Source organism: Stenotrophomonas sp. Steno-Z4 (assembly GCF_056393145.1).
Window position 1 is genome coordinate 452,905 of sequence record NZ_JBWJPC010000002.1, and the last position, 42,543, is coordinate 495,447.

Below are 42,543 nucleotides of genomic sequence, written 5' to 3' on the forward strand. Positions count from 1 at the left end.
TTTGGCCTTGTTTTCAGCCAGCGCCTTGGCCACCTGCAGCCCTTCGGGCGAGAGCAGCACGCGCTTCTGGCCCTTGGCGACCGACAGCAACCGTGCATCGCCGGTGTTGGCGTACGCGATGTCGATGCCCGCCACCAGCTCTTCGGTGTCCAGGCCCTTGTCCAGGATCGCGTCGTTGATCGGGATGAAGTAGCCGCCGTAGCTGCTCTGTACCAGCGCATCCACCGCCTTGAGCAGCACCCCGTCGCGGCGCTTGAAGATGCCACGTTCGGGTTCGTTGCGCTGTACCGCGTTGGCGAACAGGATGAAGGGCGCCAGCGCATAGCGCTGGTAGTAAGGGCCCTCTTCGTAATAGCCATCGGGCGAGAACAGCTGGTCCACCTGCTTGAGGAAGCCGGCGTTGCCATCGCGCTTGCTGCCCTTCAGCGCCTGGTCCACCAGCACCGGGTCGCGCAGCACGTAGCCGGTCATGCCGGTGGCGGCCACCGCCCAGGTGGCGTGGTTGTGGATCTTGTCGAAGTTCTCCGGGTTGCCGCTCAGGAACTGCGCCATCGGCCGGAACACGTTGTCGTCGATGGTGCGGCGCTCATCGGCGCTGAGGCTGTCGCGGATCGCGTCGTAGCCCTGCACCGCGTTGACCAGCCACACCGAATCATTGAGGGTCTGCCAGAACAGACGCCCGGGAATCTGCCCGCGTCCTTCCGGATGCGCGCCCAGGCCGGGGTACAGCGTGGCGTAGCCGAGGAGTACATCGCGCGCGAAGTTCGCATACGCCTTGTCGCCGGTGAGCCGGTACAGCGCGCCTGCGGCCTGGATGGCCTGGTAGTTGCGCTTGTGCTGTTCGTGGGTGTAGCCGCCGCCCTTGTCCTTGGGCACCGGCACATCGATGCCGGCCTTCATCATCGCGCGCACCAGCTTCTCGGCACGGGCCTGTTCCCTGGCGAACATCGGGTAGCCGGCGCCATCGCGGCGCATCTGCTCCCACTGGGCGGCGGTGACCAGCACCGGTGCGCTGCCGGCTTCGGCACCGCGCGTGGCGGCGTTGGGCGCCTGGGCGTGCGCAGCGGGCAGCGCGGCGGCGCTGAAGGTGGCCGCCAGCAGCAGCATCAGGGGCGTGGAACGCGTCATGGCAAAGTCTCGGCTGGGGTATCTGACTGCAGCGCCGCCGTAGCGGTGAACGTGGTGTTGCGCAGGCGCAGGTGCGGCTCGCCTGTCTGATGGGTGAAACGCACCCGGCCGCTGCGCAGCCAGGTGGTGTCGCTCAGGTGGGCCTGCTGCACGCCGTGCAGGCGCAGGCTGGTGTCGCCCACGCTGCCAACCTGTTCCAGGCGGCTGCCGCGCAGCTCGAACGCCGGCCCGGAGGTGCTTTCATCGGTGCCGCCGCGGTACAGGTTCACCAGCGGGCCACCGATGCGCTGGAAGATCGAATCGACAATCTCCACCGTTTCGGCGTTGTAGGTGCCCAGGTCGTCGGTCTCGGCGGCGGCGGCGATCACGCTGCCGCTGATGTCGTTCACCGTCACGCCGTGCAGCCGGATCAACGCGGCGAAGGTGCCCTTGCCGGTGTTGATCACATCAAAGGCCTTGTTGCTGCTCAGGTCGTGGATGCGGCTGTTGGCGATCTCCAGCGTGTAGTCGAACGCCTGGCTGCCCGGCGGTACCCGGATCACCGCATTGCCGGCCGCATCGGGGGCCAGGCTGCCGTCGACGTCCAGCCCGGCCAGGCGCAGCGAGCCGCCGGGGCGGATCTCGAACAGCGACGGTCGTGAGAAACGCAGCGTGGCCTTGCCCTTGGCCGGGCCGATCACGCTCAGCGGGTGGTTTACCGCCAGCACCTGGCTGATGCGGTAGTCACCGGGTTGCAGCTGCAGGCGGTCGCCCGCGGCGCTGGCCGCCACGGCGGTCACCAAGGTGTCTTCGCCGGGCGCGACGCGGTGCGCCCGGCCGCTGTCCAACGCGGCCTGGGTGACCTGTTTGGGATACCACGCCACGCCGACCTGTTCGCGCGGCACCGGCGCCAGGTCGCGCGGTGCGCCCACCTCAATGCCGGCCGGCGGATACAGCAGGCCGTTGGCCGCGCGCTGCAGGGTGAGGCTGCGGCCCTGAACGCCGTTGGGGAAACCGGGTGACGCCGCCGGGCTCTGCACGTTGCCACTGAAGACAATGCCGGAAAGGTCGCCCTGCGTGCGCAGCAGCTCGCCGCTGCCATCGCCGACGAACAGGTTGTCGGCGATTCTGCTGCGCACGGGCATCGCGTTGCGCTCCTCGTCCAGCCCGGCGCCGAGGAACAGGTAGCGCGCCTGCACGAAGCTGTTGTGGCTGATCAGCGCGTTGTCCACCTGCTCATAGCGGTTGAGCGGCGCATCACGGGTGCCGGACATCACGGCCAGCGCCGAGGCAAAGCCATCGCCGGCCACGCCTTCGAAATAGTTGTCGCGCACGATCTGGTCGCGGTTGATCACCCGCACCCCACCGGTATGGGGCTTGCCGTTGCCCAGGAAGATGTTGCGCTCCACCACGTTGCCGTGGCCGTGGCGCAGCACCATCGAGCCGCGTGATTCCTTGAACACGTTGCCGCGGTAGAGGTTGCCACCGGATTTGTTGGAGACGATCTCCACCTCGCCATCGCAGTGCTCGAACCAGTTGTTCTCCACCACCGTGTTGGAGGCCGACTGCGAATCGTGGCTGGTGCCCACCCGGATGGTCTCGCCGCCGTTGCTGCCCAGGTTGGGGCGCGGCCCGAACCAGTTGTGGTCGATGCGGTGGCGGTTGTCCAACCCGCTGGTGGCATTGCGCACCACCACCAGGGTGGTGCCGGCGTTGGTCTTGCCCACCAGCTGGTTGTGGTCGAAGCGATTGAACTTGCCGTACATCGCCACCCAGTTATCGGACTGGGCGCGGTCGGGCTTGTTGTAGCCATCAATCACGATGCCGGTGACCCGGCTGTGCTCGGCCCAGGCCTTGGAGGAGCTGCGGAAGCTCACCACCTCACCACCCGGCGCCCAGCCATCGCGGAAGACCAGGTTGGACACTTCCAGATAGGCCCCGGCCAGCCGCAGCTGCGACTGCCCGCTCAGGATCACCTTCCCGGGCGTCTGCGCGGTAAGACGAATTGGTTGACCAATTGTGCCGGTCCCCGTCAGCAGAAGATCCACGTCCCGCCACGTCCCATCGGCCAGAACGACGGTATCGCCGGCTTTCAGGCCCTTCGCAGCGGCAGCGTACCCAGCGGCGTCATGCACCAGATACTCGGCCGACCAGGCAACGCCAGGCAGGAGCGCCAGCACGGTAGCGGCGGTTCCCAAACGCCGGCCAGTACGGCCGATCGGCCCTATAACGCATGGACCCCACCGAAACCAACGCTGTACCGCCCTACTCACACCCACATCTTGTTGCTGTGCCACAGGCTAACCCTCCCAGATCACCATGGACGCCAACGCGAGTCAGGATGGTAACAGCCTCGACCGCAACGACGTCAACCACAATCGCATACCACTTTAGGCATATGTGGTTGGCCATTTGCGCAAATATCTGCTGCATCCGCACATAAAAGTGGTTGTAACTGGCCTAGGTGCATCACCGGGGTAGACTTTAGTACCAATTCATTGACATTGGTCCTCCAACCGTGAATCTTCCGGATCGAATCCGTGTAGTCGGACGATCCATCCTGGGAGGGAGATCACGATGTTGCATGACCGCCGTACGGCCTCGCCACGAGGCTTCCGCCACACCGCGCTGCACAGCGCGCTGTTCTATGCCCTGTGCGCCACCGCGGCCCTGCCGCTGGCCCACGCACAGGACGCCGCCCCGGCCACCGCGCCGGCGCAGGCCACCACCCTGGACCAGGTCCAGGTGACCGGCACCCGCGGCACCATCCAGACCTCGATCGACAAGAAGCGCGACGAGACCGTGGTGTCCGACGTGCTCTCGGCCGAAGACATCGGCGACCTGCCGGCGCTGTCCATCGGCGAAGCCATCGAAACCATTACCGGCGCCTCCACCCACCGCGAGAAGGGCGGCGCCTCGGAAATCTCGATCCGCGGGCTGGGCCCGTTCCTGGGCTCGTCCACCTTCAACGGCCGCGAGGCCACCAACGGCAGCGGCGACCGCTCGGTGAACTTCAACCAGTTCCCCTCGGAGCTGATCAACACCGTGGCCATCTACAAGACCCAGCGCGCCGACTTCGTCGAAGGCGGCACCGCCGGCACCGTCAACATGGAAACCGTCAAGCCGCTCGAGTACGGCAAGCGCACCTTCCAGCTGGACGGGCGCGGCACCTGGCAGGAATACGACGACCGACTCAAGGATGGCGACGGCGTGGGCTGGCGCGGTACCGCCAGCTACATCGACCAGTTCGATTTCAGCGGCGGCGGCAAACTTGGCGTTTCGCTCGGCCTGCAGGCGCTGGAAGGCAGCAACCCCGAAGAAATGTTCTCCAGCAGCACCACCTGGGCCGCCTGCGATGGCCGCGAAGTGGTGGGCGCCACCCGCAACTGCACCCAGGTCAACGGCAACGACGTGGCCAACGGCGTGCCGTACTACCTGGTGCCCGGCAGCCGCCTGTATCGCCAGTTCATCGAACACGACAAGCGCGATTCGCAGTTCGGCGCGCTGCAGTGGCGGCCCAACGACGCGGTGGAAGTGAACCTGGATTACCAGCACTCCAAGCGCGACTACACCGAAGACCGTTCGGACCTCACGCTGTCGTCGATGATGCGCAACATCAACAACCGCGTGGTCACCGACGACGGCGCGCTGCTCAGCCACACCGGCAGCACCACCATCGATTCCACCGGCAATTTCCTGGAACGCAACGAGGAATACACCGGCGGCGGGTTCAACGTGATCGTGCGGCCCAGCGCGGCGTGGATGTTCTCCACGGATCTGTCCTACTCCAACACCCAGCGTTCGCAGATCGAGCGCTCCACTCGCCTGCGCGCCGGTCGTACCGACGTCAACGGCAGGCCGGTGGCCGGCATCAAGAACACCCGCTATGTCGACTACACCTACGACTACAGCGGCGATGTGCCCAGCATCTACCTCGATCCGGCGTTCGACGTGAACAACCCGGACAACTTCACCGATTCGGCCCTGGTCCGCCGCCGCCAGCAGGACCGCGAACACACCATCCGCGCCGGCCGCTTCGATGCGGCGTTCACCCCGGAAAGCGGCTTCTTCACCGCGCTCAAGGGTGGCCTGCGCCGTTCCGAAGCGACCTACACCGACTTCACCGACACCGTGGATGTCACCACCACCAATGTCGCCGCGATCCGCGCCGCCAACCAGGCCTGCCGCCAGGCCTTCCCGCAGGATGATTTCCTGGCCAACGCCAGCGGCAACACCATCGACCAGTGGGCCACCTTCGACAGCCGCTGCCTGTTCAAGGCCTTCACCGGCGTGGATGACACCGGCCTCAGCGCGGACCTGCGCGACCCGGCCAACAACGACGTGACCGAGAAAACCAGCGCCATCTACCTGATGGGCGACTACAGCAGCGAGTGGTTCGGCGTGCCGGTCACCGGCAACATCGGCGTGCGCTGGGTGCACACCGACGTTCGTTCGATGGGCCTGCGCAGCGGGCTGGACGTGGTCAACAACCCCGACGGCACCGTGACCCTGCGACCCACCGGCGATTTCACCCGGCAGGTGCTCAAGGCCAGCAACAACGAATGGCTGCCCAGCTTCAACGCCGCCTTCGAACTGCGCCCGGACCTGCTGCTGCGCGTGGGTGCCTACCGCGCGATGTCGCGCCCGGACCTCGCCGCGCTCGGCTACGGCCGCAGCTTCAACCTGGATGAAGTGGATACCGAATTCGGCAGCGTGGCCGATGCACTGGGCAACATCACCGCCACCGGCAACCCGCGCGCCACCCCGCTGATGTCGTGGAATGCCGATGTCTCGCTGGAGTGGTACGCCAACGCCGATTCCATGCTGTCCACCGCCGTGTACTACAAGCAGTTCAACGGTGGTTCGGTGCCGGTGGTGGTGGGCGAGAACTTCGACATCGACGGGGTGAGCGTCACCGTGCCGGTGGAGCAGCTGGCCACCAGCGACCAGAAGAGCGATCTGATCGGCTTCGAGCTCACCGGCTCGCACAGTTTCTCCTACCTGCCGGGCATCTTCGCCGGGCTGGGCGTGAAGGCCAGCTACAACTACGCCCATTCCAACTTCAAGACCGAAGACCTGCGCCTGGGCGAGTCCACCGATCCGGGCACCGGCATCGTCACCCCGGGCATCGTGGAGCCGGCCAACATCTTCGGCCTGTCCAAGCACGTCGCCTCGGCGCAGGTGTACTGGGGCCTGGGCAAGCTGGACCTGCAGGCCATCTACAAGTACCGCTCCGATTACTACCAGCAGTTCGTGGGCGACCCGGCGCAGAACCGCTACGTGCGCGACAATGGCTCGCTGGACTTCCGCGCCACCTACAAGGTGAACAAGCACCTGTCGGTATCGCTGTCGGCCAGCAACCTCACGGACGAGCCGCGGGTGTCGGATATGCCCATCCTGGGCAGCTTCCGCGAGTACACCACCTACGGCCGGCGGTATTATCTGGGGGTACGCTACCGTTTCTAAGCGCAACTCCGGTTCCCAGCCACCGTACAGCCAGGCCTTGAAGATGTCCGAACCCCGCCTTTACCAGTCCATTGCCGCTGAAATCGTCGCGCTGATCGAGAAGGGCGAATTCCCGCCCGGCTCGCGCCTGCCCGGCGAACGCGACCTGGCCGAACGGCTCGGGGTGAGCCGGGTCACGGTGCGCGAAGCGGAAATCGCCCTGGAGGCGCAGGGCCTGATCACCATCAAGACCGGCTCGGGCGTGTACGTGAAGGCACGTCCGGCGGCCGCCCCTGGCGCGCTGCCGGATGTATCGGCCTTCGACCTCACCGCAGCCCGTGCGGTGATCGAAGCCGAGGCGGCGGCCATGGCCGCCAGCCGCATCACCGATGCGGAAGTGGAAATGCTGGAAGGGCTGATTGCGGCAATGACCGACCCGACCTCGAGCGAGGCGGCGGCCAGCGAGGCCGACCGCCAGTTCCACCTGGCCATTGCGCGCATTGCCGGCAACCCGGTGGTGGAGCACTGCGTGCAGCTGATCTGGCGCATGCGCAACGAGTTGCCGCGGGTGCGCCAGGTGTATGCCAACGTGTGCCACAACGACGGCGACACCCGCAACGACGAACACACCGCCATCCTCGATGGCCTGCGCCTGCGCGACCCCGGCGCGGCGCGCACGGCAATGCGCAATCACTTCCAGCGGCTGTTCGAATCCATGCTGGAAGCTACGGAAAATGAAGCGCTGGCGGAGATCCGCCGGCGCACCCAGCAGGACCGCGAACGGTTCCTGGCCGCTACCGCCCGTTGAGGGATCCAGCCACGCAGGGCGTGACTCTACGGGATGCGCGCGGTAGAGCCACGCCCTGCGTGGCTGGCGCAATCACTCCCCCTGATACTGCTTCTCTTCCACCAGCTGTGACCCGGCAATGCGGTTGATCTCGTTCTTCACCTTCACCCGCTCGCCATTGGTGCCATACACCCCGCGCGCCAGCTGGATGAACTGATCATCGAACACCTGCGCCGCTTCCTTGTCGCGCAGCTGGTCCTGGATGTCCCACATCCGCACGTTGATTGCCTTGAGCTGGGTTTTCAGCCCCTCCAGCCCTGGCTGCGCGGCCAGCTGTTCCTGCCACAGCGGCAGCAGCCCCTCCAGTTCGGTGCGCACGTTGGCCACCTTGCCGGCATCGGTGATGCGTTCGGCCTTGATTTCCAGGATGGTGATCTTGTCGATCAGCTCGCCAATCGATACCGGGGTCAGGATCGCGTCCACGCGTTTCTCGCTGCAGGTCAGTCAGGGCCGCCATGATAGCGCGGGCCGCCTGAAGGCCTGGTGGGCAGCTTTTACGCCGAATTTGCGCGCCCCGCCGCTGCGGCGCATGGCGCCTTTACGGGCGCGCTCACCACACTGTGCGCTTCAACGGCGCGGCCGTTTTCAGTAAGGGTGGACGTGGTGGCAAAGCAGCAGAAAGGGCGCGCAGTGCGCCGGGTGAGCGGAATGGTTCTTGGCCTGGCGCTCAGCGGTTCGGCGCTGGCGGGCGTGGACGGTAATGCCACGCTGACCTCCGATTACGTCTGGCGCGGCAGCTCGCAGACGATGGAAGATCCCACCGTGCAGGCCGGGATCAAACTCAGCAGCGAATCGGGCTGGTATGCCTCGGTCTGGGGCTCGGGCGTGTCGTTCGAGCCCGATGCCGGTGCACGCAGCGAATTCGACATCGTCGCCGGCTGGAGCGGTGCGCTGGCGCCGGATTGGGCGCTGGACGTGAACCTCACCCATTACCTGTACCCGTCCACCACCGTGGACGTGGACTGGGCCGAGCTCAACAGCACGCTGACCTGGAAGGAGCGCTACTGGGTGAGCGTCGGCGTTTCCGACGACGCCCTGGCCAGCGGCCGCACCGGCACGTACGCCCAGCTGGGCGCACGGCTGCCGCTGGGAGAGCAGTGGCGCATCGAAGGCGCGGTGGGCCAGTACTGGCTCGACAGCGCGTACGCCGACGATTACCTGCACGGCCAGCTCAGCGCCATCTGGAAGGTGCATGGCCCGTGGGAGCTGCGCCTGACCGCCCACGACACCGACCGCGCCGCCAAGCGCCTGTTCGGCAGCAACGCCGGCTCCCGCGTGGAATTCGCGATCCAGACAACGTTCTGAGGCGCGGGCGGTGATTGAAACCGCACCGTTTCGCGAGCGGTCATGCCTTACCGGGGTACCCACCCGCGCGTGCGGTCGATAGGGATGCGACCCTACCGGCGTCGCCCATGCCGCATCGCAAATGCGCACCGACCAGGGCCGGTGCGCAAAAACCTGACCGTCGGCGCGCCGGGAGGGTAGGGTCGGTTCCCAAACGACCGCCGATAGGGTCCATCAGCGCATTGACGCATGGACCCCAATCGAAGCAGCGCCTTACGCTGGACGAACGCGCAGCGTCAAACCCTTAAGGAAATTGCGCAGCAACTGATCGCCGCACGCGCGGAAATTCTTATGGTCCGGCTGCCGGAACAACGCCGACAGCTCCGGCTTCGACACCGGGAACCCCGCGCTCTCGAAAATCGCGTGCATATCCACATCCTTCAGCTCGAAGGCCACTCGCAGCTTCTTCAGCACCAGGTTGTTGGTGATGCGCTTTTCCACCGGGCGCAACGGCTGGCTTTCATCGCGGCCGCGGAATTGCACGATCAGCCCATCCAGGAAGTGCGCCAGCGTGCGGTCATCGCAGGCCACGAACCCTTCCTCGTCTTCCTTGCGCAGCCAACCGGGCACATCGGCCTTGTCCACCCCGAAGGCCGGGTCGGCCAGGGCACAGATTTCCGCAATCTTTCCGTCGCTCAGGTCGAGCATGTAACGGATGCTGCGCAGTACATCGTTGTTGATCATGAGACGTCCAATACCGCCGACGCGGCTGCGTGGCTGGCCGCCATTTTACCCCCACCCGCCGCCGGGCCCCGAAACGGCCGGTTGCGGCTGTCATCTGGCTGCCATGAAAGTGAAGCACAGTGCGCTCCTCAGGCATCAACAGGCAGTGGAGCAGGCAATGCGCAGGTGGCAGGTTCTGGCGGGTGTGGGCATGGTCTGGCTGGCCGCAACGGCCTCGGCCCAGGCTCCGTATGTGGCGATTGAACAGCGCGTGGACCCGCAGCAGCTGGCCGACGTGGGGCTCACCCCTGCCCAGCTGCAGACCCTGAACCGCCTGCTTCGCGAGGCCGACGCCCGCGCCCCGGCGCCGGTTCCGGTGGCTGCCGCGGCAGCCCCGGCACCGCTGCCCGGCGCGCCCACCCCGGCCCCGATGTTCCCCGGCCTGGATGATGGCCCCATCCATGCCAGCGTCACCGGCCAGGTCGATGGCTGGCAGCCGGGCACCGTGTTCACCCTGGACAACGGCCAGCAGTGGCAGGTGCTCAAGGGGGAAATGAAGCTCAAGGCCGGCCGCAGCAACCCGCCCATCGTGGTGGTGCCGGGCATTGCCGGGCGCTGGTTCCTGCAGGTGGATGAAGACCTTCCCAAGGCCCGGGTGTTCCGCATCCGCTGATTCCGCCAGCGCCCGCCAACACAGCGCGGCGCAGGGTGCGAAAATAGTCGGGAATCCCACGGAGACCCCCGATGACCCGTACCGCTCTGATCACCGGCGCCACTTCCGGCTTTGGCGCCGCCGCCGTCCATCGTTTCGCCCATGCCGGCTGGCGCGTCATCGCCACCGGGCGCCGTGCCGAACGGCTGCAGCCGCTGGTCGACGCTTACGGCCCCGAGCGCGTACATGCGGCGGTCTTCGACGTGCGTGACAACGCCGCGATGGAAGCGGCCCTGGCCGCGCTGCCGGCCGGCTTCGCCGACATCGACCTGCTGGTCAACAACGCCGGCCTGGCCCAGGGCACCGCCCCGGCCCAGAGCGCTTCGCTGGAAGACTGGCGCACCATGATCGACACCAACGTCACCGCGCTGGTCACGCTCACCCACCGCCTGCTGCCGCAGCTGGTGGCGCGCAAGGGCGCCATCATCAACATCAGCTCGGTGGCCGGCGTGTACCCCTACCCGGGCGGCAACGCCTACGGCGGCACCAAGGCCTTCGTCAGCCAGTTCTCGCTGGGCCTGCGCTCGGACCTGCACGGCACCGGCGTGCGCGTGACCACCATCGAACCGGGCATGGCCGAGACCGAATTCACCCTGGTCCGCACCCACGGCAACCAGGCCGCCTCGGATACGCTCTACACCGGCGCCAACCCGATGACCGCCGACGACATCGCCGAGCAGATCTTCTGGGTGGCCAACCTGCCGGCGCACCTGAACATCAACCGCCTCGAACTGATGCCGGTCAGCCAGTCGTTTGCCGGCTTCCAGGTAGCCCGCGACTGATCAGGCCGCGGTCCATACCGCGAGCTCATACCCATCGGGGTCGCGGAAATGGAACCGGCGCCCGCCCGGAAAGTCGAAGGCCGGCGTGGAAATGGCCGCACCGGCCTTTTCCACCCGCGCCTGCGTGGCGTCGAGGTCATCGGCATACAGGATCACCAGCGGCCCGCCAGCGCGCACCGGCCCATCGGTGGTGAAGCCACCGCGCAGGCGGCCGTCGTTGAATTCGGTGTAGCCCGGGCCGTAATCGGTGAACGTCCAACCGAACACCTCGACGTAGAACGCCTTGCTGCGCGCGATGTCAGCCACGTTGAATTCGATGTTGTCGATGCGGTGGTTATTGCCTTCAGACGTGCCCATGGGCGCTTCCCGGAATGTGGAGGCGCCAGCATGCCGCATTCGGCTGCCCAAAGAAAAAGCCCCGCAGTGCGGGGCTTTTTCAAGGCTCAAGGCCAAATAGGTGAAGCTACGGGCTCGAAGGCCAATAGCGGGATCCTACCTCCATGGCATGGCCAGGTCAAACACCTCCCCACTCTGCGTTCAGGCAAGCTGCGGCGCCGCCTCCGGCGCGGGTTCCCGGGCGAGAAGCGAAAGGCCACTACAGCTCCGCAGCACGGCCCGCTGGATGTCTGCGACGATCTGGCGGGGCAGCTGAACCTTCAACGGCCCGTTGCGATCGCGAAGAGGGTATAGGCGGTCGCGCGATACGTGGGTTACACATTCGGCAATGGCCCATCGATCACGGGGATCGTAGGCATGGGTGACCGGAACCAGCGATGCGTCCAGCAATACGTGGTACCCACGTTCCACTGCATCGGAGTTGTGTGACGACGACAACGGCACCACCAGCACACAGCCGTTGGGTAGTCGTCCATTCAATACTGCCGACAGACGCCGCTTGCGCATTTCGTTCGGTATCCGGCCATTGGCCCTCGGCTCGATCGGAGGGTTCGGGAACTGGCCAAAATCGCATTCCACGATTTCACCCACCTTTGGCTGGTACCGCAAACTCATCCCGCGCCCTCCTGGCTGAAACGTGCGATCAACTCGCGTAGTTACTGCGCCTTGATCGCCATCGCCTGCAACCCGGTACCGTCCAGTTTCTGCTTGGCTTCGGCCAGCTCGCCGGCGGTGCCGTACGGGCCCATGCGCACGCGGTATACGGTCTTGCCGTTGATCTGCGCCGATTCCACCCGCGCCGCCAGGCCGATCATGGCCAGCTTGGCCTTGGTGGCTTCGGCATCGCCCGATGCCCCGAAGGCGCCGGCCTGCAGGATGTAACGCACGTTGTTGGCCGGCTCTGCTGCCGCCGTAGCCGGCGCGGCCGCAGCAGGGGTTTCCGGCTTGGGCGTGGCCGCAGCCGCAACCGGCTTCGGCTGTGCAGCGGCGGCTGCCGGGCGCTCGGCCACCGGCGCCGGCAACGGGGCCGGTGCAGTGGTGGCGGTGGCTGCGGTAGCCGTTGCCGTGGTCGGCGCCGGCACCGCTGCCGGTACCGGGCGGCCTTCCAGCGCGGCCTGCGCGCGCTGCGCTTCGGCCTTGGCCCGGCGCTGGTCTTCGGCACGCGCGCTGGCGGCCAGCTCCGCATCGGACATTTCCACTTCCTTGCCCGGAAGCAGGGTGTAGAAGTCGTACTGCGTGGCGGCCGGCTTGGCCGGTTCGGCAGGCTTGGCGGCCGCACCCGGCTTGGGCAGTTCGGCGCCCACGTCGGTGTCCGCGTCGCTGACCGGGGCCGGCTGCGCGTTCGGGTCCGGCTGCGGGCCTACCCGCAGGAAGCCGTCGCCATCGTTTTTGAACAGGTTCGGTGCCGCCAGGAACACCACCGCGGCAATCGCCACGCCAGCCACCAACCACACCCATCCGGGCGTGCCTTGGCTGGTGTTGCGTCGGGCCTGGGTCTTGCCGCGTCGTGCTGCCATTTACTGCTTCTCCACTGCTTACATTTTTTCCGGGGCGGAAACGCCCAGGATGTTCAGACCATTGGCCAGCACCTGGCGGGCGGCACACGCCAGCGTCAGCTTGGCATTGCGCTCGGCCTCGTCAGCCACCAGCACCTGCGTGCCGTGATACCACGTGTGGAAGGCGTGCGCCAATTCACGCAGGTACTGCGCGATCAGGTGCGGTTCCAGCGCGATGCCGGCCGCTTCCACCACTTCCGGGAAGCGCGACATTTCCACCATCAGCCACAGCGAGGGTTCGTCGTTCAGCGTCGACAGGCCGGCAAGACCCTCGGCCGGGGTGTACGACAGCCCCTTCTCCTGTGCCTGGCGCAGCAGGCTGCACACGCGGGCGTGCGCATACTGCACGTAGAACACCGGGTTGTCATTGCTTTGCTGGCGGGCCAGGTCGATATCGAAGGTCAGCTGCGAATCAGGCTTGCGTGCAATCAGGAACCAGCGGGTGGCATCGCGGCCGGCTTCCTCGATCAGGTCGCGCAGGGTCAGGTAGCTGCCGGCCCGCTTGGACAGCTTCACTTCCTCGCCGCCGCGCATCACCGTCACCATCTGGTGCAGCACGTATTCCGGCCAGCCCTTGGGAATGCCCACGTCCAGCGCCTGCAGGCCGGCGCGCACGCGCGCCAGCGAACCGTGGTGGTCCGCGCCCAGCTCGGTGATGGCGCGCTCATACCCGCGCTGCCACTTGCTCAGGTGGTAGGCCACGTCCGGCAGGAAATAGGTGTAGGTGCCGTCGGACTTGCGCATCACGCGGTCCTTGTCGTCACCGAAATCGGTGGAGCGCAGCCACAGCGCGCCGCCTTCCTCATAGGTATGGCCAGCGGCCTTGAGCTGGGCCACGGTCTCTTCGACCTTGCCGTCTTTGTACAGCGAGCTCTCCAGGAAGTAGATGTCGAAATCCACTCCGAAGGCGGCCAGGTCCTGGTTCTGCTCGTTGCGAAGGTAAGCCACGGCAAAGCGGCGGATCGCGTCCAGGTTGTCCGGGTCGCGCTCGCCCACCACCGCATGGCCTTCCAGCTCCACGGTGGCGCCGGCCAGGTAGGCCTTGGCCACGTCTTCGATGTAATCGCCGCGGTAGCCGCCTTCCGGCCAGCCGGCGTCATCCGGCTTGATGCCCTTGGCGCGCGCCTGGGTGGACAGGGCCAGGTTCTCGATCTGCACGCCGGCGTCGTTGTAGTAGAACTCGCGCTTGGCGTTCCAGCCGTTCACATCCAGCAGGCGGGCCAGGCAGTCGCCGATGGCCGCCGCGCGGCCATGGCCCACGTGCAACGGACCGGTCGGGTTGGCCGACACGTATTCCACACCCACCGTGCGGCCGTTGCCGCTCAGGTTGTGGCCGTAATCAGCCCCTTCCTTGAGCACGCCGGCCGCTTCGCGCTGGTAGGCGCTGGGGGCGAGGTGGAAATTGATGAAGCCCGGGCCGGCGATCTCAACGCGCAGCACATCGTCGCTCTTGGGCAGCGCATCCAGCAGGGCCTGGGCCAGGGCGCGCGGGTTGCTGCGCGCCGGCTTGGCCAGCAGCATGGCGGCATTGGTGGCGAAATCACCGTGTTCACGGGTCTTCGGGCGTTCCACCACGAATTCCGGGGTCAGGGTGTCGGCCGGCAGAGTGCCGTTGGCGCGCAAGGCTTCGATGCCTTGGCTGATCAGGGCGCGGAGGAGATTTTTCACAGGGCCTGCTTTGAGACTGGAGCGGCGGAATCGGTAATTTTAGCCCAGAAGCCGCCCCGATCCATTGAACCGGGGCACAGCGGGGGCGGGAAGGCGGGCGTGGGGTGGGGCGGGAGGCCTTAAGGACAGGGGGACTGGGCTGACCGGCCCGTTCAGCTTCGGAAAGAGAGGTCTCGTCGGAGCCAGCCAAGGGATGCCAGAGAAACCGGGGTGCCATCCCCCACCACGATGTGGTCGACCAATCGCACGCCGACCAAGGGCAGTGCCTCCACCAGCTGCCGGGTGATCTGGCGGTCTGCCTCTGAGGGAGTGGAATTTCCCGAGGGGTGGTTGTGCCCAACGATCACGGCTGCCGCGTTGTGGAGCAAGGCGCGGCGGGCGACCTCGCGGGGGTACACCACGGCAGAGTCGATGGTCCCGGTGAAAAGCTCCTCGAAGGCGATGGCCCGATTTCGAGTGTCCACGAACAGTGCGGCAAAGATCTCCTGCTTTCGTCCGCGCAAGCGCTGCTTGAAGTAGCGCATGGAGGTCGTTGCATCGAGCATGCTCTCTCCGCGTTCCAAGTCAGCAAGCAGATAGCGGTCGGTCAGTTCAAGTGCGGCGACCAATTCGCAGGCCCGGGCAAGTCCAAGTCCGGGCAGTTTCTTCAGCTGCCGCACGTCCATGTCCAATAGACGGCGGAGGGGACCGTGCGCCTGCACCAGAAGTTGCGCTTGCTCAAGCGCATTCAGCCCGTTGCAGCCGGTCCCAAGGAAGAGCGCCAGTAGCTCTGCATCGGTAAGGGCCCCCGGTCCGCGCCCCATAAGCTTCTCGCGAGGACGATCTTCTTTCGGCCAGTGCTTGATGGTCATGCCGATCAGTGTTAACCACTTCGCGACTTTGGGCGATAGGGAAGTGCCCAATAAGAATGTCAGGGACTATGAGAAGACTTACCTAGGCTGACTGGCCCCTAGGTCGTGGTCTGGACGAGCACGCTCTTGTCGATCTCTAAGTTCGCGGAAGCACGGGCTATCTGCTGGAAGGTCGAGGTCCATCCCCGCTCTGGAAAATGGGCCTGATGTGCCTGGATTCAGAGTTGCGAGGTTAGTTTTGAACCCGTTCTCATGGCCACTCTCTGTGCGAGTATTTCCTGCAGTCGCAAGGATTGCCCAGCACTCTGTGAGTCGATCAGCGACACCAGAGGGCTCAACGGAGGCGTATGCTTGGCCTAAGCAACAAGATCGGAGTCTGCGGGTGCGACATGATATGACCTGTCCAAGCGAGAGAGCCGGGCAAGCACGGTTCCATCGATCTGCCCCGCACCTGCCATCGGGCTGCGTGCTTCAATTCTGGCACGTTTCAGACGGCGAAGGCAGTTCGCCCGGGGATCAACCGGGCTGAGTAAGGCGGTACATGCGAGTGCCGGAATCTGGTTGAAGAACGCCTTCCTGCATCGACTGCGCAAGAAATCTCGCCACTTCCTGCTCGGTAAGCGACAAGGCCCGCGATGCGGGCCTTGTGCGTTATGGGTGGAAATCAACCATCTCCGTCCCCTTTGATTCGCATTCAAAACTGTCAACCACTTTCGCACCCGTGACGTTGATGGCGATGTTTCCAACATGGCCATCAACTGACTCCGTGTGATATGCGAGATCACAGACATCGCCGACCCCAGGCAAGCGTTTGCCCTCTTCAAAATACGGATAGAAAAAATCAAGCTCAGAACTATCTGCCTTAACCTTGAACCCCACATAGGTGCGCAGGTAGCCGCTAACGGGCGGGATAGCTGATCGCTCCACGATAGTGGCCTGAATGAGCTTTTGCGTTTGTTGCTTTGGTTTCGGTGAAGCGCACGCAGATCCGATACCAAGCAACAAGACCAATAAAAAAAATCTCGTGGCCATCAAGGAGTCCCGTTCTGATCCAGCAGGAAGTTGTAAGACTTAATGGTAGCTCCGCTGGCATCTTGGTACTGAACACCAAATTTGGAGCTGTCGGAACCAGCATCGCGGTGCGCGCAGTCAGCGACATTGGAGAGCGGTCGCGCGGCCAATCGGGGAGAACCGTGGTTGAGCCGGACAACCGACGATCAGCCTAGAGACCTTCCCCAGTCACGAGGTGAATCTTCTCGCCATCGGGAAGGTTGCTGATCTGTCTGGCAAGATTTCCACGCACCCTCATGGCCCGCTCCGAGTCCATGGGCGACAAATTGGAAACGGAGAACGGCCCGCCAAGCACGAACGGAACCTTGGGCACCAGACGCATCTTCGCAGGCAGAGGCCCGTGGAGCAGTTGCCATTCCCTTGCAACCGGATGGCCAGTCAGAAACGCGAAGTCACCAAGCACGGCAGCCGCCCATTCCTCAAGCGATTCGCCAAGCAAGGTCAACTCTCCGGTCTCAGGATCAAATTGCCAAACCTTGCCATCCTTTAAGCAGAATTGACCGCCAAAGACATCCTCTGCGAAGAACAGGCAACTGCTGGCGAGTTCGCCATACTCCACACGCCAGCCGGAATCACTATTCCAGGCATCAAGTCCCACGCTCGAAGCAGAGTCGTTGACTGGGAAGAAATGCAGTGCGGATTCGAACGCGTAAAAGCCGTTCTTCTCGCCCAGAATGTCCGCCAACTCCTTGGGTACGCCGCCAAGCCGCGCGCAGGCTTCCCGCATCATCTCCGTACCGCCAGGCGACAGGGCTGGCGAGCTGAGTTCCAGCAGCTTCGTCGTGGCTGGGCCACTACTCATTCATCATCCCCTCAACAACAATGGCGATTTCGAGCTGACGGAGGCTGCCGCGAGTCATGCCCCAGTCCAGCGGGCCAGCGGCCATTCCGCGATGCACCGCCCCGCGAGTTCCCTACAGTGCCGTGTGCTACACCACTGGCCTCCGAAGCGGTTCAAGATAGTCGAACAGGGATGCCTCGAACAACGTCTCCAACGCGTCCAGGCCATTCTCCTTCTTGAAATCAACCTCGGATCTGGTGACTGGAAGAAGCCAGTAGCAGCTGATTCTGGCCCCGTTGCCAAGATCAGCAATCTCAGTGGTGGGCCCGTCGATATAGGGAAGTGACACAAGGCCGTGATCACACGGCGATTCACCGATCCACGGCTTGCCAAAGTCGACCGTGTCGCCTAGTCGCATGCCTCCGATTTCCCGGTGATAGCTGGCAACTGCCGCCAACAACTCTGGGACTTCAGCACTGGCACTCAAACTCAACATATGAAGCTCGATTGGGTTACGCATCCCTTCGGACATGCCTACCGTTGCGTAGGTCCACATGTCACGACCGGAACCCGGCGGCAGGCTGAGGATTTCGAATAGCGGTGAAAGCCTGGAGTGTGGGCTGGTCGGGAACTCAGTGTCCCGCATCGTTCCCTTCCATGCTTCTGCGTAGTGGTGACGAAGCACTTCGACGTATCTGGATGCTGGCAACATCAAGACTCTCCCTCGGTGGCTGGAAGCGCCGTCAACCCGAGCATCGGAAGGGAGATCATCGAAGGCATCAAGATGGCATAGAGGCGGCTACGAGCCCTATAGGTCGCTGACAGATTGACACACATCGCGGTCGTTTGGCGTATCACGGGAGAATGATCAGAATGTGCCGTGTGTTCGGTGTTTCCACGCGTCGCCAAATCCCGGTACGCTACTTGAAAGCGCTTGTAGCACAGCGCTCCTGCTCAATCCTGCTTCGAACGCGAGTCCGACGAGGAACTCGCCCATGTAGGAGCTGAGGCCGTCTGGGGCCGTCAGCGCACTCCAGACAATGCGATCCACCGTGTCCAGCCGACCTTGGCTGTCCAGCTTGGAGGAGTAGGCTTTGAGCCAACTGTCACGGGCTTCGGAACGCTGAAACGTCCAGAACTCGCGAGCGGCTTTAACAGCCGACCTCTGATCGTGGTCAAGGCGGGGGCTGAGGAGGTCGCAGAAGGCAAGTGCGAGCATCGCTCTCTCACAAACATCGTTCTCGAGACAGGCGGCTTCGAGGACTTGGCCCAGCACCGCTTGCAGATCGGCTTGCGACTCCAGATCGTTCGTCATGGGCCGCCTCTAGAGAGTATGAGCTGAAAAGAACACGATTGTGTTGTGGTGGGTATCAAACAGAAGTCTGCGCCCGTCCTCCTGAAAGGCCATGTACTCGAAGTAGTGCAGGCTCTGGATGAGCTCAACAAGGATGAGCTTGTCGGCGAGCCGCAACACCGGCCATGGTCCTTGCTCATCATCCGTTATGGCAACGAACAATGAATTCCCGTCCATCTCCCCTATCTTCTGGGAGAGGATATTCTCCCATGCAGCTACGTCATCTCCATAGTGGATGGTCTCTGCGCTTCGAAGCGCCGTCCACCAATGAACTGACTCACTATTCTCTGTGTGAACCTTTCCTGCAGCCGCAAGGATTTCCTCGGCTGCCTGTGAGTCGATCAGCGACACCAGGGGGCTTAACGCAGCCATCTGTTTGGCGATACGCAACAAGTCGGAGTCTTCAGATGCACGCTTCGACGTCTGGTAGCTGGCAAGGAGGCCGTCTGCCAAGTCAACTATCATTCTGTCGTGTGTGGTGTCACTGGAAAAGTCGGCCAGTACTCTGAACTCTGAATCATTCTTGATTGATCCACGCCTCAATACTGCACAGACCTTCCTCATATTCCTGTCGACAAACAAGTTGAAATCGAAGCCATGCCGTTCGATCAGCACTTTACTGGCATCCACCCGCTCCTCGTCAGGGAGGTGGCTGAGTCCCTCTGCCAGGCTGTCGGCAATTGAGTACAGAGCGGGCGATCCAGCGAGCTTTACGACTGCGGTCCGTTGCATGCCAACAATCTTATCTGGCACACCGGTACTGGCCAGGATCGAAATGGCATCTTGGCACCACGACGCTAAGACTTTGTAGTCGATACTGGAACTCATCCCGCCATGATCCCGAGTTGATGCCCCTGCAAGGTGCAAGGGAGCCGAAGGCTGCGTTCGAGGCCTCATGATATACGGGCCCGGCGCATTGAATGCTGATGCGGGCGCGAAGGGGGGGGGCATAAGGAGGGGCGAGGCGTCACTGCTTTTGCACAAAGCCGCCTGTCATGCGCGGTGGCGAGGCACCGAGCTCAGCATCGAACTTGGCCCTGATGAGGCGAAGTGACTCCTCAGGATCCACGCCATATCCATCCTCCAGAGCGGCAGCAATGTGACGTGCAACGTCTGCCAAGATGGTGCCCCAGGCGTTTTCTTCCAATGATGTCTTCCCTTCCTTGTACATCCCAACTTTCAAGGAACAGTGAAGCCCTTTTGCGGCGATCCAGACTCTCAGCATCTCGACTGAATGCTCATCCGCCAGAGCGGCCTCCGGAATAGGGCGTTCGTTCATTTGTTTGGAGTCTCATTCTCTGGGGGGACGAGCGTTGCGATCTTGCGACGTGCGAAACCATCTAGTTGGGTCAAACGCCAATTTTCAAGTGCCGGGCGCCTAACTGCCCAACGGCTCCCACCACCGCTTCGATGCTGGGCTGCTGCTCGGGAGACATCGGCATGACGATCTCCTCTCGGCAGACCAGGTCATCTCCATCAAGCTGCGAATAGCTGATACGCAGGCTGTCCCAGGTCACGATGTCCGGCTTCACCGTCACCACCCCGCTGCGGCTGATCCAGTCCTTGGTCTTCGACAGGTGCAGCGCGCGTAGCGCGTCGGTGTAATCGGCGTACAGCAGGTTTACGGGAATGGCCGGGTGGCTGCCGCTGGCCATGTGTTCGAACAATGCTTTGTTATAGGCGCAGAACCAAGCAGGGCGTTGCCATGCATCAGGGTGGTTCATCTCCTGGCGTGCGCGGTCCCATGAAGCGGCTTGCGCGGCACCCGCCGGCTTCGTCTGCGTCCTGGGCGGCTTGCTTGTGCGGCCGCTGGTGGCCAGTGCTGCCACCTGCGCCTCCACCTCCGTACCTTTGAACCGGCGCACATCCGCTTTCAGAAGTTTGCCGTGTCCCGCAAGGGCTTCTGCCACCACCGCAGCCACGTCAACATTGCCGGCGTTCAACGCCAGCGTGAGCGGCGTGCGGCCGCGATCGTTGGCAGCGGCCGGATCCAGACCCCATTCGATCAACAGGCGGGCAACGGCCACCGGGTCGCCCATCCGGTGCCATGTGGTGGAGATGCCACCGCGGCTGGCTTTCAGTCCGTCCACATCGCCCGCCGCATACATCAGCGCGTTGGAACCGGCGGGATTGACCACGTGTACGTTGGCGCCGCGCTCGGCGAGGAACCGCAGCAGCGGCACACTGCCCAGGTACGCGCCGATCAACAGCGGTGTGTACATGTGCCGGTGGTCCATGGCTTCCATGCTGGCGCCGGCCTGCAGCAGCGCGTCGATGGCCTCGAAGATGTAGCCCATCTCCGCCGGGTCTGCATCCGCATCAAACGCCGAGTTCCACACTTCGCCGCGCATGTCGCGCAGGCCAAGCACGGTGCAGATCGGCGAATCTTTGGTCAGGCGCGGGTTCGCGCCGGCGGCGAGGAGAAGCCGCAGTTTCTCCACCGCCCACGCGGCCGGGCTGAAGATGAAGTCCCGGCAGGTGGTCGAGAGGGGTGTGGCGCCACGTCCGGCTGCCTTGTTGGGATCCGCACCCTTGGCCAGCAGCAGGGAGATCAGCGCCAGGTGCGCCTCGATGCGCCCGACAATCGTGGCCTCGTCCGGACCGTCATGGTGAAGCAGGCTGCTGTTGCACACCCAATACAGGGCGCGCTCGTTATTGCCCAACCGGATGCGGTCGGGATGCACGCCGGCGCGAACGTGTCGTTCGATCTCCGCGAACGCGTCCTCGCAGGTAAGGGGGGTGTCCAATACAACAGGGGAAGACGAGGTGGCCACAGGCAGTTCACGATCCTTGATCTACTGCATTCAATGCTAACAACCGCAACGCGCGATGCACTGGACAAGTTGTCAACTTGCCTGGACGGCTATGCCAGTGTGGCGCGATAGATTCCGAACACGGTCAGCGCAATCAGAGCCCAGGTGATCAGGCCGGCAGCAGCACAGGCATTCTCCGAACGCGCCTTATTCGGCGCCAGCACGCTCAGGACCATATAGCCGGTGCCCAATATGACGGTATGGAACAGCAGGTCAACGAACATCCAGGCAATGAACCTGCCAATGCCGCCGAGCAGGCTTCCTGCAATTTCTTCAACAGGCATCGTGATTTTCCCTTGTCACGCTTCAGAGCTGACCTGCCGGAGTAATTCCCCGTCCGCCGGTAGGTCGCAAGCGCAGGATGTTCGCATACCGCAAGGGCAGGCCGCCCCACGAGAGGCACCCGCCAAGCCTTCATGACCAAAAACCCACTCCTTATGCCCCTGGGGCATCAGCCCCGCACAGCCCATCGGGTAAGCTAATCGCCTCGGTTCGACAGGAAATTCGCAGGTGGCTGACTCCCCCCAGGCTTCCCCGGCGCAGGCGCGCCCGCTGGCAGGCCAGAAGCTGTTGTTGTGCGTGGGTGGCGGCATCGCGGCCTACAAGTCGTTGGAACTGGTGCGCCGCCTGCGCGACGCCGGGGCCCAGGTGCAGGTCGCCATGACCGCCGGGGCCCAGCAGTTCGTTACCCCGCTGAGCTTCCAGGCCCTGTCCGGCCAGCCCACCCGCACCACCCTGTGGGACAGCGCGGCCGAACAGGCCATGGGCCACATCGAGCTGGCCCGCTGGGCCGACCGCGTCATCGTCGCACCGGCCACGGCCGATCTGCTGGCTCGGCTGGCCAACGGACATGCCGATGACCTGGTCACCACCCTGTGCCTGGCCACCACCGCGCCGCTCACCGTGTGCCCGGCGATGAACCACCGCATGTGGCTGCACCCGGCCACCCAGGCCAACATCAGCCTGCTGCGCGAACGCGGCGCGCAGGTGGTCGGCCCGGAAGACGGCCCGCTGGCCGAAGGTGAATCCGGTCCCGGCCGGCTGACCGAACCGCACGCCATCGTGGCCGCGCTGGCCGCCCTGCAGGGCCCGGCCGATGCGCCCGAATCCCCCCAGGAACTGAAAGGCCTGCGCGTGGTGATCAGCGCCGGCCCCACCTATGAAGACCTGGACCCGGTGCGCTACGTGGGCAACCGCAGCAGCGGCAAGATGGGCTACGCGCTGGCCGCCGCCGCCGTGCGCCAGGGCGCGCAGGTGGTGCTGGTCAGCGGCCCGGTGCACCTGGCCACCCCGGCCGGGGTGCAGCGGGTGGACGTGCGCTCGGCGGCGCAGATGCGCAGCGCCGTGCTGGATGCGCTGCCGGCCGACATCTATATAGGCGCCGCCGCCGTCTCCGATTACACCCCCCGCCAGGTGGCCCCGCAGAAGCTGAAGAAGACCGCCGGCACCCAGACCCTCACGCTGGAGCTGGTGCGCACCCAGGACATCCTGGCCGAGGTGGCCCAGCAGACCAACGCGCTCAAGCTGGTGGTCGGCTTTGCCGCCGAAACCCACGATGTGGAGAAGTACGCGCGCGGCAAGCTGGTCGACAAGCGGCTGGACCTGGTGATCGCCAATCAGGTGGGCATCACAAACGGCGGCTTCGAAAGCGATGAGAATGCAGCCACCGCCTATTGGCAGGGCGGGGAGCAGGTGTTCCCCGGTACGACCAAGGCGCTGCTGGCCGAACAACTGTTGTCCCTGATTGCCCAGAGGTTGCACGCATGACCCAAGCCCCGTCCCTGCACGCGTTGCAGGTGAAGCTGCTCGATCCCCGCTTCGGTGATACCTGGCCGCTGCCGGCCTACGCCACCGAAGCCAGCGCCGGCATGGACCTGCGCGCCGCGCTGGAAACCGAGCTCACCCTGCAGCCGGGGGATACGGCGCTGATTCCCAGCGGTATCGCCATCCACATCGAAGATCCGAACCTGTGCGCGGTAGTGCTGCCGCGCTCCGGGCTGGGCCACCGCCACGGCATCGTGCTGGGCAACGGCACCGGCCTGATCGACGCCGATTACCAGGGCCCGCTGCTGATCAGCGCCTGGAACCGCGGCCGCGAGGCCTTCACGCTGCAACCCGGTGACCGTATTGCACAGTTGGTTGTGCTGCCGATTGCACGCGTCGGCCTGCAGGTAGTGGATACTTTCACCGACAGCGCCAGGGGAACGGGTGGATTCGGCCATACCGGGGTGCGCTGACAGGGGGAACATCAATGAGCAAGGCAACGGCGGAAGGACAGCCGCGATTGACAAGCAAGCGTAACGGGCTGTTGCTGGTGGGGTTGCTGACCCTGCTGGCGCTGTGGTTTGCCTGGAGCGGAGTGCGGCAATGGCGGCAGGCCTCGGTAGGGCAGGCGCTGGAACAGTCCCGCGACCAGATCGTGCAGGGCGTGGACGCTGCACTCAAAGGGCAGAGCAGCCAGCTGGGCACCCTGGTGAAAAGCGAACGGGTCAGTACCGCGCTGGCCGCCGGCGATGCCGATGCCACCGCACTGGCCGTGCGTGAAGGCTGGCCGGGCACCGAAGACGTGCAGGTGCTCACCGCCGACCTGGACCAGGCCTATGCCGATCCCAAGGCCTTCGGGTACGCCCGCCTGGGCCTGCTGGAGTCCGCCATCGCCGGCGATACCGTGGTGGCGCGCGTGGTGCGCGACGCCGGTGGCCAGCGCCTGGGCCTTGCCGTGCCGGTGCAGCTGGGCACCACGGGCCCGGCCGTGATCTATGTACGCCAGCCGTTGCTGCGCCTGACCGGCACCTTCGACCAGGTGCGCGTGCCATCCGCTGGCTACCTGGCGCTGCGCCAGGGCACCCACAACATCATTGAGCAGGGCGACAGCAGCCTGTCCCAGGCGGCGGAAGGCCTGGCCCGTCCGATCGGCAAGACCGGCCTGCGCCTGGCGGCCGCCGTGCCTGACATCGAACCGGGTCCGCTGGGCCTGGGCGCGATTCCGTCCATCATCGTCGCGCTGCTGCTGCTGGCCATCGCCGGCATGCTGCAGTTCGGCAAGGGCCGCGTGCCCCTGCCGCGCCGCCGTGCCGCCGCCAGCGAGGCCGACCACGGCCCGACCCTGCGCGAAAGCCTGGTACAGGAGCCGCTGCTGGAGCCGGCCCCGGCCGCCGGTTCGGGCGTGGCACCGCCGCCGCTGCCCACCGGCCCGGGCCATGAGGTGCCGGAAGGCATCTTCCGCGCCTATGACATCCGCGGCGTGATCGGTCGCGAGCTCACCCCGCAGGTGGCGGTGCTGATCGGCCAGGCCATCGGCTCGGTGCTGCAGGTGCAGGGGCTGCGCGACATCGTGGTGGGCCGTGATGGCCGCCTGTCCGGCCCGGAACTGAGCGCCAGCCTGATCGAAGGCCTGCGCCGCGCCGGCTGCGATGTCACCGACATCGGCCTGGCGCCCACCCCGGTGGTGTACTTCGCCAGCTACCACCTGCGCGCCGGCAGCTGCGTTGCCGTCACCGGCAGCCACAACCCGCCTGACTACAACGGCTTCAAGATCGTGGTCGGCGGCGAGACCCTCTCCGGCGATGCCATCACCGAGCTGTACCAGCGCATCCGCGATGGCCAGCTGCACGTGGCCGCCGAACCGGGCAGCCTGCAGCAGCGCGACGTCAACGCCGATTACATCCAGCGCATTGCCGATGACGTGCAGCTGGACCGCCCGATCAAGGTGGTGGCCGATGCCGGCAACGGCGTGGCCGGCGAACTGGCCCAGCCGCTGCTGGAAGCCATTGGTGCCGAAGTCATTCCGCTGTACTGCGATGTGGATGGCACCTTCCCCAACCACCACCCCGACCCGAGCGACCCGGACAACCTGGAAGACCTCATCCAGACCGTGAAGCGCTTCGATGCGGATATCGGCCTGGCCTTCGATGGCGACGGCGACCGTTTGGGCGTGGTTACCCGCGAAGGCAGGATCATCTACGCCGACCGCCTGCTGATGCTGTTCGCGGCCGATGTGCTGCAGCGCAATCCCGGCGCGCTGGTGATCTACGACGTGAAGTGCAGCGGCAAGCTGTCCGATTACGTGCTTCGCAACGGTGGCAGCCCGATGATGTGGAAGACCGGGCATTCGCTGATCAAGGCCAAGATGCGCGAAACCGATGCCGAGCTGGCCGGTGAGATGAGCGGTCACTTCTTCTTCAAGGAGCGCTGGTTCGGCTTCGATGATGGGTTATATGCCGCCTCGCGCCTGCTGGAAATCCTGGCCCAGCGCGAAGAAACCCCGTCGGAAGTGCTTGAGGAGCTGCCCGACAGCGTATCCACGCCGGAGCTGAAGGTGCCGGTGGAGTCGGGTACCCCGCACGCGCTGGTGTCGATGTTCGTGTCGGCCGCGCAGGTGGAGGATTCGCCGTTCGCCGGCGCGCGCCTGTCCACCATCGATGGCCTGCGGGCGGACTTCCCGGATGGCTGGGGCCTTCTGCGCGCCTCCAACACCACCCCGGTACTGGTGCTGCGTTTCGAAGGGAACGACGAGGCCGCGCTGGAGCGCATCAAGACCCTGTTCCGCGAACAGCTGCAGCCGCTGCTGCCGGGCGTGGAACTGGGCTTCTAGAAAAGCGTACCGACCAACGGTCGGTACCTACCCTGCAGGTCGGCAGCCAACGCCGATATCCCCTGCAGGTCGGCAGCCAACGCCGACATCGCCGGTAGGTATCGACCGTTGGTCGATACAACGCGCACCCCGGCTACCCTTTGAACCGCAAACCCACGCCCGGCTCGGTGAACAGGTAGCGCGAGTCCAGCGCCGAATCACCCAGCTTGTGCCGCAGCTTGCCCACCAGGATGCGCAGGTAGTGCGTGTCGTGCTGGTGGGTCGGTCCCCAGATCTCCGCCAGGATCTGCGGCTGGGTCACCACCCGGCCGGCGTTGCGCAGCAGCAGCGACAGCAACGCGTATTCCTTGCGGGTCAGCGCCACGGGCGCGCCGTCCAGGTGCACTTCGCGGCGCACCAGGTCGATATGCAGGTGGCCATCATCGAAATGCGGCAACACCCCATCGGCCGATACCGTGCGCGTGCGCAGCAGCGCACGCACCCGCGCCATCAACTCCTGGGTGCCGAACGGCTTGGTCACGTAGTCGTTGGCGCCGTTGTCCAGCGCCAGCACCTTCTCGGTTTCGCTGGCGCGCACGGTGAGCATGATCACCGGCACCTGGCTCCACTGGCGCAGCTCGGCCAGCACCTGGTGGCCTTCCATGTCCGGCAGGCCGATGTCCAGGATGACCAGGTCGGCGCCTTCGCCCACCAGCTGCTCCAGCCCCGCCTGCCCGGTCGCGGCCTGCAGCACCCGGTAACCCTGCGCGCGCAGGCTGATGTCGAGGAAGCGGCGGATCTGCGCTTCATCGTCAATCACCAGCACGCGCGCCGGTGGCACGCCATGGGAAGGGTCAGGAATCGTCGGGGTCATCGGCAGGGTGGGGTTGCAGCAGGGGGAGCGTGATGCGGATCAGGGTACCGCGTCCGTCGCGGCCCGGCAGCGCCTGCACGCTGCCGCCGTGCGCACCGACCATGCCCTGGGTGATGGTCAGGCCCAGCCCGGTGCCATGCCGGCCGCGGTCGCCGCGCTCCACGCTGTAGAACATGTCGAAGATGCGCGCGCGTTCGTCATCGGGAATGCCGGGGCCGGCGTCGAGCACATCGATGCGCAGCTCACCGTCCACCAGCCGCGCCTGTACCTCCACCGCCGCGCCGGGCGGGGAGAATTTCGCTGCATTCTCCATCACGTTGAACACCGCCTGTTCCACCAGCGCCGGGTGCACCCAGATCGGCCCCAGCGTGCTGGGAATGTCCAGCTGCAGGCGTACGTCGGGCTGGTAGCGCTGCAGGCGGCGCGCGGCCGAGCCCACCAGCTCGTCCACGCCGATCCAGTCGCGGTTGATCTTCAGCCCTTCGTGGCCCAGCCGGGTCATGTCCAGCAGGTTCTGGATGTAGCGGTCCAGCCGCTCACCTTCCACCAGGATGGTATCCAGCAGTGCGCGGCGGTCGCTGGCATCCATCGCCTCGGCATAATTGGACAGGCTGTCGGCCGAGCCGATCATCGCCGCCAGCGGCGAACGCAGGTCGTGCGAGACCGACGACAGCAGTGCCGACCGCAGCCGCTCGGTTTCGTTGCTCACGTGCGCCTTTTCCAGATCGGCCACCAGCCGCGTGCGCAGCGCGGCCTGCGCGATGTCATCCACCATCGCTTCGGCCAGCTGGCGCTGTTCCGGGGTCAAGCGCGGCGCAGTGCGCGGGAAGCGCATGCCGGCCACGCCGATGGCGCGCTCGTCGCCATCCAGCAGGGGCAGGAACCACCACTCCGCGCCGGCCAGCGTGTCGGTGAAGCGGCCGCTGGGCTGGCCGTGGCGGTGCGCCCAGTCGGCCGCGGCCAGATCGGTGTCGCCCGGCGCAGCACTGCCGCTGGTGCTGGTGTCGGCACCGATGCGCAACCAGGCGGGCGCATCCAGTGCCTGTTCCAGCGCCTCGCGTCCAGCCTGCGCCACCGCTTCGTTGTTGGGGGCACGGGTCAGCTGGCCCCCCAGTACCTGGCGCGCGTTCGCATGCCGGTTGGCCGCGCGCAGCGCCACCACCTGCATGCGCAGGCGCGAGGCCAACCGCCCGGCCACCAGCGCCGCCACCAGGAACAGGAACACCGTGATCACGCCCTGGCGCGCGCTGATCGCGAAGGTGAAGCGCGGGGCGATGAAGAAGAAGTTGTAGGCCAGGAAACACAGTGCCGCGGCCATCACCGCCGCACTGGTACGGCTGCGCGCGGCCACCACCACCACCGCCACGATGAACACCATCGACAGGTCGTACAGCCCCACCCATCGTTCGGCCACCAGCGCCACCAGGCAGGCCAGCGCAGTGGCCACCAGCGCCAGCACGGTGTCGCGGCCGGTGCTCAGCGTGGGCATCGACAACCCATGGCGGCGCGCACGCGCGCGCGCCTGCGGGGTGCCGATGATGGTGATTTCAAAGTGCGCGCCGCGCTGGATCAACTGCTGGGTCAGCGTGCGGTTGAGCATGCGTGCGAACGGCCGTTCGCGGGTGCGGCCCAGCACCAGGGTGGACACGCTGTTGTGCGCGGCGTGGTCGAGCAGCGCATCGGCAATGCTGGGCCCATGCAGCAGCTCGGCCTCGCCGCCCAGCCGCCGCGCCAGTGCGAAGGCCGCGTCGATCTCGCGGCGGGTGCTGTCGTCTTCGCGGCGGCGCTGCACGGTCACTACGGTCCAGGGCGCATCGCGGCGCTCGGCAATGCGCCGGCCCACGCGCACCAGGTACTCGCTCTGGCCGCCGCCATCGATCGCCACCAGCACCCGCCGGCGCAGCGGCAGGTTGCCTTCCCCGCGCGCGGCGCGGGTTTCACGCAGGCTGTTGTCGACCCGGTCGGCCGCCTCCTGCATCGCCAGCTCGCGCAGCGCGGTCAGGTTGGCGGGCGAGAAGAACGCCTGCAGCGCCTGCGCGGCTTGTTCGGGCACGTACACCTTGCCCTGCTGCAGGCGCTCGATCAGTTCGCGCGGCGGCAGGTCCACCAGCACGATATCGTGCAGGCGGTCCAGCACCGCATCGGGCACGGTCTCGCTGACCCGCACCCCGGTGATACGCATCACCACATCGTTGAGGCTTTCCAGGTGCTGGATGTTGAGCGTGGTCCAGACGTCGATGCCGGCGTCCAGCAGCTCCATCACATCCTGCCAGCGCCGCTCGTGGCGGCTGCCCGGCACGTTGCGGTGGGCGAGCTCATCCACCAGCACCAGCGCCGGGCGCCGCGCCAGCACTGCATCCAGGTCCATTTCCTGCAGCGCATGCTGCTGGTACTCGCGCTGCAGCAGCGGCACCTGCGGCAGGCCCTCCAGCAGCGCCGAGGTCTCGGCGCGGCCGTGGGTTTCCACCAGCCCCACCACCACGTCCACGCCTCGGCGCAGCTGCTCGTGCGCACGGCCGAGCATGCTGTAGGTCTTGCCCACGCCGGGGGCGGCGCCCAGGAACACGGTGAGCTTGCCGCCGGCCTCGCGCTGCAGGCTCTCCACCAGTGCGTCGGCCTGTCGGGTGCGGGAGTCGGTCATGGGTAGGGATTGTGCACCGGTCGGCCTTCATCCAGCGCCATGTTCAAGGTCATCACGTTCACCCGGGGCTGCCCGAACACGCCCCATTGCGGGCCCTGCGTATGCGCCTTCACCAGCGCCTGCACCTGTTCCACGCTGAGGCCGCGGTTGCCCGCCACGCGCTTGACCTGCACCGCAGCCGCAGCCGGCGACAGCTCGGGGTCCATGCCCGCGCCGGACTGGGTCACAAGATCACCGGGCACGTCGTCCACGGCAATGCCTTCGCGCGCTGCCACGGCCCGGGTCGCCTCGGCGACGCGTTCCTGCAGGGCAGGGTTGCTGCGCGCCAGGTTGCTGCCGGCGGCGGCCATCGGGTCGTAGTTGGCCGCCGACGGGCGCGTCTGGAAGTAGCCGTCGCCCACGAACGGCTGGGCCACCAGGCGCGAGCCGCGCACCTGGTGGTTGTCCAGCAGCAGGCTGCCTTCGGCCTGCACGGGGAACAACGCGGCACTGATGCCGGTGGTGGCCACGGCATACGCCAGGCCGAGCAGCAGCAGGCTGGCCACGCCCAGGCCGATGGCCGGACGCAGCGCACCGGTGTGCTGCAATGACACCGGAGTGGCGGCGCGCGCACGCGCCGGGCGGGAAAGCGAAGCAGCAGCGGAGCGGTTCATGCGCCAAATACCGAGAAGAGGAGGAGGTCGATCAGCTTGATGGCCGCGAACGGCAGCAGCACGCCGCCCAGCCCGTACACCAGCATGTTCCGGCGCAGCAGCGCGGTGGCCGTGGCCGGGCGGAAGCGCACGCCACGCAGGGCGAGCGGAATCAGGGCCGGAATCACCAGGGCGTTGAAGATCAGCGCCGCCAGCACCGCGTTGCGCGGGCTGGAGAGGTGCATCACGTTCAACGTGGCCATGGCCGGCAGGGTGGCGGCGAACAGCGCCGGCAGGATCGCGAAGTACTTGGAGACGTCGTTGGCCAGCGAGAACGTGGTCAGCGCACCGCGCGTGATCAACTGCTGCTTGCCCACTTCCACCACCGCCAGCAGCTTGGTCGGGTCCGAATCCAGGTCCACCATGTTGCCGGCTTCCTTGGCCGCCTGCGTGCCCGAGTTCATCGCCAGGCCGATGTCGGCCTGGGCCAGTGCGGGTGCGTCGTTGGTGCCGTCGCCCACCATCGCCACCAGCCGGCCACCGGCCTGTTCGGCGCGGATGCGGGCCAGCTTGTCTTCCGGGCGCGCTTCGGCGATGTAATCGTCCACGCCGGCTTCGGCCGCAATCGCCGCGGCGGTAAGCGGGTTGTCGCCGGTGATCATCACCGTGCGGATGCCCATCGCGCGCAGCTGCGCGAACTTCTCGCGCATGCCGTGCTTGACCACGTCACTCAGCTCGATAACGCCCAGCACGTGGCGGCCTTCGCACACCACCAGCGGGGTGGCGCCGTTGCGTGCCACCTGTTCCACACGCCCGGCCAGCTCGGCCGGCACGGTGCCGCCCAGCTCGCGGACATATGCAGTGATCGCATCGGCCGCGCCCTTGCGGATGCGCCGGCCACCGTCCAGGTCCACGCCGGACATGCGGGTCTGTGCGCTGAAAGCGAGGTAGTCCGCGCGGTCGGGCTCAGCGGTGGTGCAGCCCTGCTCGCGTGCCAGCCGCACCACCGACTTGCCTTCCGGGGTCGGGTCGGCCAGCGACGACAGCAGCGCCGCTTCTCGAAGCTGCGTCGCTTCAATGCCGGCCAGCGCATGGAAGTGGGTCGCCTGGCGGTCGCCGTGGGTGATGGTGCCGGTCTTGTCCAGCAGCAGCACGTCCACGTCGCCGGCTACTTCCACCGCCTTGCCCGATTTGGCCAGGATGTTGGCCGCCAGCGCACGGTTCATGCCGGCGATGCCGATGGCCGGCAGCAGCCCGCCGATGGTGGTCGGAATCAGGCACACCAGCAGCGCGATCAGCAGCAGCGGGTCGACCTTGACCCCGACGAAGGCGCCGATGGCGGGCAGTGTTGCCACCACCACCAGGAAGGTCAGCGTCATCGCGGCCAGCAGCAGGGTCAGCGCCACTTCGTTCGGCGTCTTCTGCCGGTTGGCGCCTTCCACCAGCGCGATCATCCGGTCCAGGAAGCTGTGGCCCGGCTCGGCGGTGATCTTAACGATGATCTGGTCCGACAGCACCTTGGTGCCACCGATCACGCCGCTGCGGTCGGTACCCGCCTCGCGCAGCACCGGTGCCGATTCACCGGTCACCGCCGCTTCGTTGATGGTCGCAAGGCCCTGCACGATCTCGCCATCGGCCGGCACCAGCTCGCCGGCACTGACGATCACGTGGTCGCCCGGGCGCAGCTCGGCGGCCGGCACCTGGGTTTCGCTGGCCCCGGCATGGGCGGCGGCCAGCCGGCGCGCGCTCAGGTCCTGGCGGGCACGCCGCAGCGAGGCGGCCTGGCCGCGGCCGCGCGCCTCGGCCACCGCTTCGGCGAAGTTGCCGAACAGCACGGTCAACAGCAGGATCGCGGTCACCACCAGGCCGAAGCCCAGCGGCGCGTTGCCGGTGAGCGTGACCAGCAGGCTCACCAGCGTGCCCACCATCACCACCGCCATCACCGGGCTGTGCATCAGGTGGCGCGGCGACAGTTTGATCACCGCATCGCGCAAAGCCCGGCGCAGGCCGGCTGCATCGAGCAGGCGCGGGCGGCGGGAAGGAGCTGCATTCAAGGGATAGGTACTCATGGTTTCACGTCTCAGCGCAGCGTCAGCGACAGGTGGTCGGCAACCGGGCCCAGCACCAGCGCCGGCATGAACTGCAATACGGTCAGGATGACGATCAGCGCGATCAGGGTCAGCGCGAAGGTCGGGGTTTCAATCTGCAGCGTGCCGGCCGATTCCGGCGCACGCCGCTTGGCGGCCAGCTGGGCGCAGACGATCAACGGAATCACCAGCACCGGGTAGCGGCCCAGCAGCAGCACCAGGGTGCAGCTCAGGTTCCACCACGGGGTGGCATCGCCCAGCCCTTCGAAACCCGAGCCGTTGTTGGCGAACGCCGATACGTACTCGTAGAACACCTGGCTCACCCCATGGAACGCGGGGTTGGAGGTGCCGGTGATCGACGGAATGGCCAAGGTGATCGCGGTGAACGCCAGGATGGTGATCGGCTGCAGCAGCACCAGCAGCGCCAGCAGCTTCACCTGCGGGGTTTCCAGCTTGCGGCCCAGCAGCTCGGGCGTGCGCCCGGTCATCAGCCCGGCCAGGAACACGCCCAGCAGCAGGTACACGATGAACTGCTGCAGGCCGCAGCCGATGCCGCCCCAGATCGCGTTGATCAACATGTTGACCATCGGCACGGCGCCGGCCAGCGGGCTCAGCGAGTCATGCATGCCGTTGACCGAGCCGTTGGAAACCTGGGTGGTGATGGCCGCCCACAGGGCGGTGCCGTCGGCACCGAAGCGCACTTCCTTGCCTTCCATCAGCAGCGGGCTGGCAGCGGTGGCCGAATGGCCTTCCAGCCACACCGTGGCGGCGATCGACACGCTCGACATCGCCAGCATGCAGCCGAACACCAGCGCGGCCAGCCGCTTGCGACCGGTGAACGCACCCAGCATGAACACCACCGCGATCGGGATCAGCAGGATGCCGATCAGCTCCAGCGCGTTCGACAGCGGGGTCGGGTTCTCCAGCGGCATGCTGCTGTTGGGGCCGTACCAGCCACCGCCATTGGCGCCCAGCTGCTTGGCCGCCACCATCGCCGCGACCGGGCCCAGCGGCAGTTTCTGGGTTTCCATGCCCGCGGCCGCATCGATCGGCGTGGCGGTCGGGCCACCGGCCAACGTCGAGGGCACGCCCTGGCTGGTCAGCAGCACCGCCCACAGCAGGCACAGCGGCAGCATGAAGCGCACGCACGAACGCACCACGTCGGCGTAGTAGTTGCCCACGTCGATCCGGCGGTCGGCCGGCAGCGCGGGTTCGGCGGCATCGCCTTCCGGCGCCGTGCCGAACAACGCACGCAGCGTGGCCACCACCAGCGCCAACCCCATCATCGGGGTGACCACCTGCAGGCCGGTGATCGCGGTCATCTGCGAGAAGTACGACAGTTGCGCCTGGCCGGAGTAATGCTGCTGGTTGGTGTTGGTCAGGAACGACACCATCGTGTGCAGCGCCGTATCCCAGCGCATGTTGGGAATCTGGTCGGGGTTGAACGGCAGCCAGGCCTGGGTCATGAAGACCGCCTGCACCAGTACGGCAATGACCAGGTTGCTGAGCAGGAACGCGCCCACATAGCCACGCCAGCTCATGCCGCGCGCCGGGTTCACCCCCAGCACGCGGTACAGCGGCTTTTCAATCCAGCCGAACAGCGCGTCGCCGCGCATCGGCCCACCGCGCATCACCCGGGCCAGGTACAGCCCAAGCGGAAAGGCCAGCACGATGCTGGCCAGCACAATCAACAGAATCTCGGTCATGGTCGGCTCCGGTCAGAACTTTTCGGGCGCAAGCACGACGTACAGCAGGTAGGCGGCGGCAACGAGCACCAGCACGCCGCTCACGAAGGAAAGCCAGGCAGGCACGGGGCGTTCTCAGTAGTAGGGAAGGGAGGCCGCCATCGTGTTCCCCAACGGCGTAAACGCTCCACGCCCGCCCCGTGCCCAACCCGTAAAAAGTGCATAAAAAAAAGGCGGATGCCCGCGCATCCGCCCTTTCGCTGCTTTCACCTCACCCGCGCGGGTCGGTAGAAACACCCTTCAACAACCGGTACCGCTGCAGGGTTTCCTCGATCTCCACATCCAGCGCCTTGCGCTGCTCCACGTAGGAGTCCTGCATGTGCTTCTGCGCCACCAGTTCGGCGTGGCGCAGGCGGATGTCCTCGGCCTGCTTGGGCGCCACCGGCTGGCCGGCCAGTTCGCGGTCGCCCGCGCTGCCGAGCAGGGTCACCAGCGCGCTGCGCAGGCTGGCCACGTTGTAGTTGGCCGTCTGCACGTTGTTGTCCAGGATCCCAGTGCGCTCCACGAACACCCGGCGCAGGTCGGCCTCGTCCTGGTAGGTGGACAGCATGGCCTGCTCGGTGCGCTGGCGGGTATCTTCAGCGGCCTGGTCGAGCTGGCGCTGCGCGGCGGCCACGGCGGCATCGGCGCGCTCCTGCTCGGTCAGGGTGCGGTCCACCCCGCCCTTGCGCAGGCCGCTGTTGACGCTGAACTCCTCACGGGCGCTGTTCACCGCGTCCTGGGGCAGGGCATCGCTGCAGATCCGCTCCTTGCCCTCGTTCCAGCAGAACAGCTTCTTCGGTTTGGCCGGCGTGTTGCTGTGCTTGCTCTGGGCCTGGGCCGTGAGCACAGGCGCGGCCAGCAACAGGCCAATGATGGTGAACGTGGCAATCCTGGACATGGGAGCCCCCTGCTCTCAACGCGTAGGACGGCTGCCGTAACGGGACCGATAGTCCTCCAGCGGCTGCCGGTACCCCACAAGTTCCGGATTTCCGGAGGCAAAATCAAGCAGGTCGGCCAGCGTGGCCACGGCCACCACCGGAATGCCGGCCTCTTCGGCCACGGCCTGGGCGGCCGAACGGCGGTCGTCTTCCGAGGCGATTTCCTGGCGGTCCAGCGCCACCACGATGCCGGCCGGGGTACCGCCAGCCTGCTTGATGATGCCCAGCGCCTCGCGGATGGCGGTACCGGCGGTGATCACATCGTCCACGATCAGCACGCGCTTGCCGTTCATGTCCGCGCCGATCAGGTTGCCGCCTTCACCGTGGGTCTTGGCTTCCTTGCGGTTGAAGCTCAGGGGCAGGTCGCGGCCGCGCTGGGCGAATTCACAGGCCGTGGCGGTGGCCAGCGGAATGCCTTTGTAGGCCGGGCCGAACACCACGTCGAACTTCAGCCCGGTGGCTTCCACCGCATCGGCGTAGCAGGCGGCCAGCTGGACCATGCTGGCGCCCGAATCGAAGCGGCCGGCATTGAAGAAATAGGGGCTCAGGCGGCCCGACTTGAGGGTGAACTGGCCAAAACGCAGCGCATCGGCGGTCAGGGCAAGCTGCAGGAAACGGTGACGGTGGTCGCTCATCTAACGCTCTATTCAATTCTCTTGGAGCGCAGATCGTAAAGCATGACCGGCAATTCAGGCTCGCGACCGGCCGCCGCAGGCCCCTGCAATGGCCGGATCCGGCCAGCCGATGGGCCGGGCAACCCGGTATGCTTTGCCCGTTACGTACCAGACCCGGGTCAGCATGCGCATCATCAGTTTCAACGCCAATGGCATCCGTTCCGCCGCCACCAAGGGTTTCCTCGAGTGGTTCCGTGCCCAGGATGCCGACGTGCTCTGCATCCAGGAGACCAAGGCCCAGGAAGACCAGCTGACCGATCCCATGTTCCGCCCGGACGGCCACCACTGCTTCTACCGTGACGCGATCACCAAGAAGGGCTACAGCGGCGTGGCCATCTACAGCAAGCGTGAGCCCGACCAGGTCATCACCTCGCTGGGCTGGGCCCCGTTCGACGACGAAGGCCGCTACATCGAGGCCCGCTACGGCAACCTCAGCGTGGTGTCCTTCTATATCCCCTCCGGCAGCTCGGGCGACCTGCGCCAGGGCTTCAAGTACGAAGTGATGGAGTGGCTGCGCCCGATCCTGGCCCAGTGGCTGGCCAGCGGCCGCGACTACGTGCTGTGCGGGGACTGGAACATCGTCCGCTCCGCACTGGACATCAAGAACTGGAAATCCAACCAGAAGAACTCCGGCTGCCTGCCGCCCGAGCGCGACTGGCTCAACGGCCAGTGCGTGGATGCCGGCCAGGCGCTGGACGTGGCCGGCGGCCAGGGCTGGACCGACGCCTACCGCCTGCTGCATCCCACCGGCGAGGATTACACCTGGTGGAGCAATCGCGGCGCGGCCCGCGCCAACAACGTCGGCTGGCGCATCGATTACCAGTTCGTCAGCCCCGGCCTGCGTGATCGCCTGCGTGGCTGCGCGATCTACCGCGATGAACGCTTCTCCGACCATGCCCCGTTCACGGTGGACTACGCCCCATGAGTGAAGCGGCAGTGCCGGTGAGCTACAAGGGCTGGGCCGGGATCAAGCGTGCCTTCGGCACGCCGTCGGCGTTGACCATGGCCTTCCTGGGTTTTGGCAGCGGCCTGCCGTTCCTGCTCATCGCCTCGCAGACCCTGTCCACGCGCCTGCGCGATGTCGGGCTGGACCTGCACAGCATCGGCCTGATCAGCCTGGCCAGCTTCTTCTACCTGCTCAAGTTCCTCTGGGCGCCGCTGATCGATCGCTATGCCTTCCCGCTGATCGGCGTCCTCGGCCGCCGTCGTTCATGGCTGCTGGTCTCCCAGTTGGGCGTTACCGGCGGCCTGTTCGCGCTGGCCTTCGTGCGTCCCGAGCTTGGCGTAACCCCGCTGGTGCTGTGGGTGCTGGTGGCGTCCTTCGCCGGTGCCACCCAGGATTCGGTGGTGGATGCCTATCGGATCGAGATCGCGCCGGAAAGCGCGCAGGCCGCGCTGGCCGCCACCTACACGCTCGGTTACCGCATCGGCCTGATCCTGGCCGGCGCCGGTGCGCTGTACCTTGCCCAGTTCGAAGGGTGGATCGTGGCCTACCTGGCCATGGCATCGCTGATGCTGCTACCGATCATCACCACCCTGGTGTGTCGCGAACCGGCCCAGCCGGAAGTGCGGATCCAGCGCCGGATCGATTTCTTCGGCGCGTTCTGGCAGCCGATTGCCAGCTTCTTCAGCACCAATGGCGTGGTCCTGGCGGTGGTACTGCTGGCATTCGTGGGGCTGTTCAAGTTCCCCGACCAGGTGATCGGCGTGATGGCCGGTCCGTTCTACCTGGATTCGGGGTTCACCAAGGCCGACATCGCCACCGTGTCCAAGCTGTTCGGGGTGTGGATGGGCATCGGTGGCGCCTTCCTCGGCGGTATCGCCGTGGCGGCGTTGGGCTTCCGCCGCATGCTGCTGGTGGCCGCGCTCGGCGTGGCACTGTCCAACCTGGCGTTCCTGCTGATGGCGCAGAACCCCGGCCAGCTCTGGGCTTTCTATGCAGCGCTCTGTGCCGACAACCTGTTCCAAGGCTTCGCCGGCACCGTGCTGGTAGCGTTCATGTCTTCGCTGACCGACCGGAACTTCACCGCAACCCAGTACGCCCTGCTGGTGTCGCTGGCCAACCTGCCCGGCAAGTTCGTCGGTGGCGCCTCGGGGTACATCGTCGAGGCGACCTCGTACAGCACCTTCTTCATCCTGAGCTCGGCCACGGTCATCCCGACCCTGCTGCTGCTGGTCTGGCTGTGGCCCCGCATCCGCGACCGCAGCGCTGCCTGACCGAACAGGCGAGCGGTTGCCGCGCGGCGTACAGTGGGCCATCATCGACCCCGTTGTGCCGTGGGGGCGGTGCGTTGCCAACGGGGGAATACACATGGCTGATCTGGTGCTGCGCGATCTCGATCCGCTGCTGAACGAGCGTATCCGGCGGGTCGCTGTCGCACGCGGCTGGACCCGAGAGCACACCTGCGTGGTCCTGCTCGAGCAGGGCCTGTTCGCCAGCGAACTGGAAGTCCGCAGCGGCTTCCACGACCCCGAAGTGAATGCCCTGGCCGACGCAATTGCAGCCCTGCAGGCGCTGCCGGACGTAAAGGCGTTCTAGGCAGCACCCATCACGCTGGGTGAATGGCGCCCAATATCCGCGGCCCGCGCGCCCCGGTCACGCTGGGCAGGTTGCCCGGCAACCCCTGCAGCGTCCGGTGCGCCAACCACGCAAACCCCATCGCTTCCAGGTAGTCCGGGTCCAGCCCGTGCACTGCGCTGGACTCGACCACCACCCCGGGCAACCGCGCGCTGAGTCTGCGCAGCAGCTGCGGGTTGCGAACACCGCCGCCGCACACCAGCACCCGCGTTGCTTCCGGCAGGTGGGCCAGCAGCGCGTCGGCTACCGTGGCCGCCGTCAGTTCCAGCAGCGTCGCCTGCACGTCCGCCGGCGCCAGGGTGCGGCCGGCCATCGCCGCCTCGGCCCAGGCCAGATGAAACTGCTCGCGCCCGGTGCTCTTCGGCGGCGGCAGCGCGAACCACGGTTCGGCCCGCCAGTGCTCCAGCAGCGCCTCATCCACCTGCCCGCTGGCCGCAAACGCGCCATCGGCATCGAACGGCGTGCCGGTATGCCGCTCGCACCACGCATCCATCAGCGCATTGGCCGGCCCGGTATCGAAGCCACGCGGGGTGCCCACGCGCGGAATCAGGGTCAGGTTGGCGATCCCGCCCAGGTTCAACACCGCCCGGTCCTCATCGGCCGTGCCCAGCATCGCCAAGTGGAAGGCCGGCATCAGCGGCGCCCCGTGCCCACCGGCGGCCACGTCGCGGCGACGGAAGTCGGCCACCGTGGTGATGCCGGTCAGCTCGGCAATCCGGTTGGCATCGCCCAGTTGGCAGGTGAACGCCGGATCGGCCAGTGGCCGGTGCCGCACCGTCTGCCCATGCGAACCAATCGCCCGCACCTGCGCCGGGCTCACCCCGGCCTGTTCCAGCAGGCGGTTGGCGGCGGCCGCGAAGGCGATGCCGATCTGCGCATCGATCCGGCCCAGCGTATCCAGTGAGCCCAGCTCGCCGCCTTCGCCCAGCGCCACCAGCTCGGCGCGGATGGCGGGGTCCCAGGGGTGGGTGAGTCCATCGACGAAGCGGCAGCCGCCCTCGGCGGGAAACTGCACCAGCGCGGCATCGATGCCATCGGCGCTGGTGCCGGACATCAGGCCAAGATAGAGCGGGGTATGCGGATCAGCTGAAGTCATGGCCAGGCGGTTCAACAGGGTGCGTGCAGCTTCCGCGCAACCTGTTGCCGCCGTCAATGCATGCGATCAGCCGCGGCTGCCCTTGGCCGGCTTGGCCGCGCTGGCCGTGGTGGTAGCGGCCTGGTCGGCCTTCGGCGCCGGGCTGGCGTCGGCGTAGATCAGCTTCTCCATGCCCTGGATGCGGGCCAGCGCCGGCGCGGTCTGCGCGCGGAAGGCGACCAGCTCGCTGCCCTGCAGCGGCTCCGGCGGCGGCATCGTCACCGACAGCGGGTTGCGGTGCACGCCGTTGACGCGGAATTCGTAGTGCAGGTGCGGGCCGGTGGCCAGGCCGGTCGAGCCCACGTAGCCGATCACCGTGCCCTGCGCCACGCGCTGGCCGGTCTTGATCTTGCCAAAGCGCGACATGTGCCCGTACAGGGTGGTGTGGCCACGGCCGTGGTCGAGGATCACCACGTTGCCGTAGCCGCGCTGCACGCCGGCGAACTGCACGCGGGCATCGCCGGCGGCCATGATCGGGGTGCCGGTGCGCGCGGCGTAGTCCACGCCCTTGTGCATGCGCATCTTGCCCAGCACCGGGTGCTTGCGCGCCCCGAACGTCGAGCTCAGGCGGGCGAAGGGAATCGGCATGCGGATGAAGCTCTTCTTCAGCGGGCGCCCGCTCACGTCGAAGTACTCGGACTTGCCGTTGCGGTCGAAGCGGAAGCCGCTGTAGGTCTTGCCGCCGGAGGTGAAGGTCGCCGCCAGGATCTTGCTGGTGTCCACCTTCTCGCCTTCGCGCCAGGTTTCATCCATCACCACGCTGAAGCGGTCGCCCGGCTGCAGGTCCTTGGAGAAGTCGATGTCGTACTTGAAGATCTCGTCGGTCATCGTCGCGATGGCCGACGGCGACAGCCCGGCCTTGCGCGCCGCCGCGTACAGCGAACTGGTGATCTCGCCGCTGGTCACCACGCGGCGGGTGGAGCTCTCACGCTTGCTGACCTTCTCGGTGATCTGTTCGCCCTTCAGCGACAGCTCCACCCGGTTATCGGCGTCGCGGTCGAAGCGGATCGTGCGCAGCTCCCCGCTCAGCGGCAGGTCGAAGGCGATCTCGGCGCCGGGGCGCAGCTTGGTCAGCGCGTCGCGCGCACCGGGGTGCTCCAGCACCTGGTGCATCACCGTGGGCGAGATGCCTGCCTCGTCGAACAGGTTGCTCAGGGTCTGGCCGCGCTGCACGCGCAGTACCTGCCAGCTGTCGCCCGGCACCTGCTTCAGGCGCTCCTGGGACAGCGGCGGCAAGGGCAGGGCCAGCGTGGAATGGCTGACCGAGTAGGGCGACTCGATGGTGTGCGAGAAGCCGGGGACAATGGTGGCCACCAGGGCGCCGATGGTGGCGAACAGGCTGGCGTGCATCCAGTGGCGGCGGGTCCAGCGCTCATTGAAAGCAGCGGGAAGATGCTGTCGAAGCTTCCGATGCAGGGCGGTGTCGTGGAGAACGTGAAGGCGTTCCTTGAAGCGCTGCTTGCGCGCGCGGCCTTGATCGGTATTCAGCATCGTCGGTGTGTTCCTGGCTGGCCCGGGAGCGCGGGCCCAAACGTCGGTAACATAGACAGGTATAAATATCGCGTCAAACCCTTGTGCCTATTGGCTTTTGTGAAGCGCTTGCGGTTAACTTGTACTTAACGTCATTCATGTAAATAAGGCATCGCCGGGAGTTGCACGTGTCCTCGATTGAACAAGCCCTTGCCCAGATCGGCCGTGGCGCCGATGAAATCCTCAAGATCGAGGAGTTGCGCCAGCGGCTGGAAAGCGGCCGCCCGCTGCGGGTCAAGGCTGGTTTCGACCCCACCGCCCCGGACCTGCACCTGGGCCATACGGTCCTTCTGAACAAGCTGCGTCAGTTCCAGGACCTCGGCCACCAGGTCATCTTCCTGATCGGCGACTTCACCGGCATGATCGGCGACCCCTCGGGCAAGAACGTGACCCGCAAGCCGCTCAGCAAGGACGACGTGCTGGCCAATGCGCGCACCTATGAGGAGCAGGTGTTCAAGGTGCTGGACCGGGAAAAGACCGAAGTGCGCTTCAATTCGGAGTGGTTCGGCAAGATGGGCGCGGCCGACATGATCCGCCTGGCCGGCCAGCACACCGTGGCGCGCATGCTCGAGCGCGACGACTTCGCCAAGCGCTATGCGGCCCAGCAGTCCATCGCCCTGCACGAGTTCCTGTACCCGCTGGTGCAGGGCTACGACTCGGTGGCGCTGGAAGCGGACGTCGAACTGGGCGGTACCGACCAGAAGTTCAACCTGCTCATGGGCCGTGGCCTGCAGGAGCACTACGGGCAGAAGCCGCAGATCGTGCTGACCATGCCGCTGCTGGAAGGCTTGGACGGCGTGGCCAAGATGTCCAAGTCGCTCAACAACTACATCGGCATCAGCGAACCGGCGATCGACATGGTGACCAAGACCATGAAGATCGGCGACGACCTGATGTGGCGCTGGATCGAGCTGCTTTCCTTCGAGATCAGCCAGGCCGAAGCGGTCAGCCTGCGCGAGCAGGTCGCCGCCGGCACCCTGAACCCGCGTGAGGTGAAGCTGCGCCTCGCGCGTGAGCTGACCACCCGTTTCCACGATGCCGACGCGGCCGAGCTGGCCATTGCCGGCTGGAATGCTGCCGTGACCGGGCAGGGCGATGTGACCCTGTTGCCGCTGCAGGAAGTGGCCATTCCCGCGGAAGGCCTGCGTATTGGTGCATTGCTCACCGCAGCCGGCCTGACCCCGAGCAACTCGGAGGCCTCGCGCAAGCTCAAGGAGCGTGCGGTGAAGGTGGACGGCGAAGTGGTGGACGACGCCCAGCAGCTGTTCGTGCCCGGTTTCAAGGGCCTGCTGCAGGTCGGCAAGCGCAACTTTGCACGCGTGCTGTTGGTCGCCGCCTAAGCGGCACAAGGGTTTCGCGCCTTCGGGCGCGGAACCAGCATGAATGAATGCACAAAACCGTGAAAAAAAGTCATGCACCCCCTTCACAAACGAGGCGGTTGGGGACATACTTTCCCTCCCCCGACGCAGGGGCCACCGCAAGGCGGCAACCGCGAAGGAACAGGACTTCAACTTCTTCGAAAGAAGGTGTTGACGGAAACGAAAAGCCTGACATAATAGGCGGCTCGCTTCGACGAAAGGCCCTCGGGTCTTCCGGGCATCACGACCAACGGTCGTGATCTACCACCAGGTAGGTATCGACTGTTAGTCGATACGCAAAACACCTCGAAAAAGGGTGTTGACGAAGCGGAAAAGCCAGCTATAATGGGCGGCTCGCAACGACGGAAACGTCGGGGCACACGGAGGAAGGCGCTGAGGCCGACTC

The 42,543-nt window shown here is 66.0% G+C and carries 39 protein-coding genes (1 of these 39 only partly in view); 12 read left to right on the forward strand and 27 right to left on the reverse strand.

The annotated features are described in order from the left end of the window. A protein-coding gene (locus AC06E7_RS08500) for an oligoalginate lyase (protein WP_478064127.1) crosses the window boundary here: on the reverse strand, positions 1 to 1,128 show its 5' portion. It extends 1,110 nt beyond the left edge of the window; 1,128 of the gene's 2,238 nt are visible here — the first part of the coding sequence; its start codon is at positions 1,126 to 1,128; the stop codon falls past the left edge of the window. Then, positions 1,125 to 3,287 carry a polysaccharide lyase 6 family protein gene (locus AC06E7_RS08505; RefSeq protein WP_478064129.1) on the reverse strand — a complete coding sequence of 721 codons (2,163 nt, stop codon included), beginning with the start codon at positions 3,285 to 3,287 and terminating at the stop codon, positions 1,125 to 1,127. Before AC06E7_RS08505 ends, AC06E7_RS08500 begins: the two co-directional genes overlap by 4 nt. Positions 3,288 to 3,684: 397 nt before the next feature. Here AC06E7_RS08505 and AC06E7_RS08510 point away from each other — a divergent pair, with 397 nt between their 5' ends. Next, positions 3,685 to 6,573: a TonB-dependent receptor gene (locus AC06E7_RS08510; protein ID WP_478064131.1), complete on the forward strand. Its 2,889-nt coding sequence runs from the start codon at positions 3,685 to 3,687 to the stop codon at positions 6,571 to 6,573. 43 nt (positions 6,574 to 6,616) lie between these two features. Continuing rightward, a complete protein-coding gene (locus AC06E7_RS08515; protein WP_184126111.1) occupies positions 6,617 to 7,360 on the forward strand; it encodes a FadR/GntR family transcriptional regulator in 744 nt (247 codons plus the stop codon). Between the two features lie 72 nt (positions 7,361 to 7,432). On the opposite strand, the gene AC06E7_RS08520 is transcribed toward AC06E7_RS08515, so the two are convergent. Then, positions 7,433 to 7,822 (reverse strand): DUF6165 family protein, encoded by a 390-nt coding sequence (locus AC06E7_RS08520; RefSeq protein ID WP_478064132.1) that lies wholly within the window; start codon positions 7,820 to 7,822, stop codon positions 7,433 to 7,435. Positions 7,823 to 8,047: 225 nt separating this feature from the next. Between AC06E7_RS08520 and AC06E7_RS08525 the strand changes: the two genes are divergently transcribed. Next, a complete protein-coding gene (locus AC06E7_RS08525) occupies positions 8,048 to 8,704 on the forward strand; it encodes a TorF family putative porin (protein WP_478064134.1) in 657 nt (218 codons plus the stop codon). Between the two features lie 252 nt (positions 8,705 to 8,956). On the opposite strand, the gene AC06E7_RS08530 is transcribed toward AC06E7_RS08525, so the two are convergent. Further along, positions 8,957 to 9,427 carry a YehS family protein gene (locus AC06E7_RS08530; RefSeq protein ID WP_478064136.1) on the reverse strand — a complete coding sequence of 157 codons (471 nt, stop codon included), beginning with the start codon at positions 9,425 to 9,427 and terminating at the stop codon, positions 8,957 to 8,959. Between the two features lie 157 nt (positions 9,428 to 9,584). On the opposite strand from AC06E7_RS08530, the gene AC06E7_RS08535 reads away from it, so the two are divergent. After that, entirely contained in the window at positions 9,585 to 10,079 is a 495-nt protein-coding gene (locus AC06E7_RS08535; RefSeq protein WP_478064138.1) for a hypothetical protein, read from the forward strand. A 71-nt stretch (positions 10,080 to 10,150) separates the two neighbouring features. Then, a complete protein-coding gene (locus AC06E7_RS08540) occupies positions 10,151 to 10,900 on the forward strand; it encodes an SDR family NAD(P)-dependent oxidoreductase (protein WP_478064140.1) in 750 nt (249 codons plus the stop codon). On the opposite strand, the gene AC06E7_RS08545 is transcribed toward AC06E7_RS08540, so the two are convergent. From AC06E7_RS08545 to AC06E7_RS08605, 13 genes are all read right to left on the reverse strand, one after another. After that, on the reverse strand, positions 10,901 to 11,257 hold the full coding sequence (locus AC06E7_RS08545) for a VOC family protein (RefSeq protein ID WP_478064142.1): 357 nt from the start codon (positions 11,255 to 11,257) through the stop codon (positions 10,901 to 10,903). A gap of 180 nt (positions 11,258 to 11,437) precedes the next feature. Continuing rightward, the gene (locus AC06E7_RS08550) at positions 11,438 to 11,911 is read right to left on the reverse strand and encodes a type II toxin-antitoxin system PemK/MazF family toxin (RefSeq protein ID WP_095362608.1); all 474 of its coding nucleotides are present in this window, start codon (positions 11,909 to 11,911) and stop codon (positions 11,438 to 11,440) included. Between the two features lie 41 nt (positions 11,912 to 11,952). Continuing rightward, on the reverse strand, positions 11,953 to 12,813 hold the full coding sequence (locus AC06E7_RS08555) for an SPOR domain-containing protein (protein ID WP_249833609.1): 861 nt from the start codon (positions 12,811 to 12,813) through the stop codon (positions 11,953 to 11,955). Between the two features lie 18 nt (positions 12,814 to 12,831). After that, the gene (argS, locus tag AC06E7_RS08560; RefSeq protein ID WP_184126106.1) at positions 12,832 to 14,520 is read right to left on the reverse strand and encodes an arginine--tRNA ligase; all 1,689 of its coding nucleotides are present in this window, start codon (positions 14,518 to 14,520) and stop codon (positions 12,832 to 12,834) included. A gap of 152 nt (positions 14,521 to 14,672) precedes the next feature. Continuing rightward, on the reverse strand, positions 14,673 to 15,371 hold the full coding sequence (gene radC / locus AC06E7_RS08565) for a RadC family protein (RefSeq protein ID WP_478064145.1): 699 nt from the start codon (positions 15,369 to 15,371) through the stop codon (positions 14,673 to 14,675). A 651-nt stretch (positions 15,372 to 16,022) separates the two neighbouring features. After that, entirely contained in the window at positions 16,023 to 16,403 is a 381-nt protein-coding gene (locus tag AC06E7_RS08570; RefSeq protein WP_478064147.1) for a hypothetical protein, read from the reverse strand. A 190-nt stretch (positions 16,404 to 16,593) separates the two neighbouring features. Next, the gene (locus tag AC06E7_RS08575; protein ID WP_478064149.1) at positions 16,594 to 17,244 is read right to left on the reverse strand and encodes an SMI1/KNR4 family protein; all 651 of its coding nucleotides are present in this window, start codon (positions 17,242 to 17,244) and stop codon (positions 16,594 to 16,596) included. A gap of 127 nt (positions 17,245 to 17,371) precedes the next feature. Beyond that, complete coding sequence (locus tag AC06E7_RS08580) at positions 17,372 to 17,935, reverse strand: suppressor of fused domain protein (RefSeq protein ID WP_478064151.1); 564 nt, start codon at positions 17,933 to 17,935, stop codon at positions 17,372 to 17,374. A 156-nt stretch (positions 17,936 to 18,091) separates the two neighbouring features. Next, entirely contained in the window at positions 18,092 to 18,538 is a 447-nt protein-coding gene (locus AC06E7_RS08585; protein WP_320458460.1) for a hypothetical protein, read from the reverse strand. A 9-nt stretch (positions 18,539 to 18,547) separates the two neighbouring features. Beyond that, positions 18,548 to 19,405, reverse strand: coding sequence for a hypothetical protein (locus AC06E7_RS08590; protein ID WP_478064153.1), 858 nt, complete (start codon positions 19,403 to 19,405; stop codon positions 18,548 to 18,550). 139 nt (positions 19,406 to 19,544) lie between these two features. After that, on the reverse strand, positions 19,545 to 19,856 hold the full coding sequence (locus tag AC06E7_RS08595) for a DUF5076 domain-containing protein (protein WP_068848692.1): 312 nt from the start codon (positions 19,854 to 19,856) through the stop codon (positions 19,545 to 19,547). Positions 19,857 to 19,926: 70 nt separating this feature from the next. Continuing rightward, complete coding sequence (locus AC06E7_RS08600; RefSeq protein ID WP_478064155.1) at positions 19,927 to 21,351, reverse strand: ankyrin repeat domain-containing protein; 1,425 nt, start codon at positions 21,349 to 21,351, stop codon at positions 19,927 to 19,929. A gap of 89 nt (positions 21,352 to 21,440) precedes the next feature. Beyond that, positions 21,441 to 21,674: a hypothetical protein gene (locus tag AC06E7_RS08605; RefSeq protein ID WP_478064157.1), complete on the reverse strand. Its 234-nt coding sequence runs from the start codon at positions 21,672 to 21,674 to the stop codon at positions 21,441 to 21,443. 226 nt (positions 21,675 to 21,900) lie between these two features. Between AC06E7_RS08605 and coaBC the strand changes: the two genes are divergently transcribed. The 3 genes from coaBC to AC06E7_RS08620 are packed head-to-tail and all read left to right on the forward strand — an operon-like array spanning position 21,901 to position 25,984. Next, entirely contained in the window at positions 21,901 to 23,157 is a 1,257-nt protein-coding gene (gene coaBC / locus AC06E7_RS08610) for a bifunctional phosphopantothenoylcysteine decarboxylase/phosphopantothenate--cysteine ligase CoaBC (RefSeq protein ID WP_095362615.1), read from the forward strand. Then, a complete protein-coding gene (gene dut / locus AC06E7_RS08615; RefSeq protein WP_093532951.1) occupies positions 23,154 to 23,627 on the forward strand; it encodes a dUTP diphosphatase in 474 nt (157 codons plus the stop codon). Before coaBC ends, dut begins: the two co-directional genes overlap by 4 nt. A 14-nt stretch (positions 23,628 to 23,641) precedes the next feature. Then, positions 23,642 to 25,984: a phosphomannomutase/phosphoglucomutase gene (locus tag AC06E7_RS08620; RefSeq protein WP_478064158.1), complete on the forward strand. Its 2,343-nt coding sequence runs from the start codon at positions 23,642 to 23,644 to the stop codon at positions 25,982 to 25,984. 133 nt (positions 25,985 to 26,117) lie between these two features. On the opposite strand, the gene AC06E7_RS08625 is transcribed toward AC06E7_RS08620, so the two are convergent. The 8 genes from AC06E7_RS08625 to pyrE all read right to left on the reverse strand — a co-directional run bounded on the left by AC06E7_RS08625 (position 26,118) and on the right by pyrE (position 35,497). Beyond that, positions 26,118 to 26,837 carry a response regulator transcription factor gene (locus AC06E7_RS08625; RefSeq protein WP_068848703.1) on the reverse strand — a complete coding sequence of 240 codons (720 nt, stop codon included), beginning with the start codon at positions 26,835 to 26,837 and terminating at the stop codon, positions 26,118 to 26,120. Beyond that, positions 26,818 to 29,478, reverse strand: a complete 2,661-nt coding sequence (locus tag AC06E7_RS08630; RefSeq protein ID WP_478064161.1) for an ATP-binding protein — start codon at positions 29,476 to 29,478, stop codon at positions 26,818 to 26,820. Before AC06E7_RS08630 ends, AC06E7_RS08625 begins: the two co-directional genes overlap by 20 nt. Beyond that, positions 29,475 to 30,131, reverse strand: a complete 657-nt coding sequence (kdpC, locus tag AC06E7_RS08635; RefSeq protein WP_478064163.1) for a potassium-transporting ATPase subunit KdpC — start codon at positions 30,129 to 30,131, stop codon at positions 29,475 to 29,477. Before kdpC ends, AC06E7_RS08630 begins: the two co-directional genes overlap by 4 nt. Next, complete coding sequence (gene kdpB, locus AC06E7_RS08640; protein WP_478064165.1) at positions 30,128 to 32,179, reverse strand: potassium-transporting ATPase subunit KdpB; 2,052 nt, start codon at positions 32,177 to 32,179, stop codon at positions 30,128 to 30,130. Before kdpB ends, kdpC begins: the two co-directional genes overlap by 4 nt. An 11-nt stretch (positions 32,180 to 32,190) precedes the next feature. Next, positions 32,191 to 33,903 (reverse strand): potassium-transporting ATPase subunit KdpA, encoded by a 1,713-nt coding sequence (gene kdpA / locus AC06E7_RS08645; RefSeq protein WP_478064167.1) that lies wholly within the window; start codon positions 33,901 to 33,903, stop codon positions 32,191 to 32,193. 12 nt (positions 33,904 to 33,915) lie between these two features. Continuing rightward, positions 33,916 to 34,008: a potassium-transporting ATPase subunit F gene (locus AC06E7_RS08650; protein ID WP_068848713.1), complete on the reverse strand. Its 93-nt coding sequence runs from the start codon at positions 34,006 to 34,008 to the stop codon at positions 33,916 to 33,918. Between the two features lie 145 nt (positions 34,009 to 34,153). Further along, positions 34,154 to 34,822: a hypothetical protein gene (locus AC06E7_RS08655; protein WP_478064169.1), complete on the reverse strand. Its 669-nt coding sequence runs from the start codon at positions 34,820 to 34,822 to the stop codon at positions 34,154 to 34,156. Between the two features lie 15 nt (positions 34,823 to 34,837). After that, entirely contained in the window at positions 34,838 to 35,497 is a 660-nt protein-coding gene (gene pyrE, locus AC06E7_RS08660) for an orotate phosphoribosyltransferase (protein ID WP_068848718.1), read from the reverse strand. A 163-nt stretch (positions 35,498 to 35,660) separates the two neighbouring features. On the opposite strand from pyrE, the gene AC06E7_RS08665 reads away from it, so the two are divergent. The 3 genes from AC06E7_RS08665 (at position 35,661) to AC06E7_RS08675 (ending at position 38,075) form a co-directional block, all read left to right on the forward strand. After that, positions 35,661 to 36,461, forward strand: coding sequence for an exodeoxyribonuclease III (locus AC06E7_RS08665; RefSeq protein WP_478064171.1), 801 nt, complete (start codon positions 35,661 to 35,663; stop codon positions 36,459 to 36,461). Continuing rightward, positions 36,458 to 37,753: an AmpG family muropeptide MFS transporter gene (locus AC06E7_RS08670; RefSeq protein WP_478064173.1), complete on the forward strand. Its 1,296-nt coding sequence runs from the start codon at positions 36,458 to 36,460 to the stop codon at positions 37,751 to 37,753. Before AC06E7_RS08665 ends, AC06E7_RS08670 begins: the two co-directional genes overlap by 4 nt. A gap of 94 nt (positions 37,754 to 37,847) precedes the next feature. Then, complete coding sequence (locus AC06E7_RS08675; protein WP_095362623.1) at positions 37,848 to 38,075, forward strand: hypothetical protein; 228 nt, start codon at positions 37,848 to 37,850, stop codon at positions 38,073 to 38,075. 10 nt (positions 38,076 to 38,085) lie between these two features. On the opposite strand, the gene AC06E7_RS08680 is transcribed toward AC06E7_RS08675, so the two are convergent. Both AC06E7_RS08680 and AC06E7_RS08685 read right to left on the reverse strand, forming a co-directional pair. Further along, positions 38,086 to 39,210: an anhydro-N-acetylmuramic acid kinase gene (locus AC06E7_RS08680; protein ID WP_478064174.1), complete on the reverse strand. Its 1,125-nt coding sequence runs from the start codon at positions 39,208 to 39,210 to the stop codon at positions 38,086 to 38,088. A gap of 66 nt (positions 39,211 to 39,276) precedes the next feature. After that, entirely contained in the window at positions 39,277 to 40,740 is a 1,464-nt protein-coding gene (locus tag AC06E7_RS08685; RefSeq protein ID WP_184126091.1) for a M23 family metallopeptidase, read from the reverse strand. Positions 40,741 to 40,907: 167 nt separating this feature from the next. Here AC06E7_RS08685 and tyrS point away from each other — a divergent pair, with 167 nt between their 5' ends. Continuing rightward, positions 40,908 to 42,119 carry a tyrosine--tRNA ligase gene (tyrS, locus tag AC06E7_RS08690; protein ID WP_478064176.1) on the forward strand — a complete coding sequence of 404 codons (1,212 nt, stop codon included), beginning with the start codon at positions 40,908 to 40,910 and terminating at the stop codon, positions 42,117 to 42,119. Positions 42,120 to 42,543 lie beyond the last annotated feature (424 nt).

Bases quoted from the DNA above. Each gene is read 5' to 3' on its own strand.
- AC06E7_RS08510 (WP_478064131.1), top strand. From the start codon at position 3,685: ATGTTGCATGACCGCCGTACGGCCTCGCCACGAGGCTTCCGCCACACC.
- AC06E7_RS08515 (WP_184126111.1), top strand. From the start codon at position 6,617: ATGTCCGAACCCCGCCTTTACCAGTCCATTGCCGCTGAAATCGTCGCG.
- AC06E7_RS08525 (WP_478064134.1), top strand. From the start codon at position 8,048: ATGGTTCTTGGCCTGGCGCTCAGCGGTTCGGCGCTGGCGGGCGTGGAC.
- AC06E7_RS08530 (WP_478064136.1), bottom strand. From the start codon at position 9,427: ATGATCAACAACGATGTACTGCGCAGCATCCGTTACATGCTCGACCTG.
- AC06E7_RS08535 (WP_478064138.1), top strand. From the start codon at position 9,585: ATGCGCAGGTGGCAGGTTCTGGCGGGTGTGGGCATGGTCTGGCTGGCC.
- AC06E7_RS08540 (WP_478064140.1), top strand. From the start codon at position 10,151: ATGACCCGTACCGCTCTGATCACCGGCGCCACTTCCGGCTTTGGCGCC.
- AC06E7_RS08545 (WP_478064142.1), bottom strand. From the start codon at position 11,257: ATGGGCACGTCTGAAGGCAATAACCACCGCATCGACAACATCGAATTC.
- AC06E7_RS08550 (WP_095362608.1), bottom strand. From the start codon at position 11,911: ATGAGTTTGCGGTACCAGCCAAAGGTGGGTGAAATCGTGGAATGCGAT.
- AC06E7_RS08555 (WP_249833609.1), bottom strand. From the start codon at position 12,813: ATGGCAGCACGACGCGGCAAGACCCAGGCCCGACGCAACACCAGCCAA.
- radC (WP_478064145.1), bottom strand. From the start codon at position 15,371: ATGACCATCAAGCACTGGCCGAAAGAAGATCGTCCTCGCGAGAAGCTT.
- AC06E7_RS08570 (WP_478064147.1), bottom strand. From the start codon at position 16,403: ATGGCCACGAGATTTTTTTTATTGGTCTTGTTGCTTGGTATCGGATCT.
- AC06E7_RS08575 (WP_478064149.1), bottom strand. From the start codon at position 17,244: ATGAGTAGTGGCCCAGCCACGACGAAGCTGCTGGAACTCAGCTCGCCA.
- AC06E7_RS08580 (WP_478064151.1), bottom strand. From the start codon at position 17,935: ATGTTGCCAGCATCCAGATACGTCGAAGTGCTTCGTCACCACTACGCA.
- AC06E7_RS08585 (WP_320458460.1), bottom strand. From the start codon at position 18,538: ATGACGAACGATCTGGAGTCGCAAGCCGATCTGCAAGCGGTGCTGGGC.
- AC06E7_RS08590 (WP_478064153.1), bottom strand. From the start codon at position 19,405: ATGAGTTCCAGTATCGACTACAAAGTCTTAGCGTCGTGGTGCCAAGAT.
- AC06E7_RS08595 (WP_068848692.1), bottom strand. From the start codon at position 19,856: ATGAACGAACGCCCTATTCCGGAGGCCGCTCTGGCGGATGAGCATTCA.
- AC06E7_RS08605 (WP_478064157.1), bottom strand. From the start codon at position 21,674: ATGCCTGTTGAAGAAATTGCAGGAAGCCTGCTCGGCGGCATTGGCAGG.
- dut (WP_093532951.1), top strand. From the start codon at position 23,154: ATGACCCAAGCCCCGTCCCTGCACGCGTTGCAGGTGAAGCTGCTCGAT.
- AC06E7_RS08620 (WP_478064158.1), top strand. From the start codon at position 23,642: ATGAGCAAGGCAACGGCGGAAGGACAGCCGCGATTGACAAGCAAGCGT.
- AC06E7_RS08625 (WP_068848703.1), bottom strand. From the start codon at position 26,837: ATGACCCCGACGATTCCTGACCCTTCCCATGGCGTGCCACCGGCGCGC.
- AC06E7_RS08630 (WP_478064161.1), bottom strand. From the start codon at position 29,478: ATGACCGACTCCCGCACCCGACAGGCCGACGCACTGGTGGAGAGCCTG.
- kdpC (WP_478064163.1), bottom strand. From the start codon at position 30,131: ATGAACCGCTCCGCTGCTGCTTCGCTTTCCCGCCCGGCGCGTGCGCGC.
- kdpB (WP_478064165.1), bottom strand. From the start codon at position 32,179: ATGAGTACCTATCCCTTGAATGCAGCTCCTTCCCGCCGCCCGCGCCTG.
- kdpA (WP_478064167.1), bottom strand. From the start codon at position 33,903: ATGACCGAGATTCTGTTGATTGTGCTGGCCAGCATCGTGCTGGCCTTT.
- AC06E7_RS08655 (WP_478064169.1), bottom strand. From the start codon at position 34,822: ATGTCCAGGATTGCCACGTTCACCATCATTGGCCTGTTGCTGGCCGCG.
- pyrE (WP_068848718.1), bottom strand. From the start codon at position 35,497: ATGAGCGACCACCGTCACCGTTTCCTGCAGCTTGCCCTGACCGCCGAT.
- AC06E7_RS08665 (WP_478064171.1), top strand. From the start codon at position 35,661: ATGCGCATCATCAGTTTCAACGCCAATGGCATCCGTTCCGCCGCCACC.
- AC06E7_RS08670 (WP_478064173.1), top strand. From the start codon at position 36,458: ATGAGTGAAGCGGCAGTGCCGGTGAGCTACAAGGGCTGGGCCGGGATC.
- AC06E7_RS08675 (WP_095362623.1), top strand. From the start codon at position 37,848: ATGGCTGATCTGGTGCTGCGCGATCTCGATCCGCTGCTGAACGAGCGT.
- AC06E7_RS08680 (WP_478064174.1), bottom strand. From the start codon at position 39,210: ATGACTTCAGCTGATCCGCATACCCCGCTCTATCTTGGCCTGATGTCC.
- AC06E7_RS08685 (WP_184126091.1), bottom strand. From the start codon at position 40,740: ATGCTGAATACCGATCAAGGCCGCGCGCGCAAGCAGCGCTTCAAGGAA.